This is a genomic window from Curtobacterium sp. MCSS17_006 (genome assembly GCF_003234215.1).
Lineage (GTDB): Bacteria > Actinomycetota > Actinomycetes > Actinomycetales > Microbacteriaceae > Curtobacterium > Curtobacterium flaccumfaciens.
Window position 1 is genome coordinate 54,789 of the sequence record NZ_QKSO01000013.1, and the last position, 57,671, is coordinate 112,459.

General features: G+C 69.1%; 53 protein-coding genes (2 of these 53 cut by a window edge). 32 read left to right on the forward strand and 21 right to left on the reverse strand.

Annotation, left to right across the window (positions count from 1 at the left end; genetic code table 11):
- Positions 1 to 1,117, reverse strand: the 5' portion of a protein-coding gene (locus DEJ21_RS13050) for a PP2C family protein-serine/threonine phosphatase (RefSeq protein ID WP_111224855.1). 167 nt of this gene lie to the left of the window's left edge; only the first 1,117 of its 1,284 coding nucleotides appear in the window; its start codon is at positions 1,115 to 1,117; its stop codon lies off the left edge, out of view.
- Positions 1,118 to 1,191: 74 nt separating this feature from the next.
- Positions 1,192 to 1,914: a type II CAAX prenyl endopeptidase Rce1 family protein gene (locus DEJ21_RS13055; RefSeq protein ID WP_111024275.1), complete on the reverse strand. Its 723-nt coding sequence runs from the start codon at positions 1,912 to 1,914 to the stop codon at positions 1,192 to 1,194.
- A gap of 152 nt (positions 1,915 to 2,066) precedes the next feature.
- Here DEJ21_RS13055 and DEJ21_RS13060 point away from each other — a divergent pair, with 152 nt between their 5' ends.
- The 9 genes from DEJ21_RS13060 (at position 2,067) to DEJ21_RS18290 (ending at position 13,057) form a co-directional block, all read left to right on the forward strand.
- A complete protein-coding gene (locus DEJ21_RS13060; protein ID WP_111224856.1) occupies positions 2,067 to 3,518 on the forward strand; it encodes a polysaccharide biosynthesis tyrosine autokinase in 1,452 nt (483 codons plus the stop codon).
- A 78-nt stretch (positions 3,519 to 3,596) separates the two neighbouring features.
- Positions 3,597 to 4,481 (forward strand): hypothetical protein, encoded by an 885-nt coding sequence (locus DEJ21_RS13065; RefSeq protein WP_146247770.1) that lies wholly within the window; start codon positions 3,597 to 3,599, stop codon positions 4,479 to 4,481.
- A 13-nt stretch (positions 4,482 to 4,494) separates the two neighbouring features.
- On the forward strand, positions 4,495 to 5,961 hold the full coding sequence (locus DEJ21_RS13070; protein WP_258375055.1) for a sugar transferase: 1,467 nt from the start codon (positions 4,495 to 4,497) through the stop codon (positions 5,959 to 5,961).
- Between the two features lie 119 nt (positions 5,962 to 6,080).
- Entirely contained in the window at positions 6,081 to 7,154 is a 1,074-nt protein-coding gene (locus DEJ21_RS13075; protein ID WP_181435880.1) for a glycosyltransferase family 4 protein, read from the forward strand.
- Positions 7,141 to 8,148 (forward strand): hypothetical protein, encoded by a 1,008-nt coding sequence (locus DEJ21_RS18005; protein ID WP_146247771.1) that lies wholly within the window; start codon positions 7,141 to 7,143, stop codon positions 8,146 to 8,148. The genes DEJ21_RS13075 and DEJ21_RS18005 overlap by 14 nt, the downstream gene beginning before the upstream one ends.
- 36 nt (positions 8,149 to 8,184) lie before the next feature.
- Positions 8,185 to 9,537, forward strand: a complete 1,353-nt coding sequence (locus DEJ21_RS13080; RefSeq protein ID WP_375342403.1) for an oligosaccharide flippase family protein — start codon at positions 8,185 to 8,187, stop codon at positions 9,535 to 9,537.
- A gap of 109 nt (positions 9,538 to 9,646) precedes the next feature.
- Positions 9,647 to 10,786, forward strand: coding sequence for an O-antigen ligase (locus tag DEJ21_RS18010; RefSeq protein WP_146247772.1), 1,140 nt, complete (start codon positions 9,647 to 9,649; stop codon positions 10,784 to 10,786).
- A gap of 25 nt (positions 10,787 to 10,811) precedes the next feature.
- Positions 10,812 to 11,969, forward strand: a complete 1,158-nt coding sequence (locus tag DEJ21_RS13085; RefSeq protein WP_181435882.1) for a polysaccharide pyruvyl transferase family protein — start codon at positions 10,812 to 10,814, stop codon at positions 11,967 to 11,969.
- 332 nt (positions 11,970 to 12,301) lie between these two features.
- Positions 12,302 to 13,057 (forward strand): glycosyltransferase family 4 protein, encoded by a 756-nt coding sequence (locus DEJ21_RS18290; protein ID WP_258375063.1) that lies wholly within the window; start codon positions 12,302 to 12,304, stop codon positions 13,055 to 13,057.
- A gap of 26 nt (positions 13,058 to 13,083) precedes the next feature.
- Here DEJ21_RS18290 and DEJ21_RS13095 read toward each other — a convergent pair whose 3' ends face one another.
- Positions 13,084 to 14,220 carry a glycosyltransferase gene (locus DEJ21_RS13095; RefSeq protein WP_111224863.1) on the reverse strand — a complete coding sequence of 379 codons (1,137 nt, stop codon included), beginning with the start codon at positions 14,218 to 14,220 and terminating at the stop codon, positions 13,084 to 13,086.
- Between the two features lie 1,027 nt (positions 14,221 to 15,247).
- On the opposite strand from DEJ21_RS13095, the gene DEJ21_RS13105 reads away from it, so the two are divergent.
- The 5 genes from DEJ21_RS13105 (at position 15,248) to DEJ21_RS13125 (ending at position 21,293) form a co-directional block, all read left to right on the forward strand.
- Positions 15,248 to 16,489, forward strand: coding sequence for a glycosyltransferase family 4 protein (locus DEJ21_RS13105; protein ID WP_258375065.1), 1,242 nt, complete (start codon positions 15,248 to 15,250; stop codon positions 16,487 to 16,489).
- Positions 16,486 to 17,514 (forward strand): GDP-mannose 4,6-dehydratase, encoded by a 1,029-nt coding sequence (gene gmd, locus DEJ21_RS13110; RefSeq protein ID WP_111224866.1) that lies wholly within the window; start codon positions 16,486 to 16,488, stop codon positions 17,512 to 17,514. Before DEJ21_RS13105 ends, gmd begins: the two co-directional genes overlap by 4 nt.
- The gene (locus tag DEJ21_RS13115) at positions 17,514 to 18,485 is read left to right on the forward strand and encodes a GDP-L-fucose synthase (RefSeq protein WP_111224867.1); all 972 of its coding nucleotides are present in this window, start codon (positions 17,514 to 17,516) and stop codon (positions 18,483 to 18,485) included. The genes gmd and DEJ21_RS13115 overlap by 1 nt, the downstream gene beginning before the upstream one ends.
- A 35-nt stretch (positions 18,486 to 18,520) precedes the next feature.
- Positions 18,521 to 20,341, forward strand: coding sequence for a DUF4012 domain-containing protein (locus tag DEJ21_RS13120; RefSeq protein ID WP_111224868.1), 1,821 nt, complete (start codon positions 18,521 to 18,523; stop codon positions 20,339 to 20,341).
- A 394-nt stretch (positions 20,342 to 20,735) separates the two neighbouring features.
- Positions 20,736 to 21,293 (forward strand): hypothetical protein, encoded by a 558-nt coding sequence (locus DEJ21_RS13125; protein WP_111224869.1) that lies wholly within the window; start codon positions 20,736 to 20,738, stop codon positions 21,291 to 21,293.
- Positions 21,294 to 21,375: 82 nt separating this feature from the next.
- On the opposite strand, the gene DEJ21_RS13130 is transcribed toward DEJ21_RS13125, so the two are convergent.
- The 3 genes from DEJ21_RS13130 to DEJ21_RS13140 are packed head-to-tail and all read right to left on the reverse strand — an operon-like array spanning position 21,376 to position 23,359.
- The gene (locus tag DEJ21_RS13130) at positions 21,376 to 21,666 is read right to left on the reverse strand and encodes a hypothetical protein (RefSeq protein WP_250892802.1); all 291 of its coding nucleotides are present in this window, start codon (positions 21,664 to 21,666) and stop codon (positions 21,376 to 21,378) included.
- 47 nt (positions 21,667 to 21,713) lie between these two features.
- A complete protein-coding gene (locus DEJ21_RS13135) occupies positions 21,714 to 22,877 on the reverse strand; it encodes an ATP/GTP-binding protein (protein ID WP_111224871.1) in 1,164 nt (387 codons plus the stop codon).
- A gap of 14 nt (positions 22,878 to 22,891) precedes the next feature.
- Positions 22,892 to 23,359 (reverse strand): VanZ family protein, encoded by a 468-nt coding sequence (locus tag DEJ21_RS13140; RefSeq protein ID WP_111224872.1) that lies wholly within the window; start codon positions 23,357 to 23,359, stop codon positions 22,892 to 22,894.
- Positions 23,360 to 23,618: 259 nt separating this feature from the next.
- On the opposite strand from DEJ21_RS13140, the gene DEJ21_RS13145 reads away from it, so the two are divergent.
- The 3 genes from DEJ21_RS13145 to DEJ21_RS13155 all read left to right on the forward strand — a co-directional run bounded on the left by DEJ21_RS13145 (position 23,619) and on the right by DEJ21_RS13155 (position 30,291).
- Positions 23,619 to 23,948, forward strand: coding sequence for a hypothetical protein (locus DEJ21_RS13145; RefSeq protein WP_110892017.1), 330 nt, complete (start codon positions 23,619 to 23,621; stop codon positions 23,946 to 23,948).
- Positions 23,949 to 24,049: 101 nt separating this feature from the next.
- Positions 24,050 to 24,379, forward strand: a complete 330-nt coding sequence (locus tag DEJ21_RS13150) for a hypothetical protein (protein WP_250896448.1) — start codon at positions 24,050 to 24,052, stop codon at positions 24,377 to 24,379.
- 299 nt (positions 24,380 to 24,678) lie between these two features.
- Complete coding sequence (locus DEJ21_RS13155) at positions 24,679 to 30,291, forward strand: Ig-like domain-containing protein (protein WP_146247773.1); 5,613 nt, start codon at positions 24,679 to 24,681, stop codon at positions 30,289 to 30,291.
- 86 nt (positions 30,292 to 30,377) lie between these two features.
- Here the strand turns inward: DEJ21_RS13155 and DEJ21_RS13160 are convergent, their stop codons facing one another.
- The 3 genes from DEJ21_RS13160 to DEJ21_RS13170 form a co-directional block, all read right to left on the reverse strand.
- On the reverse strand, positions 30,378 to 31,109 hold the full coding sequence (locus DEJ21_RS13160) for an SOS response-associated peptidase (protein ID WP_111024260.1): 732 nt from the start codon (positions 31,107 to 31,109) through the stop codon (positions 30,378 to 30,380).
- A 108-nt stretch (positions 31,110 to 31,217) separates the two neighbouring features.
- Positions 31,218 to 31,859, reverse strand: coding sequence for a hypothetical protein (locus DEJ21_RS13165; RefSeq protein ID WP_111224875.1), 642 nt, complete (start codon positions 31,857 to 31,859; stop codon positions 31,218 to 31,220).
- Between the two features lie 3 nt (positions 31,860 to 31,862).
- Entirely contained in the window at positions 31,863 to 32,558 is a 696-nt protein-coding gene (locus DEJ21_RS13170) for a hypothetical protein (protein WP_111224876.1), read from the reverse strand.
- Positions 32,559 to 32,797: 239 nt separating this feature from the next.
- On the opposite strand from DEJ21_RS13170, the gene DEJ21_RS13175 reads away from it, so the two are divergent.
- Positions 32,798 to 33,223 (forward strand): organic hydroperoxide resistance protein, encoded by a 426-nt coding sequence (locus DEJ21_RS13175; RefSeq protein WP_027465016.1) that lies wholly within the window; start codon positions 32,798 to 32,800, stop codon positions 33,221 to 33,223.
- 10 nt (positions 33,224 to 33,233) lie between these two features.
- Entirely contained in the window at positions 33,234 to 33,620 is a 387-nt protein-coding gene (locus DEJ21_RS13180; RefSeq protein ID WP_027465017.1) for a YchJ family protein, read from the forward strand.
- 22 nt (positions 33,621 to 33,642) lie between these two features.
- On the opposite strand, the gene DEJ21_RS13185 is transcribed toward DEJ21_RS13180, so the two are convergent.
- A complete protein-coding gene (locus tag DEJ21_RS13185; protein ID WP_181435885.1) occupies positions 33,643 to 34,509 on the reverse strand; it encodes a shikimate dehydrogenase in 867 nt (288 codons plus the stop codon).
- Between the two features lie 58 nt (positions 34,510 to 34,567).
- Here DEJ21_RS13185 and DEJ21_RS13190 point away from each other — a divergent pair, with 58 nt between their 5' ends.
- Positions 34,568 to 35,575, forward strand: coding sequence for an iron-siderophore ABC transporter substrate-binding protein (locus DEJ21_RS13190; protein WP_258375058.1), 1,008 nt, complete (start codon positions 34,568 to 34,570; stop codon positions 35,573 to 35,575).
- Between the two features lie 114 nt (positions 35,576 to 35,689).
- Here DEJ21_RS13190 and DEJ21_RS13195 read toward each other — a convergent pair whose 3' ends face one another.
- A complete protein-coding gene (locus tag DEJ21_RS13195) occupies positions 35,690 to 36,094 on the reverse strand; it encodes a DUF1304 domain-containing protein (RefSeq protein WP_084740587.1) in 405 nt (134 codons plus the stop codon).
- Positions 36,095 to 36,154: 60 nt separating this feature from the next.
- Between DEJ21_RS13195 and DEJ21_RS13200 the strand changes: the two genes are divergently transcribed.
- The gene (locus DEJ21_RS13200; protein ID WP_111024253.1) at positions 36,155 to 36,478 is read left to right on the forward strand and encodes a chorismate mutase; all 324 of its coding nucleotides are present in this window, start codon (positions 36,155 to 36,157) and stop codon (positions 36,476 to 36,478) included.
- Positions 36,475 to 37,563, forward strand: coding sequence for a beta-propeller fold lactonase family protein (locus DEJ21_RS13205; RefSeq protein ID WP_111224879.1), 1,089 nt, complete (start codon positions 36,475 to 36,477; stop codon positions 37,561 to 37,563). Before DEJ21_RS13200 ends, DEJ21_RS13205 begins: the two co-directional genes overlap by 4 nt.
- A 16-nt stretch (positions 37,564 to 37,579) precedes the next feature.
- Here DEJ21_RS13205 and DEJ21_RS13210 read toward each other — a convergent pair whose 3' ends face one another.
- From DEJ21_RS13210 to purS, 4 genes are read right to left on the reverse strand one after another with little or no spacing between them, the layout of a single operon-like run.
- Positions 37,580 to 38,500 (reverse strand): 2-hydroxyacid dehydrogenase, encoded by a 921-nt coding sequence (locus DEJ21_RS13210; protein WP_111033674.1) that lies wholly within the window; start codon positions 38,498 to 38,500, stop codon positions 37,580 to 37,582.
- Between the two features lie 13 nt (positions 38,501 to 38,513).
- Positions 38,514 to 40,895, reverse strand: a complete 2,382-nt coding sequence (gene purL, locus DEJ21_RS13215; RefSeq protein WP_258375059.1) for a phosphoribosylformylglycinamidine synthase subunit PurL — start codon at positions 40,893 to 40,895, stop codon at positions 38,514 to 38,516.
- 17 nt (positions 40,896 to 40,912) lie between these two features.
- Positions 40,913 to 41,608, reverse strand: a complete 696-nt coding sequence (gene purQ / locus DEJ21_RS13220) for a phosphoribosylformylglycinamidine synthase subunit PurQ (protein ID WP_027465024.1) — start codon at positions 41,606 to 41,608, stop codon at positions 40,913 to 40,915.
- A gap of 5 nt (positions 41,609 to 41,613) precedes the next feature.
- Positions 41,614 to 41,865 (reverse strand): phosphoribosylformylglycinamidine synthase subunit PurS, encoded by a 252-nt coding sequence (purS, locus tag DEJ21_RS13225; protein ID WP_017886272.1) that lies wholly within the window; start codon positions 41,863 to 41,865, stop codon positions 41,614 to 41,616.
- A gap of 178 nt (positions 41,866 to 42,043) precedes the next feature.
- On the opposite strand from purS, the gene DEJ21_RS13230 reads away from it, so the two are divergent.
- Positions 42,044 to 42,652, forward strand: a complete 609-nt coding sequence (locus DEJ21_RS13230) for a PadR family transcriptional regulator (RefSeq protein WP_181435886.1) — start codon at positions 42,044 to 42,046, stop codon at positions 42,650 to 42,652.
- Positions 42,649 to 44,193, forward strand: a complete 1,545-nt coding sequence (locus tag DEJ21_RS13235; RefSeq protein WP_111091897.1) for a DHA2 family efflux MFS transporter permease subunit — start codon at positions 42,649 to 42,651, stop codon at positions 44,191 to 44,193. Before DEJ21_RS13230 ends, DEJ21_RS13235 begins: the two co-directional genes overlap by 4 nt.
- A gap of 108 nt (positions 44,194 to 44,301) precedes the next feature.
- Here the strand turns inward: DEJ21_RS13235 and DEJ21_RS13240 are convergent, their stop codons facing one another.
- Positions 44,302 to 45,123: a cytochrome c oxidase assembly protein gene (locus DEJ21_RS13240; protein ID WP_111224882.1), complete on the reverse strand. Its 822-nt coding sequence runs from the start codon at positions 45,121 to 45,123 to the stop codon at positions 44,302 to 44,304.
- A gap of 166 nt (positions 45,124 to 45,289) precedes the next feature.
- On the reverse strand, positions 45,290 to 46,603 hold the full coding sequence (locus tag DEJ21_RS13245) for an acyltransferase (protein WP_111224883.1): 1,314 nt from the start codon (positions 46,601 to 46,603) through the stop codon (positions 45,290 to 45,292).
- 169 nt (positions 46,604 to 46,772) lie between these two features.
- Here DEJ21_RS13245 and DEJ21_RS13250 point away from each other — a divergent pair, with 169 nt between their 5' ends.
- On the forward strand, positions 46,773 to 47,279 hold the full coding sequence (locus DEJ21_RS13250; protein ID WP_258375060.1) for a Fur family transcriptional regulator: 507 nt from the start codon (positions 46,773 to 46,775) through the stop codon (positions 47,277 to 47,279).
- Positions 47,280 to 47,374: 95 nt separating this feature from the next.
- Positions 47,375 to 48,892, forward strand: coding sequence for a catalase (locus DEJ21_RS13255; protein WP_035808050.1), 1,518 nt, complete (start codon positions 47,375 to 47,377; stop codon positions 48,890 to 48,892).
- A 76-nt stretch (positions 48,893 to 48,968) separates the two neighbouring features.
- Here DEJ21_RS13255 and DEJ21_RS13260 read toward each other — a convergent pair whose 3' ends face one another.
- The 3 genes from DEJ21_RS13260 to DEJ21_RS13270 form a co-directional block, all read right to left on the reverse strand.
- Entirely contained in the window at positions 48,969 to 49,535 is a 567-nt protein-coding gene (locus DEJ21_RS13260; protein ID WP_181435887.1) for a GNAT family N-acetyltransferase, read from the reverse strand.
- Between the two features lie 110 nt (positions 49,536 to 49,645).
- Positions 49,646 to 50,515 carry a VOC family protein gene (locus DEJ21_RS13265; protein ID WP_071405849.1) on the reverse strand — a complete coding sequence of 290 codons (870 nt, stop codon included), beginning with the start codon at positions 50,513 to 50,515 and terminating at the stop codon, positions 49,646 to 49,648.
- 68 nt (positions 50,516 to 50,583) lie between these two features.
- The gene (locus DEJ21_RS13270) at positions 50,584 to 51,369 is read right to left on the reverse strand and encodes an SDR family oxidoreductase (RefSeq protein ID WP_111224885.1); all 786 of its coding nucleotides are present in this window, start codon (positions 51,367 to 51,369) and stop codon (positions 50,584 to 50,586) included.
- 127 nt (positions 51,370 to 51,496) lie between these two features.
- Between DEJ21_RS13270 and DEJ21_RS13275 the strand changes: the two genes are divergently transcribed.
- From DEJ21_RS13275 to DEJ21_RS13290, 4 genes are read left to right on the forward strand one after another with little or no spacing between them, the layout of a single operon-like run.
- The gene (locus tag DEJ21_RS13275; protein ID WP_146247775.1) at positions 51,497 to 52,072 is read left to right on the forward strand and encodes a hypothetical protein; all 576 of its coding nucleotides are present in this window, start codon (positions 51,497 to 51,499) and stop codon (positions 52,070 to 52,072) included.
- Entirely contained in the window at positions 52,069 to 52,716 is a 648-nt protein-coding gene (lepB, locus tag DEJ21_RS13280; protein WP_111224887.1) for a signal peptidase I, read from the forward strand. The genes DEJ21_RS13275 and lepB overlap by 4 nt, the downstream gene beginning before the upstream one ends.
- Positions 52,713 to 53,531 (forward strand): helix-turn-helix transcriptional regulator, encoded by an 819-nt coding sequence (locus tag DEJ21_RS13285; protein ID WP_146247776.1) that lies wholly within the window; start codon positions 52,713 to 52,715, stop codon positions 53,529 to 53,531. The genes lepB and DEJ21_RS13285 overlap by 4 nt, the downstream gene beginning before the upstream one ends.
- Positions 53,532 to 53,569: 38 nt before the next feature.
- The gene (locus DEJ21_RS13290; RefSeq protein ID WP_111224889.1) at positions 53,570 to 54,427 is read left to right on the forward strand and encodes a helix-turn-helix domain-containing protein; all 858 of its coding nucleotides are present in this window, start codon (positions 53,570 to 53,572) and stop codon (positions 54,425 to 54,427) included.
- A gap of 33 nt (positions 54,428 to 54,460) precedes the next feature.
- Here the strand turns inward: DEJ21_RS13290 and DEJ21_RS13295 are convergent, their stop codons facing one another.
- A complete protein-coding gene (locus tag DEJ21_RS13295; RefSeq protein ID WP_111224890.1) occupies positions 54,461 to 55,000 on the reverse strand; it encodes a hypothetical protein in 540 nt (179 codons plus the stop codon).
- Between the two features lie 282 nt (positions 55,001 to 55,282).
- Between DEJ21_RS13295 and DEJ21_RS13300 the strand changes: the two genes are divergently transcribed.
- Both DEJ21_RS13300 and DEJ21_RS13305 read left to right on the forward strand, forming a co-directional pair.
- Positions 55,283 to 56,014, forward strand: a complete 732-nt coding sequence (locus DEJ21_RS13300; protein ID WP_111224891.1) for an alpha/beta fold hydrolase — start codon at positions 55,283 to 55,285, stop codon at positions 56,012 to 56,014.
- An 81-nt stretch (positions 56,015 to 56,095) separates the two neighbouring features.
- Positions 56,096 to 57,671, forward strand: partial view of an MFS transporter gene (locus DEJ21_RS13305; protein ID WP_181435888.1) — the 5' portion only. Its footprint extends 44 nt past the window's final position; only the first 1,576 of its 1,620 coding nucleotides appear in the window; the start codon lies at positions 56,096 to 56,098; the stop codon falls past the right edge of the window.

The window sequence follows — 57,671 nt, forward strand, 5'->3', positions numbered from 1 at the left end:
AGTCGATCGTGTCGTCCAGGTCGTCGTACAGGTCGAGAACGCCGTCGCTGAACGAGACGAGCAGGTCGCCCGGTTCGAGGGTGCCGTCGGAAGTCGCCCACTCCTCGCGGATGCCGAGCCCGAGCGGCATGTCGCCGGAGCGCAGCCGGTCGACGTGTCCGTCGGCCCGCAGGACGAAGCTCAATCCGTGACCGGCGTCGGCCCACTGGAGGGTGCCGTCGTCGGAGATCCGGGCGTGGAACAGCGTGGTGAAGGCGAGATCGGGTCCGACGCCCTCTGCGGTCAGCCCGTCGGAGGCCCGCTTCAGCGCCTCGCCGGGGTCTTCGACGGTCCGGGCGCTGCGCAGGGTCGCGCGCACCGCGGCCGCGATCAGCCCCGCGCCGACGCCCTTGCCCATGACGTCACCGAGGCTCACCGCCACGCCCGTCGGCGTCGGGTACCAGTCGAAGAAGTCCCCGCCGACGCTCCGGGCCGGCAGGCAGGCACCCGCGACGACGACGTCCTCGGTGATGCGGCCGGTCGTCGTCGGGAGCAGGGACCGCTGCACCGCGGCTGCCCGGTCGATCTCGGCGCGGACCTTGCCCTCACGTGCCTCGGCGGACCGCAGACTCCGTCGGGCCCGGCGGGAGAGCTCGTGCACGACGACGGCGACGGTGCCGAACACGACGACGAGGATGCCCAGACGGACGAGTTCACCCGCGCCGGGCGCGTCGGACGGGGTCAGGACGTAGGGGGCGAGGATCACGACCACGATGCCCGCGATCGCGAAGAGCACGGTGCGACGGCCCTCGAGCGACGCCCACCAGACCACGGGGAGCACCACGATCGCCGTGAACAGCGAGGAGCCGGAGCCCGTCCCGGTGCGCAGCAGTGCGATCGTCAGGAAATCGACGGTGAGCAGGACCGGCACCACCCAGGCCGCGCGGTGCACGAGTGCGGGGATCGCGCTCATCAGCGTCGCGACCACCACGCCCACCACACTCGCGACGAACAGGTGGTGCTGGGTGATCGGCAGCGTCGGCATCACGACGCTCAGGAACGCCGACAGCGCCAACAGGCCGCTGATCGGAGCCTGACGGACGAGAGGGTTGTCGACGATGCTGGTTGGGCGAGTCATGCTCAGTGCAGGCTAGTGGTCCGCGCGGCCCAGGGACCGGCGCTGACCCGATCTGGGGACGCGGCTCTGGCCGCTCAGCGCGGCCAGGTGGCGACGACAGCGACCGCGTTGAACAGCACGTGTGCCAGGATCGCGCCGCCGATGCGGTCGGTCATCGCGACGAGCGTGCCGGTGAGCAGGCCGAGCAGGAACGTCGTGACGAACACCTGGAACCCGCCGAGCGACGTGCCACCCGCACCGAGCAGCAGGTGGAGCAGCGCGAACAGGAACGCCGTGACCAGCACCGCGAGGAACCGGGTGCGGGGCGTGAGCTCGGCGGCGAGCCGGCGCTGGAACAGCCCGCGGAACACCACTTCCTCGAGCACCGGGCTGACGACGACGATGCCGATCGCCGACACGAGCAGCAGCCCGACGTCGGGCGTGCCGAGGGACGGTGCGGGGACCAGCCCGGTCGTCCCCGTGAACGCGAGTGACATGACGACGTCCACCGCGCGGCACACGATCACGATGCCGATCGCGAAGACCACGATCCCCAGGTCGAGCCGCAGCCGCGACACCATCGCCGCACGCGGGGTCCGACGGAGCACCACGGCGGCCGCGACGACGAGCGGCACCCAGACGGCGGCGTCCGCGGCGAGCACCTGCAGGACCGGCGAGGGGATGCCCCCAGTCCGGGTGACCTGTCCGACGATCCGGGTCAGGATCACGGCGACGCCGAGTGCGACGAGGATGACGATGAGGTCCCGCTGTCGCCGCACGCTGGGCTCGGTGGTGGTCGTGGCCGGCTCGGAGCGCATGGGGCCACCGTAGAGGACACCGCGCGGCGGATGGCGACTTCCCCCGAGCAGGACTCAAACCTGTGACACTATTTGTATGCCGTGCGCCGGGAGTACCCCGGCGTGCCTGTGTCGGGACCACAGGGACGGTTCGGATCGGGGAAGGCAAAGGCGTGGAACTCCGCGACTACATCACGGTGCTCCGCAAGGGTTGGGTACTCATCGTCGTGCTCGCCCTGGTGGGAGTGGCCGCAGCCGCAGGGTTCTCCCTGCTGAAGAAGCCGGTCTACTCGGCATCGGCGCAGGTCTTCGTCTCCACGGAGACGTCCGGCAGCGCGAGTGACCTGGCCCAGGGCAACACGTTCACCCAGCAGCGGGTGCTGACGTACTCGAACCTGGTGTCGACGCCGATCGTGCTGCTGCCGGTCATCTCGTCGCTCAAGCTCGACATGAACGCGGACCAGCTCGCGACGATGGTGTCGGCGACGGCGCCGACGAGCACGACCCTCATCGCGATCTCGGTGGAGAGCACCGACCCGGTGCAGGCCGCGGACATCGCGAACGCGACCTCGCAGAGCCTGACCAACGTCGTGCAGGACATCGAGGCCACCGACGCGAGCGGCAAGAGCACGGTCAAGCTCACCCGCGTGAAGCAGGCCGACGTGCCGAGCGTCCCGGTCAGCCCGAACGTGCCCGTCAACGTGGCGCTCGGTCTGCTCGTCGGGCTCGCCCTGGGCATCGGGATCGCCGTGCTGCGCGAGACCCTGGACAACCGCATCCGCACCGAGATCGACGTCGAGAAGATCAGCGACAAGCCGGTCGTTGGCGGGATCGCCTACGACGCCAAGGCCGCCGAGCGCCCCCTCATCGTGCAGGTCGACCCGCGCAGCCCCCGTGCCGAGTCGTTCCGCACGCTCCGCACCAACCTGCAGTTCCTCGACATCGGCAGCGGTGCCCGCACCTTCGTCATGACGTCGTCGATGCAGTCCGAGGGCAAGAGCACCACCGTCGCGAACCTCGCGATCGCCCTGGACAGCGCCGGGTTCCGCGTCATCCTGATCGACGCCGACCTGCGCCGCCCCCGTGTCGCCGAGTACATGGACGTCGAGAGCAACGCCGGTCTGACCGACGTGCTGATCGGCCGCGCCGACCTGGAGGACGTGGCCCACCCCTGGGGACGCGGCAAGCTCGTCGTTCTGCCCGCGGGTCAGATCCCGCCGAACCCGTCCGAGCTGCTCGGCTCGCGCGCGATGCAGGACCTGATCGAGTTGCTCGAGCAGCAGTTCGACTACGTCCTGTTCGACGCACCGCCGCTGCTGCCCGTCACCGACGCGGCGATCCTGGCCAAGAAGGCCTCCGGCGCGATCGTCGCGGTCGCCTCGGGACAGACGCTGAAGGGCCAGCTCGCCGCGGCCGTCGCCACCCTCGAGAACGTCGGTGCCCCGGTCTCCGGTTTCGTCCTGACGAAGATGCCGGTCAAGGGCCCGGGGGCGTACGGCTACGGCCGATACGGCTACGGGTACAGCTACGGCCAGGACGAGGACGACAACACCGTGACCACGTCGACGCGCCCGCCGAAGCGCACCGGCAAGAAGCTGAGCGTCTTGCGTCGCGCAGGACGCTGAACGGAGTCGAGGGACATGGACACTCGCCGGGGGACCCGAAGCCTCGGACGTGCACTGCCACGGACCACACTGATCATCGTGGCCGCCGTGGTGGTGGCGCTCGTCGTCGTCGACGTCGTGCTCGTTTCACTGGCCCTGGGCCGCACCGCGCCCGAACAGAACGGCCCCGCCGGCCCCATCCCCACTTTCACGAGGTCACCCGACTCGAGCGAGACGCCGCGGTCGAGTGCGTCCGCCGACGCAGACGCCACTGCGACCAAGCAGCAGGGTCGCCGCCTGCTGGCAGCGGTCGACGGCCAGGAGGCGTGGCGCGCGACCGGTGGGTCGTGCGGCGGCCCGCGGCCGGTGCTGGAACACTCCGTGGACGGCGGGGCGACGTGGGTCCCGGTGGGACTCGGGACGGATGTCGGATCGCTCATGGCGATCCGGGCCTCCAGTGCGGAGCTCTCGGTACTGGTGGGCGTCGGCGACGACTGCACCACGACGGCGCGGACCAGCACCGACGCCGGCGTGACGTGGGAAGCCGGGGCGCCCGGCGCCGCCGGCGCCGGCATCAGCACCGACGGTGTCGTGCTCGCGAGCGGGACGGAGCAGTCGCCGTGCGGCGACCCGATCGACGCGTTCCAGGGTGAGAAGACCGCCGTCGTCATCTGCGACGGCCAGCTCGAGTGGCGCACCGGCGATGCCGCCTGGGTCGACGTGCCGATGGGCGGCGTCCGTTCGATCGGCGTCGACGGCGGCAACTACACGCTCGCCCGCGTCGGTGCAGCAGCGTGCGACGGCGTGCAGATCGAGACCATGTCCGCGTCGGACGTGACGCCCTCGTCGTCCACCACACCGATCGGCTGTGCCGACGGCGCCGACACCGACAACACGGTCACCATCGACCGTGCCGGCCAGGACGTGTGGCTGTGGGACGGCAAGACCGTGCGGGTGTCGTCGGACGGCGGCGCGACGTGGTGACCGGGTCGTCCTCGTGACGACGGATGCGCTCCGCGCACCGCGCGCCGTCGGTGCCACCGACGAGTGGAGCCGCATGTACTCGCGCCGCGTGCTGTTCACCGACCTGCTGGCGCTGATCTGGGTCGTCTTCGGTGTGCAGATCGCCTGGCTCGGGCTGAAGTCGAACCTGGCCACGAACACCGCCGACCTGCGGCTGAGCTACTTCGCCATCTCCATCGTCGTGATCGTCGTGTGGATGAGCGCGCTCGCCCTGTACGACACCCGCGGCGCACGCGTCATCGGCGTCGGCAGCACCGAGTACCGCCTGGTCGCGGACTCCAGCGTCCGGGTGTTCGGCCTGCTCGCGATCGCGGCGTTCCTGCTGCACGTCGACCTGGCCCGCGGCTACGTGCTCATCGCGTTCCCCATCGGGATCCTCGTGCTCCTGCTGTCCCGGTGGATGTGGCGGCAGTGGCTCGTAGCCCAGCGTCAGCAGGGCGCGTACTCGGCGACCGTGCTGCTCGTCGGGTCTCCGGCCAGCGTGCTGCACATCGGCCGCGAACTCGCTCGTTCCCCGGAAGCCGGCTACCGCGTGGTCGGCGCAGTCGTGTCGACGAACCACCGCGGTGTGCTGGCGGGTTCGACCATCCAGAGCCACGGTGGTCTCGACGACGTCGGCGCAGCGCTGCGCGAGACCGGCGCCGACACCGTCGTGATCACCAGCTCCGACGACCTGCCGCCGGAGCGCGTCCGGGAACTCAGCTGGTCGCTCGAGCCGGGCCGGCAGCACCTGGTCGTCGCGCCGAGCCTCACCGACATCGGTGGCCCGCGCATCCACACCCGTCCCGTGCAGGGCCTGCCGCTCATCCACGTCGAGACGCCGACCTACTCGGGCCGCAAGCTCTACACGAAGCGAGCCTTCGACCTGGTCGGCGCAGCGCTGCTCGTCGTCGTCCTGTCGCCGCTGCTGCTCGTGCTCTCCGTGCTGGTGAAGACCACGTCGACCGGGCCGGTCTTCTTCCGGCAGGAGCGCGTCGGCCTGAACGGCAGCGCGTTCCGGATGATCAAGTTCCGCTCGATGGTGGTCGACGCCGAGGACCGCCTGCAGGAGCTCAGCGCACTCGACCGTGCCGAGGGCAACGACGTCCTGTTCAAGATGCGGAACGATCCCCGGGTCACCCGGGTCGGCGCGTTCATGCGCCGCTACAGCCTGGACGAGGTGCCGCAGCTGTTCAACGTGCTGGTCGGCAGCATGTCGCTCGTGGGACCGCGGCCGCCGCTCGCGCGCGAGGTCGCCCGCTACGACACGCACGTCCACCGTCGGTTCCTGGTGAAGCCGGGGATGACGGGCCTGTGGCAGGTCAGCGGGCGGTCCGACCTGTCGTGGGAGGATTCGGTGCGGCTCGATCTGTACTACGTGGAGAACTGGTCCATCACCGGCGACTTGATCATCGTGTGGCGCACGGTGAGAGCTGTGCTCCGTCCAAACGGGGCCTACTGATGGCTGTCCGCGGGAGCGTGGGAGCAGCCGCGTCTGCTAAGTCTGAGCACGACCGCGATTCGATCCTGGTGGTGTCGCCATGGGGTCTTCGCGGAGGGTACAGCGGTCCAGTGACGCTCATGAATCGATTGTTCGAGGCGCTCGGAGATGAGGGCAGGTACCGGCTAGACGTGCTATATCGGGATCGAGGCGCCGAAGCGAAACCCCGCTGGACAACCAACCTGCTACCCGTCCTATCGACGCAGCCGGGAAGGTTCAGCAGGTTCGATCAACTCAGATGGATCCTCAGAACGCGTCGGTCCTTGAAGACAATCGCTCACCGATACAGGTATGTACACCTTCAAGGTGCCTACATCACAAATATATTAGCCGTGCCGCGCCGGGTGCGCAGGAAGTTGATCGTCCTCCCCGTACTTGAGAATGGCGACCTCCCCCGTTCGTCCGGACGGTCGCGCCTCAAGCACGGGCTATATCGCCGCGTACTCGGGGAGGCTTTTCTCGGCCTTGCGCTGTCTGCGGGGATCGAGGAATCACTAGTTGCGCTGGGGCTACCTCGTCAACGTGTGCTCCGGGTGAACAACCCCTCGGGCACTGCGCACGTGTCGGAGGACGGCAGCAAGCTCTCCCCAGATGAGTTCACGATTGGTTTCGTGGGTAAGATCGGTCCGCACAAGAATCCGCACCTCGTACTGGAAGCTCTGGCGAGGCTCGGGGACGCCGGGATATCGGCTCGCGTACTGTTAGTCGGCCCGTTCGCGAACGAACACTTCGAGCGGGAGTTCCGAGCGCTGGGCGAGCGGCTCGGCGTGTCATCGCAGATAACCATGACCGGTTTCGTCGACGACGTCCAACCGTACCTTGAGCAGATGGACGTATTCTTGTTGCCCTCCAGGCACGAAGGTATGCCTGGCGCGTTGGCCGAGGCCATGGCGTTCGGAATTCCCGCCGTGGTCACGGACGTCGGGGACATGGCGACGCACGTCCGAGCCGCTCACGCTGGAGCAGTTGTGGAGGCAAACTCAACCTCCATCGTGGAAGCGCTGCAGCGCCTTACGGATCCTCTCCTTCGCCGGGATCTCGGTAAGCGCGCTCGGTCCTACGCATCAGCGAACTTCCTCCCTGCGGCAGTGGCGAGGTCAGTGCAAGCGAAAATAGACGAACTCGAAGGAGTCGGACCACATGAAGGAACGTGACGTCGCGGCGGACCTGCCCAGCCTGGCGGAACTCGATCCGATCCTCGACTCGCTACGAGGCCAACGCGCGTGGATTGTCCCGATGACCGGGCGTTCGGGCAAACTGCTCGGCAATAACGGCGACTTCCTGATGCACGCAGTGTTCCGACGAATAATCCAGGCGTACGGCATTGACGTCGTCGAACGGAAGGAAGACGGCGACATGATTATCGTGCCGCCGTCAGGAGCATTGCTAGAGAGCTACGCTTTCCCCGATCTGCTCGCGGACCGCTTGCGGGGAACAGAAAGATTGCCGCTCCTCGTCTTCCCGTCATCGGCACTGTTCCCGACGCGGGACCCTGCCTTCATGTTCGAAGGTCGTGAAGCTCCTGCGGTGTGGATGCTTCGCGAGGCGCCGTCCCTGACCCATCTTGAGGACCGGTGGGGTTCGTCACTCGCGCGAGCCGGGGTCGAACTCGCTCTGTCGCACGACGTTGTTGCTCTCGGGCATCAGTTTGTGCCCAGCCTGATCGGTCACAGGCTACCCAGTGCCTCGACCTTCCTGATCGCTCCGCGGGCCGATCGCGAACGTACTGCCGCAATCAGCACATCGGCGGCAAAGCGCGGAGGCTCCGGGTGGTTTGGAGGACTTACTTCGTTAGCTCAGAGAAATGCCCTCGGCCGCCGAGCTGCCCGGTTGGTCCGAAAAGAGCGGACCGATTTGCTGGCGACCGAGCTGAGTGATCGTCTCGGTCACGACGCATACTCGTCGATCGCAGGGCGATCTCGACGGCAGCTGCGCCTTGACTTGAGCTCAGCGCAGTTCTGCTCATTCGGGGAGTACTCGCGGGCGCTTCGCGGGGCGGGATTTGTTCTGACCAATCGACTTCACGTTGCGCTTCCTGCAGCGATCTTGGGCGCAGAGGTGTTCATTGCGGAAGCTGGTTACCATAAATTGCGTGGGGTGTACGACAATTCGCTTTCGCGGATGCCGAATGTACATCTTGTTGATTGAGTCCTCGTCGTTCAGCTCGTGGCGTCTGGTCGCCTCGTGTTGAGGGGCATCTTGGGTCTGTCCGTCGGCACGATTGCGACGCGAGCACTCGCCGCCGTGAGCCAGTTGCTCCTCGCCTTCTGGTTGGCGCCAGCAGATTTCGGTGCCTGGGCGGCGGCAACGTCTCTGATCTCTTTGTTGACAGGCTTCGCGAACTTCGGTGAGGTTAATGGTTACCTGAGTGGCAGAGGTGGCACCTACGAACGAGTGAAGCGAGTCACTCGCAGGCAGAACTCGGTTCTCTCCTTGCTCGGTCTTGGCTTGGCCGCAACGTTCTTCGTGCGCGGCGAGCAGGAGATTGGCTGGCTCGCCGTGATCGTCACGCTCACGATTCCCCTCGTCGGGGACGCCGAACGGATGTACTCGACCGGAGTCAAGATCCGGTCCTACCGAACCGTCGTTACTGCACAGACGGTAGCGGCCGTCGTCAAAATATGCGTCGGCGTCGGTATTGCCGCTCTCGGCGGCGGGTCGTTCGCGCTTGCCGTGTCGACACTGCTCTTCTACCTCGCCATGGACGTGTTCATCACGCTCGCCATACGCAACCGCATTGAGCCTCAAGAGACGACAGCGTACAACGTGGCTCGACGCGATCGCTTCAAGTGGGCGGTGAACTCACTGTTCATAACGCTGCCCTTGCAGGCTGGGTTCCTAGTGGCGCAGTTCGTGACGAGCGCACACGTCCTCGGGCTGTACTACTTCGCATACCAGGTTACAACCGGCATCAGCGGCCTCATCTCTGTGCCGTTGTCGAGGGTGAGCCTGGCTAGGTTCGCAGAGTTGGCCGGGCCCGAGCGTGGGAAGGAAGCACGGAAACTCGCAACGGTCTTCGGGGGAGCGACTCTTCTCGCTGCCTCGCTCATGGCGCTTCTGCTGCCCGGGATCACGCCGCTCGTGAGCTCCCAGTGGACAGAGGCCGTTCCCGCCGTGGTCCTGCTATGCGCGAGCCTCCCTGCCCGGATGATGAGTCCGGTGATGGACGCCTTGCAGCAGGCTCGCGATCGCTGGTGGCAAAGCACCGGGTTCAATGCGCTCGACGCCGTCGGAACTGCGGCAGCGGCCCTCACCGCAGTATCGGGAGACGTACTTCTCCTTGCCGCGTCACTCAGCATCTGGAAAATTTTGTTGAGTCTTGCGCGTACGTGGGTGGTACTTCGGGATCAGTCGGTAGCACAACGGATCGGGTTGACGGTCCCTGTATCCGTAGGCGCGTTCCTGGTCATGTCATCGCAGGTTCTGTCGAGCGATACGGCCGTAGTAGCGTCGACGAGTGCTGGGCTGCTCAGCGTGGTCTGGATCGCGTCACAGGCTGGCTGGAAGCGGAAGGAGGGGTCTGCAAATGGTAGGTGAGTCGAAGCTGACCCTCGCGCGTTTCGTTCTATTCGCTGCGGGTTACTTGTTCCTTTTCCAGTCCGACTCGAGTCCGAGTGGGGTCAAGGAGGGGTACGTCGCGGTGTCCATGGCCTTTGCAGTCGTTGGCGCGTTCCGACTGCGGAAGCTCGAAGCACAGCAGATCCCCCGAGGAATCTTCATTTCCGTTGGAATCATGCTGCTGTTACTGCTCGTGTGGTCCGCGCGGATTGCAGCCGGCGGGGTTTCAGTAGACGACTGGATCCGCGACGCGCTCAATTACATCTTGTTTCCGGTCGCAGTGTTGATCGGGGCGGATGCGGGAACCAGTCTTCGACGTGCGCTGATCGGCAGGTTGATCCTGATCGTTGGAGTGTTTGGCGCCTTCGCCTTCATGTCCACTTGGTTAGCGCGACGCAGCGGTGAGACTCTCGGATTCGAACAGGTAGGGCTCGCTTCCAGTTTCGTGCCTCTAACGAGCATCGCTCTCTGTCTTGCGATCTTTTTCGCCGGCGAGCGGTGGCGGGGTGCCGCCCTGTTGCTAGGACTAGGTCAAATGGTACTGCTTGCTGTTTCTGGTGGTCGGACTGTTTGGATCTATTGCGTTGCCGCTCTCCTGGCCGCATTCTTGGCCGCAGGCGTCCCGCTGAGCGTTCGTATCGGGCGAGCAGCTGTTGCTCTAGTCGCTACGCTTTTCGGCGTCACCGTTGTATTCTCGCTGTCAACCGCGATCGGCGGCGGAATTGCTGTTGCGCGAATCACACGGTTCCGATCGGTCGCCGACGGTGGTCTGCAATCCCTCCTGGCGGACGGCTCTGCCATCGAGCGAATCCGCGCCTACCAATGGACAACGGCGATTTGGCAGGAGCACCCATTGGTCGGCCGAGGACTCGGCTACACCTTTCCCTCCGTAACCACCGGTAATTTCAATGTTGGTATATACACGCTCGATACTCCAATAGTTGTCCTCGCCAAGTTCGGTATCGTTGGGACCCTGCTGATCCTTGCGGCAATTGCGGTGCTTTGGTGGACACTTCGAAACGGCTCAAAGAGTGATCGGACTGCGCGTGCGGTCTTGATCACGCTCTCAGTCGTGGTACTTGTCCTCTTACCGAATGGCTTCCCGATCGAGAATCGAGGCTTCAACCTGCTGGTTTGCTTAACAGTGGCTTATGTGCTCGCCGCAGGTAGGACCTTGCCATTCTCGCCGGGCGCGACTCACTCGAACTGGAAGGAAACCGTTGGCTAGACGCTCCCTCGGTCGTTGCCTCATTGTGAACGCCTACTCGTACAAGAACGCCGGTGATGCGGCGATTATGCTGTCAACGGCGCGGCTGCTGAGAGACTTGGGAGCCGAGTCGGTCGCCATCGCATCGCGGTATGACGATGGTGATGCCTACGGGCGGCTCGGCCTCCCCGTCGTCCCCCCGGTGGTGGCTTTTCCAGCCTCAGGTCAGGGATCACGGGCGGTGCGGCTGGCCGTCCTCCTGGGAGCTTCCGTCAAGGCGATTGCCTCAATCGCCTCGCACGGCAAGCTCGGTGCGAAACGGCTACGCGGTGATTACGACACGCTCGTGATCGCTGGTGGCGGGTATATGTACTCATCCAAGCGGAGGTTCAACATGAGCCTCTGGCACAGTCTTCTTTCAGTGAAGTTCGGTGTTGCGGCGTTGCGCAACGTCCTGATGATGCCCCAGAGTATCGGCCCAATCGACCGATGGCTCGACCGCGTAGTTGTTGAGTGGGCTCTCAAAGACGTTTCGGTGGTTGTCCGTGAGATCCGATCACTCGACGCGTCAAGCCGAGAGCCGCATTTCGATGAACTTCACGTGGTCGATGATGTCGCCTTCTACCCCGGACTCGAGTTTGGCGCCCCAGCCTCTCGGGGAAAAGCCACCCTTCGACTCGTCGTGATGGACTGGACTTGGTCTAGATCCGTTTCAGCAGTCCGCTTCGAGCGATACGTCCAACAAATGGCGCTACTAGCCGATCTGGCAGCGGAGTCCGGATATGAGGTGGTTATCGGCGGGCACTCGTCCCTTGGCGAGCACGATCAAGATGACGTTCAAGTAGCCCGCCGGATTCAGGCACTCTCCCGCAGCAATCCTTCCGTCGATACGAACACGGACGTCGTTCACCTATACGACGAATATTCGAACGCCGCAATCATTGTGGGAACTCGTCTGCACTCGTGCATTATGGCGCTTTCGGTCGGCACGCCCGCTGTCGGGCTTTCTTACCAAGAAAAGACTCCCGGTGTCCTTGCCGGTATTGGCCACGAGGAGTTCGTTCACTCGGTCGACAACTTCGAGCCGGAAGTCCTGATGGCGCAGGTCCGGGCCCTAGTTACGGCTCCCCGCGAGCATTGGGTTTCTTTGGCCACGCAGACGAGAGATTCTATCTACGAGCGATATGAGGAGCTGTGCCAATGACTCGGCTTGTGTTCTGGTTGCCCGCCGTGAACCCGTATTGGCGCGATCGCTTCAATGCGCTTGCAGCAGATGGAGAGATAGATTTCGAGTGTTGGTTCAACAGGCACTTGGACCCAGAGCGGAGTTGGGAGGTGGACCCTCGTACGCTGAAATTCAGGCACACCTTCATCTCGGATGATGGCGAGCAACGTGCTTCGTCATTCATTCGTCACTTGTGGCGTGCCTACCGGAAGGCGAATCCGAGCACAATTTTCACGTTCCACCACGAGCCGAAGCTCTGGCTTGTTTGGCTGCACCGGCTGAGGGGGCGTCACGTCGCTCTGTACGCGCTCATGACTTGGGACTCCTGGGTTAAGCGGACTTGGCCGAAAGAAGCTGCTAAGCGTCTTTTCTTCTCGTCTGCTAGTTCTGTCCTGACCCCCGGGCCACAATCCGATGCCTATGTGCGAAGGTACGGGGCCCGCAAGATCCACCGACTACATCACGCTGTCGATGTTCACGGGCTTGGCCGTGCGGCGCAACGCCGAACTGCTTGCAACACGCTACGCCTTCTCTACCTGGGTCGAATGATTGAGGGCAAGGGCTTGAGAATGTTGGTTCGTGCCTTGGAGCCAGTGCTTGGCTCTCATCCCGATGTGAATATCCGTTTTGTCGGAGACGGGCCGCTGCGAGCCGAATTGGAACACTGGGCGACAATCATGGGTCCCCAGGTCGAGGTCTCCCCTTTCATCCAGTCCGACGAGATCCCTGCTGTCTACGGCGCGGCCGACGTCCTGCTATTTCCTACTGAGGGGGACCCCTATGGCCTGGTCGTGGATGAAGCTTTGGCGGCAGGCGTCCCTGTGATGTCGAGCGATCGCGCGGGAGACGTCAACTGGCGACTGCAGGACGGAAGAGGTTGGGTACTCCCGGTTGACGACACGGCATCTTGGACCCAATTGATCAGCAGTATTGCCAGAGATCGCAGTCAACTCGCTGCGATGTCGGCGAGTGCGCTGTCGTTCAGCCAGGGGCACGATCTAGGCCGTTGGGTTGCTGAAGTGAAGACTTGGCTTTATGCCCAAAGGGGAAGGCAACTCAAGAGCTAGGTTTGATAATCCGTGGCAATTGTATATCAGGCGTGTGCTTCGTAGATTCGCTCGAGGTGCTCGGCAACGGCCGTTGCGCTGAAGCTTCTCTCCACGACTTGCGCGCCCGCAGTTGCGAGACTTGCGCGGCGTGACGCCGAGCCCGCAAGGTCCTCAATCGCTTCCGCAAGCGCCTCGGGCGAATCGTCGATTACTACGGCGGCCTGATTCTCCTCAAGAACCGCTGCTAGGCCATTGCTCCGCGTGATGATCGTGGGCGTACCTGCCGCTAGCGCTTCGAGGACCGACATCGGTATGACCTCGCCGACGCTGGGAAGTACGTAGACGGATGCTTCGGCAATCCGTGCACGGGCGTGCCCGGGACTGATGGGACCCTCGTAGTGCAGCCTTTGGTCGAGCTGGTTATCGGCGATAAATTCTCGTAGTTCGTCGAGGTCGCCCTCGTCAGGCCCTACTACCGTGAAGTCGACGAGCGGTAAACGTTGGGTGACGATAGCTGCTGCTCGTGCGAACGTGAGCACCCGTTTCCTAGGGTGGAGACGTGCCAGGAACAGAATCTCGATCCTATGCGAATGGATCTGGCCGCGAGATCCGTCGGCGGACGTCGCTCGAGACACTCCGTTGGTCACGCGATCGGTCGAGCTCCGTCCACCCGAAAGCACTTCGATGCCCTTCTCCTCATCGTCGGTGAGCGTCAGGACGCTAGACGCCTCGGTGAGCGCCCGCTTGATGTACAGCCGGTCGAACGCAACGGCACGAAGGCGTCGATCAGGTGACACCATCCCGTGTGTCTGAAGGAACAACGGGGTTCTGTTGGCGACAGCCTGCCGTGCGATGGGTGCCGTGACGAGGTCGCGGCCGAGGTGGACGTGCAGGACGTCCCGCTCGCCTGCGGATGCGCTTAAGTAACGTTGCATCGCGAAAGAGAACATTCCGCTGAATCCGGCCCGCGGCAAACGCCGTAACCTGAACAAGCGAACTTTCACGCCAGGCACAGACACCGCTGCCCGCCCATCCCAACCCATAACCAGCTCGACATCGTGACCCAGCGCCGCGAGCTCCCGAGTTTGCTCGATCGCAACCGCCAGCGGTCCGCCGAACGCTCCGTCTTCCGACGCGTAAGTCACAACGTGAGTTATTCTTACAGGCTTATATTTGGTCACTGAAAACGCTTCCCGACAGTTCGAGTCGCTTGGCCTGAGACTTTCGTGTTCGGCTGCACGTCCGAGCTGATGACCGTCATGGGCGTAATCAGCGCAGACCTACCAATCGTCACTCCGCCGGTGATTAGGCACCGAGACGTGATCCAGCAGCCGTCATGGATCATGATCGGGCGCATGACAAGGGCCATGTTCGTCCTGTGCTTGTGACTGCCGGTCGTTAGCAGTGTCTGCTGGGAAATTACGACGTCGTGCCCGAGTGTAATCATCTGCTGGTTATGGAACCACACCCCCTCGCCTATCCAGCAATTGTCTCCTACCGACAGATTCCAGGGAAACTTCACGCGCGTATCCGGACGGAATATGACCCCGCTCCCGATTTGTGCACCAAATTTTCGCAACGCCCAAACTCGGAGTTTCGAGGAGATCTGCCAGGGGTTTCGCACTAGAAGCAGTTCGACTGCAGCCCAAGCGAAGACCACGTATATGGGACGGCCCCACGCGGCGCGTTCCCCGGGCGCTTTTGCAAGCGACACGACGGGTACATCTGCATCATCGATCATTGTGGCGCTTTCACTTGGCGGGCTCGCGCGGCACTTCTTCGGTCGCGGGTGAAATTATATGCACTCGGGAGGACGATCGTAGCGTGGGCGGCTGGGGCGAACGCAGCGTCGGTATGGCTGCCGCGGCTGGAGCTGATTCAGCGGCGCTCGTGGCGGGTGCTCCACACTTGGTGCGCACATGCCGAGTCCGCGCCTCCAGCAATTTGGCACGTCGCGCTGGCCCGACCGCCCGACGGCACTCCTGATGTTCGGGCTCGATCCCAGTGCCCGACTGAGCACAGTGCCCACCGCAGGGTTGGGAGAGCAGAGTGTCGCATCAGCTGGTTCGTTGTCGTTGGTGTCCATGAGGCCGACGCGTTGTCCGCCGCAGCAAGCAGAGCCCATGCTGCGAACGTCCCTTCGCAGACCTTCCCTTGGCTAGCAACTGTTATGTTCTCCGGGTGGACAAACGCCTCTCGGTCCTGTTGGTGGGCATCAACTACGCGCCAGAGAGCACTGGCATCGCGCCTTACTCGGCCGGCCTCGCACGTGAGCTTGCTGCTCGTGGGGCCAGGAGTCGAGTGATCTCGTCGTTCCCGCACTACCCGCAGTGGGCTTTCCGAGAACCTCGGCCGCCCCGGTCTCGGACTTCGGAGGAGGACGGTGTTGCCGTGGTGCGTCGTCGGCACCGACTGCCATCTAGCCCGGGGGGAATCGCCCGTGCCTTGTCTGAACTCTCTTTCGGCGTGGCCGCTGTGACGACGCGCTTTGGGCGCCCCGACGTGGTTGTCCTCGTCTCGCCCGCCCTGCTAGGCGCGATAGTTGCTCTATTGAAGGTCAGGGTCACGAGTCGTCGCCCCGTGGTCGTCTGGGTTCAGGACCTATACACCCTAGGTCTCCGCGAGATCGGGGACCGTAATTCTGGCTTCGCGGGGCGGGCGATCGCTCTGATCGAACGATGGTGTCTCCGCTCCGCCGACGCGGTGGTGGTCATCCACGAGCGCTTTCGGGACACAGTCGTTCAGGATATGGGCGTCAGTCCGAATGCTGTGACAGTCGTTCGGAACTGGTCGCACCTCGACGACGCCTCCAACGTGGACAGAGCCGAGGTGCGTGAGCGCCTGGGCTGGCATGAGGACGAACATGTCGTATTGCACGCTGGAAACATGGGGGTGAAGCAAGGCCTTGAGAACGTGATTGACGCAGCCCGCTTGGCAGCTGAACAGGGCAGCAGCGTCCGTTTCGTCTTGATCGGTGACGGAAACCAGCGGGAGCGACTTGCCGAACTCGCAGCGAACGTTCCATCGCTTTCGCTTATGGCTTCACTTCCGGACGACGAATTCAGGCTGGCGCTCGGTGCTGCGGACGCGCTCCTCGTGAACGAGCGACCCGGGGTCGCTGGGATGGCGGTACCGAGCAAGATCACTTCCTACTTCAGTACAGGGCTGCCGGTCATCGCGGCGACGGACCCTGGGAGCATCACTGCCAACGAGGTGCTCTTGGCAGAGGCGGGGGTTGTCGTTCCGGCAGGGGACCCGCGCTCCTTGCTAAACGCGGCAGAAACGCTCGCGAGGGATCCCGCGCGATCCGCTGCTTTGGGCGAGAACGGACGTCGATTCCGGTCGAATCGACTCAGCCCCCGTTCTTCGTTCGATATCTTTACGCAGTTGCTGCGGAGCTTGGCCGCTGGCCGGCAGAACTCGGGCACCAGAGAATCGGGGAAAGCTTGACCAAGCGCGCGCTCATAACGGGCATCACCGGGCAGGATGGCTCGTACCTGGCCGAACTGCTCCTTCGTAAGGGGTACGAGGTCCACGGACTCATCCGTCGTGCTTCGACGTTCAACACGTCGCGGATCGACCACCTGTACGTGGACCCGCACATCCCTAACGCCAAGCTGTTCCTGCACTACGGGGACTTGGGCGACGGTGCGCGACTCGTCAGCCTGCTGAGCGAACTGAAGCCCGACGAGGTCTACAACCTCGCGGCGCAGTCGCACGTGCGGGTCTCGTTCGACGAGCCGGAGCACACCGGCGACGTGACCGGTGTGGGCACGATGCGCATGCTCGAGGCAGTCCGTGTGTCCGGCATCCACACGCGCTTCTACCAGGCGTCGTCATCCGAGATGTTCGGGGCGACCCCGCCGCCGCAGAACGAGGAGACGCCCTTCTGGCCGCGCTCCCCGTACGGTGCGGCGAAGGTCTACAGCTACTGGGTGACCCGGAACTACCGCGAGGCCTACGGGATGTTCGCGGTCAACGGCATCCTGTTCAACCACGAGTCGCCGCGTCGTGGTGAGACGTTCGTCACCCGCAAGATCACCCGGGCAGTGGCCCGGATCAAGGCCGGCCTCGAGGACCACGTGTACCTCGGCAACCTCGACTCCGTGCGCGACTGGGGCTACGCAGCCGAGTACGTCGAGGGCATGTGGCGGATGCTGCAGGTCGACGAGCCGGACGACTTCGTCCTCGCGACCGGTGGCGACTTCACGGTCAAGGACTTCCTGACCACAGCGTTCTCGCACGCCGGGTTGAACTGGGAAGACCACGTGAGGTTCGACGAGCGCTACCTGCGGCCCAGCGAGGTCGACGCGCTCGTCGGCGACGCCTCGAAGGCCAAGGCGAAGCTCGGCTGGGAAGCGACGGTCGACACCGCCGAGCTGGCGAGGATCATGGTCGACGCCGACATCTCCGCCCTCGAGCACGAGGGCCGTCCCTGGATCGACACCGTCCGGCTCGAGAGCTGGGGTGCCTGATGGACACCACCGAATTCAGCACTGGTCCGATCGACCGGTCTGACCGCGTCTACGTCGCGGGACACCGCGGCCTGGTGGGCTCGGCTGTCCTACGCAAGCTCAAGTCGGAGGGCTTCACCGACCTCGTTGGGCGGACCTCGTCCGAGCTCGACCTGAAGGACCGTAGCGCCGTCTTCGCCTTCTTCGCTGAGCAGCAGCCGAAGCACGTCGTCCTCGCCGCCGCGAAGGTCGGCGGGATCATGGCGAACAACACCTACCCGCACGACTTCCTGAGCGAGAACCTGCAGATCCAGGTCAACGTGATGGATGCCGCGGTGGAGCACGGTGTTGAACGGCTCGTGTTCCTCGGCTCGTCTTGCATCTACCCGAAGATGGCCGAGCAGCCGATCCACGAGGACGCGTTGCTCACCGGGCACCTCGAGCCGACGAACGACGCGTACGCCATCGCCAAGATCGCTGGCATCCTGCAGGTGCAGGCCGTCCGTCGGCAGTTTGGCCGTCCATGGATCTCGGCTATGCCGACCAACCTCTACGGCCCTGGCGACAACTTCTCACCGAGGGGCTCGCACGTCCTGCCGGCCCTCATCCGCCGGTACGACGAAGCCGCTCGCACCGGTGCGCCGACGGTGGAGAACTGGGGGACCGGTTCACCTCGTCGAGAGTTCCTGCACGTCGACGACATGGCAGCTGCCGTGTTCCACCTCATGGAGCACTACGACGGTCCGGACCAGGTCAACGTGGGGACCGGGTCGGACGTCACGATCAAGGAGATCGCCGAGACGATCGGCAAGATCGTCGGGTTCGAGGGCGAGACGGTCTGGGACACCAGCAAGCCGGACGGGACCCCGCAGAAGCTCCTCGACGTGTCGAAGCTGGCGGACGCCGGGTGGAGGGCACAGATCGGACTCGAAGAAGGCCTCCGCAGCACCATCGACTGGTACCGCGAACACGCGGACTCGGTGCGTCAGTGAGGCAGATCGGACATGAGGAACCGTAGGATCGCCTCATGTCCGACGCGCCCGAGTCGCGACGCACTGCAGTTCACCGGGGGTCCAGGGCCCGGATCGTTCTGTGGGTCGTCCTCGCCCTTGTCCTGCTGCTCATCCTCGCTGTCGCCTGGGTGGGGATCCGTGCCTTCCTCGCGAAGGGGCATCTGGAACGCGCAGTCGGTGACGTCGACACGCTGCGGTCGCAATTGACCGGCGGTGACCCTGCTGCGGTTCAGAAGACTGCGGCGCGTCTCGAGGACGAAGCCGCGTCGGCTCGCTCGCTGACCGGCGACCCGGTGTGGGGCGCAGCGCAGCACGTGCCCTTCTTCGGCGCGAACCTGCGCGCGGTCCGCGAGGTCTCGGTGATCGTCGACGATGTCGCGCAGAACGCGGTCACGCCGGTCGCCGGTGTGGTCGGAGAGCTCGGGTCGGACTCGTTCGCGCCGAAGAACGGCAAGATCGATCTCCAGCCGATTGAGGACGCGCAGCCATCGGTGGCGAAGGCGACCAAGACGCTCGCCGGCGCGCACCGCGATGCGGAGGCGATCGACGTCAGTGGGACGTTGTCACCGGTGACGACGGCGGTCGGTCAGCTGCGGAACGCGTTGTCGTCAGCGTCCGCGCAGGCGACGACCGCGAACCGCATCGTGCAGCTGGCCCCGGCCATGCTCGGCCACGACGGCGACCGCAACTACGTGCTGCTGTTCCAGAACAACGCTGAGCTCCGCGCAGGCGGCGGGATACCGGGAGCGGTCGCGCTCCTCCAGGCCAGGGACGGTGCCATCAGTCTCGGGAACCAAGCGTCGGGGTCGTCGTTCGGACCGTACGAGCAGCCGGTACTGCCGCTGACGGCGGACACGCGCGGGCTGTACGGGGACATCACCGGCGAGTACATGCAGGACGTCACGCTGACGCCGCGCTTCGACGTGTCGGCAAAGCTCGCGCGCGAGATGTGGAAGCAGAGGTTCGGACAGCAGACGGACGGCGTCCTGGCGATGGATCCCGTGACGCTCAGCTACATCCTCAAGGCGACCGGCCCTGTGCAGTTGCCGTCCGGCGACACCCTGACATCGGACAACGCCGTCAAGCTGCTGCTGAGCGACGTCTACGCGAAGTACCCGGACCCGGTGGTGCAGGACGCGTTCTTCGCCTCTGCAGCCAGTGCGGTGTTCGAGAAGGTGTCGTCCGGTGGATTCGACGCGAAGCAGTTCGTCTCCGCGTTGACGAAGAGCTCGGGCGAAGGCCGGCTGCGGGTCTGGAGCGCCGAGAGGGCAGAACAGCGGTGGATCAGTGGCACACCGGTGGCCGGTGAACTCCCGACGGCTTCCGCGGACTCGCGTCAGTTCGCCGTCTACCTGAACGACGGCACCGGCTCGAAGATGGACTACTACCTCGACAAGCGCGTGTCCGTCGGCAGTTCGGTGTGTCGGAAGGACGGGCGCCCGATCTCCGTCGTCGAGGTCACCCTGAAGAACACCGCGCCGGCCGACGCGGCGACCAGCCTGCCCGCGTACGTCACCGGTGGCGGCAACTTCGGCGTGGAGCCGGGCAAGATCAAGACGCTCATCGCCGCCTACGCCCCGGAGAACGCGATCTTCCTCGGTGCCACGAAGGACGGCGAGACCACTGCACTGCAGACGGCGACGGACGGCGGTCACCCGGTGGGGCAGCTGCAGACGTTGCTCGCGCCGGGGGAGAGCTTGACGTTCCGCGTCGCCTTCCTGGGCGAGGCGAAATCCGCGCGGGCGCCGGTCAGTGCGACATCGACGCCCGGCGTTCGCTCCACCAAGACGGAGCCGCTCACATTCTCGTGCGAGGACCCGCTCGCAGCGGGCTGATGAGCGAACTGCATCCTGTCGAGCATCCGTTCAGCGCGAACGGCACGCCCCCACTCTGGGGGGCATCGGATAGGGCTGTCTGACTGCAAAGCCTCCTGACCTGATGATCAGGGATGGTGAAATCCGAGGCAAGCCTCCTGCTGACCAGGGATTTTTATCCCTGGTGTCCACATAAAGGTCGACACGAGCGCCGGTTGAGCTCACTTGTTCACGGTGAACACATGACGGCCGAAGACCAAAATCCGAAGGATCTGGCACATAACTGTGAAAACCCGCTAGATTGAGGGAACTTCGCCATAGCACCCGCCATAACCATGGTTCGGGACGACGACCGGCGGATCAGCGGGCTCTGGGTGTCAGGGTCTGGAAATCAGATCTCTAGGGGATTCACTTCATGAAGAAGCTCATCGCAGCGGTGGTGCTGGCTGGTGCCGCACTGCTCGCCACTCCGGCCGTCGCCAACGCCGCCGGCTACACGCCTGACTCGAACGTCACCGTCTCCGGCTCCGCCGTCGCCGGTGGGACCGCCTCGGTGAACTTCAGCGAGGGTGCGTTCCAGGACAACGAGACCGTCAACGTCCAGGTCACCGGTGCCGGTGCGGTCACGCTCGGCGCACTGCCGACCACGACCGTCTCGGAGAGCTACACCGCTGCGTCGGACGGCTCGCTCGTCGTGCGCGTCACGTTCCCCCAGGGTGCCTCGGGCACCTACAACCTGACCGCCACCGGCGCCACCTCGGGCGTCGTCGGCTTCGCGGCCTTCACCGTCGCCCCGGCTGACGCTGTTGCCGTGCCGGTCGCCGGTGCTGGCAACGGCACCGACGGCACGCTGGCCTTCACGGGTTCGACCGTCTCCGCCCTGGCCCTCTGGGTCGCCGGCGGCGCTGTCGTCCTCGGTGGTGGCCTCCTGCTGGTCCGCGGCTCGGTCCGCCGCCAGCGCGAGTCCGTCTGAGTCTCGACGAACTGAACGAAGCCCCCGGAGCATCTGCTCCGGGGGCTTCGTCGTGCTCGGCGTCCGCCCGCCAGATCTGACGTCAGGCAGCGGGCGGGGTCGGCCGGTCCCACACTGCGGCGTACCGGTCACGCACCAGCGGCCAGACTTCCGTCAGGGCGTCGTCCATCGAGCGAACGCGCTCGCTCAGCGGCGGGAAGAGCACGAACTCGTGGGGGATCGGACGACCGGCACGATCGCGCCGACCCTCGGGGTCGGTGAACCGCAGGGCCGCGGACCCGTCCTGGTGTCGAAGGACCTCGGCCGCGTCACCCACGCCGTCGAACGCCTCGTCGTAGGCCCGGAGCGGGTCGTCCCCGCTCCCGTCGGGCATCAGGAAACGGAAGCCCCAGGTCCGGCCACGCGTGGCCCAGATCAACGTCACGCGTCGCCCCGACGGAGGATCCGTTGCGCGACACCCCGGTCGAGGTCGTCGGCGAAGCGTTCGAGCACGGCGGTCACGAAGTCCGCCTCGGCCGTCGTCTCCTTCTTCAGCTTGGCCACGCGCGCGGCAGCGAACTTCGTTCCGCGTCGACCGGCCTCGCCCGCGACGAGCCCGACCAGGGCACCGACCGGTCCGGGGAGCTTGAGACGCTTGCTCCCGAGGAACCCCAGGACCGGCCCGGCGAACCGCAGGAGCTGTTCGGCGACGGCGACGGCGCGCTGCTTGTTCGTGGCCCACTTGGCGAACCGCTCGAAGGGGAGCATGGCGGTGATCGGCATGAGCAGGTCGACCCCGGTGCGTGTCCCGACGTCGATCCTGCCGGGCTCGAAGCGCGCCGACGACAACAGGAGGAAGTCCTCACCGACGTCGAGCGCGTCCGGGTCCTCGACGTAGCTCCGCAGGACCGACCGCAGTTCCTCGAGCTCCCCGCCCGCCTTGCCGAGCACCAGCTCGCGGAACCGCTCGACGTCGACGTCCGGCAGCAGGTCGGACTTCGACAGCCCGATCGCCCAGATCCGCGGGAACCGGGCGAGTCGTCGCCCGCCGTTCAGCACGTCGTCGCGGAGCTCGGACAGCCCGGTGTGGAAGTCCGTCAGCAACGCCTTCAGGTACCGTTCCTCCTCGCCCGGGTGCTCCGCCACACGCTGTCCGTCCACCATCAGGATCGCCACGTCGGCGCTGAGCAGCGAACGGAACGTCTCGACCCTCCGCTCGGCTTCCTCCGCTGAGGACGGGTCCTGCTCGAACCACTCGCCGGGGTAGTCGTGCCACACGACCCGGAGCGTCTTCGCGGCCTTCGGCTTCCCCCGGACCTTCGACTTCGACGTCGCATCGGCAGTCGGTTCGATCGTGAACGCGTACTCGGTCGACGCGAAGCGGTTCGCCGTCGGGGCCGACGCTGAATCGCGCATGCCGAGGTAGTTCTGGTGCAGCTTCCGACCCTGCGCCTTGTCCACGGCTCGGACGGCGTACCCCTTGGTTCGGCGGAAGCTCGGTTCCTGCGCGCCGCCGTAGAACGACGACAGCAGCACGGTCTTCCCGCTCCCGCTCCCTCCGAACACGGCGACGTGTTGCTCCAACGGATCCGTCTGTGTGCTCATGGGGTGAACGGTAGTCACCGTCGGCGATGAGCCGCACGGCTGAGCAGCAGCACCCCCACCACGGCTCCCAGGAGTGCCCCTACGCCGTTCGCGACGACGTCGTCGACGGTCGCGGTGCGGGCGGGCAGGAACAGCGCCTGACCGGTCTCGATGCACGTGCTGACGACGAGCCCCGCGGCGATGGCGGCCCACCACCACCTGGCGCCGGCGAGCAGCACGACGAGCAGGCCGAGCGGTACGAAGTAGGCCACGTTCGCCAGCGACTCGACGGTGGCGTAGTCGATGCGCTGTGGCAGGCCGTGTCGATGCGCGGCTGCGAGGGCGCGGGTGAGCCACGGGCCTCCTGCAGCGTCGACGGGGGAGCCCCAGAACCCGACGAGTACCAGGGCGACGCCGTAGGCGATCGCCAGCCCCGTCGCGAACCGACGGCTGCGCCAGGTGGCCGGAGCGCGGTCGTCGACGCGGGGCTTGTCGGAGGTCACGTGCCGACGCTAGCGAGTCGCGCCTCCAGGCAGGTGTCCGCACCATCTCGTCCCCCAATCGTGCCGATCCGGAAAACGAGTACCCCGATCCTGGCGCTGTACCCCGGAAGTGCGTCACACCACCCCGGAAATCCGGGGCTGCCCGATGAAGGGCATTGACGGAACCCGTGAATCCACGGGCCTCGCTGGCGATCCCCTCGGCGCTTCTCGTAGCGTTCTCGTGTCAGCAGATGTACCCCGGATCGTGAAGGAGAGCGACATGAGCATCACCGTGAACAACGCGACGCAGGCCGAGGTCACCCTCGACACCGACACCGTGGACACCATCGCGATCCTCGAAGCCGATGCAGCGCTCTCCTCGCGCCCCAAGCGCGCCAAGGTCACCTGGGTGCAGGAAGACCAGGGCGAGTGGATCGCCGGCTACGGCGGGTACTTCGGCGGCAGCGTCGACAAGCGTGACGACCGGTACGTCGCCTCCGACACCTTCGGGCTCGTCGTCGGCGAGTTCGCCTCCCTCGAAGAGGCGCAGACGAAGCTCGAGGACCAGCTGCACGTGATGCTCCCGCCGGTCATCCGGCCGGTCGAGTGACGACAGCTCCCACCAGGACCACCGGCGTCGACCGCGACGCCCGCACCACCCGGAACCACCGGCACCACCCAGTACGCAGCACAGCACGAAGGAGCAGCACCATGAGCACGACCGTCGCCCACCGCCAGCAGGCCGAGGTGACCCTGGACACCCAGACGATCGAGGTCATCGCCGAGATCGAGGCCGAGGTCCTGGCTCCCGTGCAGGCAGCCCCCGTCCGGATCTCGTGGGCGCAGGCCGACACCGGTCTGTGGGTCGCGAACTACGGCGGCTACTACGGCGGCACCGTCGACCGGCAGGGCACCCACTTCTTCGTCGCCGACACGTTCGGCGAGTACGTCGGGGACTTCCGCTCCCTCGACGAAGCCAAGTCGCGGCTGGCCGAGCGTCTGCACGTGCTGCTGCCGGACGTGATCCGTCCGACCGCCTGATCCACTGCTGATCGCTCGCTGATCCTCGAACCCCCGCCGGCATGCCGGCGGGGGTTCGTCGTGTGCCCGGGGCGCGAACGGGTCGCGACGGCGGGCACTGGCGGCCGTGGCGTGCCGGGCCGCGGCGTGACGTGCCGGGCCGCGGCGTGGCCCCTGAACGAGTGGTCCCCCCTATTGGGGACCCCGATTGTCCCCACCCGAACACGAGGAACTGCCAGGATCAACCTGGCGCCAACGACCGTTCTCCCTGATCCTCCGGTCGGTCTCGGTGCCCGCATCGTCTCGACCCGAAAGTGATCATGCAGCGTTCGAACCCGGGCACCGCTGTGCCCACCGACGGTCCCGACCGTCCTGCCGGCACCCGTGCCACCCGCCGACCCGGCCTGCGCGCCGTCGCCGTGCTCGGAGCCGCACTCCTGGGGGGTACGGGGCTGACCGCCACTTCGGCGGTCGTCGCGGCTGCGCCGGCCTCCGCCGTCAGCGCCACGAAGGACGGCGCCCTGGTCTGCACCCCGCAGGAGACGCTGTACGCGATCGACGGCACCGGCAAGGTCGTCGCCGTCGACATCAGCACGGGAGCCTCGCGGGGCACGACCGCCGACGTCACGAACCTCGGCACCGGCGCGAACAACGGTCTCGGCATCTCGCGTGAGGGCGTCTCGATGTTCGCGGCGTCGAACAACAAGACGGCGACGCTGCGACAGTTCGACCCGAAGACCGGCGTCGCGTCGGACCCGGTCGCGACGGAGTCCGTCCGCTCGGTGATCCGCGGCGCGGTCAACCCGGTGACGGGCATCTACTACTACGGCTCGAACAAGGGCTGGCTCGGGGCGTATGACCCGAAGAGCGGCAAGTACCTCGGGCAGGTCGGCCAGATCGACGGCCTGAAGGACGGCAACGGCGACTTCGCGTTCAGCTCGCGCGGTCTGTTCTTCGTCGTCGCGTCGGACACCGTGTACCGGGTCAACACCGACGCCGTCCCCACGGCCTCGGGTACGACTGCCATGACCACCAGCGCGATCGCCACCCTGCCCGCCGGCACGAACAGCCCCGGTATCGCGTTCTCGTCCGACGGCTACCTCTACGTCTCGAACACCCCGACGAACAGCACCGTCACGACGATCTACCAGCTGGACCCGACCTCGGGCAAGGAGGTCCGCAACTTCCGGATCGCCGGCGACTTCGCCGCGTCCGACCTGGCGAGCTGCAACTACGCCGACACCGTGACCGGTGCCGCGAGCGTCGACCAGCGCTGGAACAGCGGCGACCAGTTCGCCCTGGCCATCAGCGGTGGCGGGATCGACACCACCAAGCCGGGCAGCGCCGGCACGACCAGCGGATCCGCCACCGGCGTGCAGGCGCAGAAGGCCGGCGCCGTCCTGACCACGCCGAACAAGGACTACACGGTCAAGCAGACCGCTGCGGGTACCACCGACCTGGCGAACTACGACACGACGTGGAAGGCGGTCGACCAGACGACCGGCGCGACCGTCGCCGGCGGTACCGGCTCGACGGGGACCTTCACGTTCCCGGCAGCCACCACCGCGGACGGCACCGACGTCCTGGTCACCTTCACGAACACGCTGAAGGCCACGCACGTCACCACCAGCAGCGACACCGCCACGACCCCCACGGGCACGGCGCTGTCGGTGCCGGCTGCCTCGGGTGTGCTCGCGAACGACCGCGGCACCGGCCTGTCCGTCGTCTCGAACACCACGCCGGCGCACGGCACCGCCTCGGTCGCCGCCGACGGCTCGTACACGTACACCCCGGCCGGCGGGTTCTCCGGCTCGGACACGTTCCAGTACACGGCGAAGGACTCCTCGGGGCAGACCTCGACCAGCACCGTGACCGTCACCGTCGCACCGAAGGGCTCCGACGACGCGTACAGCGTGCACGCGGGCACCGTGCTCACGGTGGACGCCGCGGACGGCGTCCTGTCGAACGACCGGGGGTCCGACCTGACCCTCACCGGCCACGGCCAGCCGTCGCACGGTCTGGTGAAGATCGCCGCCGACGGTTCGTTCTCGTACGGCGCCGAGAAGGGGTACTCCGGCCCGGACGCGTTCACGTACACGGCGAAGGACGGCTCCGGCGCGACCGTCACCGCGACGGTGCGACTCACCGTCCTGCCGACCGCGACGGCCGACGCCGCCACCGCGACAGCCGGCTCGCCGACGACCGGCAACGTGCTCGACAACGACCTGGGCACCGGCCTGACCGTCACCGGCAGCAGTGCCCCCGCCCACGGCTCGGCGACGGTGCGTCCGGACGGCTCGTACTCGTACACCCCGGCCGCCGGGTTCTCCGGCACCGACTCCTTCACGTACACCGTGACCGACGGCAGCGGTGGGACCGACACCGTCACCGTGACCGTGCAGGTCGCCCCGGCCGCGCAGGACGACACCGTCAAGGTCGCGGCGGGCGGCACCGCCACGGCCGACACCCGGGCGACCGGCGTGCTCGGCAACGACTCCGGCACCGGGCTCACCGTGGCGTCGAACACGTCCCCCTCGCACGGTGCGCTGACGCTCGACGAGGCCACCGGCACCTTCACGTACACGCCGGCCGAGGGGTACTCCGGCCCGGATGCGTTCACGTACACGGCGGTCGACGGCTCCGGCTCGCCGAGCACCGCGACCGTCTCCATCACGGTCAACCCGACCATCGGTGCCGACACCGCGTCGACGGACGCCGGTACCCCCGTGACGATCGACGTGCAGGCCAACGACCGTGGCTCGGACCTCGAGACCACGATCGTCACCGGCCCGTCCCACGGCACGGCCGTCGTCGCAGAGGACGGCTCGGTCGAGTACACGCCGACCGCCGGAGCGTCCGGCAACGACTCGTTCACCTACACGGTGACCGACGGCAGCGGTGTCACCACCGGTGCGGCGACCGTCACGATCACCGTGCGACCCGTCGCCACCGCCGACACGGTGTCGACCCGGGCCGACGAGGCGCTGACCATCGACGCCGCCACCCTGACCGGCAACGACCGGGGCACGGGGCTGACCGTGACCGACGTGACCGCAGGCGGGGCCGCGGGCAGCGGCAGCGGCACCGGCACCGGCACCGGCACCGGTGCCGGCGCCGGCACCGGCGAGACCGGCACCGCCCGCGGCACCGTCACGCTCGACCGTGCCACCGGCCGCGTCGTCTACACCCCGGCCGACGGCTTCTCGGGCACGGACACCTTCACCTACACGGTGGTCGACGGAGCAGGCCGCTCCACGACCGGCACGGTCACGGTCGTCGTCGGCCCGCGCGCCACGGCCGACACCGCCACCGCCACGGCCGGCTCGACCCTGACCGTCGCGAAGGGCGACGGCGTGCTCGCGAACGACCGGGGCACCGGCCTGACCGCGGCCGTCGACCAGCAGCCTGCACACGGCACGGTCGAGCTCGCCGCGAACGGCTCGTACACGTACACGCCGAAGGACGGCTTCTCGGGCACGGACACCTTCACCTACACGGCGACGGACCCCGCCGGTCGCACCACCACCGGCACCGTCACCATCACGGTCCGCCCCGGCACGGAGCCCGACACCGTCACGGTCGCGGCGGGTGGCAGCACCACGGTCACCTCCGGTGCCCTGACGGGCAACGACCACGGCACGGGCCTGACGGTCGTGTCCGTCACGGACGGGAAGAACGGCACCGCGACCCGCAACGACGACGGCACGATCACGTACACGCCGAAGGACGGCTTCTCCGGTACGGACACCGTCACCTACACGGTGACGGACCCGTCGGGCGCCACGAACACCGGCACCGTGACGGTCACCGTCACCCCGGTCGCCGGTGGCGGGTCGACCTCGGCCGAGGCCGACGCCACCACCACCGTGCCGGCCGGCACCGGACTGCTCGACGGTGCGAAGGGCACCGACCTGGCGGTCACCGACCACACGAAGCCCTCGCACGGTGACGTGACGGTCGACGAGGACGGCTCGTACACGTACAAGCCCGAGCCGGGCTACTCCGGCCCGGACGAGTTCGACTACACGGTCACCGACGGTTCCGGCGGGACGACCACGGGCACCGTGACGATCGTCGTCGCCCCGAAGGCCGCCGCGGACACCGCGACGACGAGCGCCGCGACCCCGGTCGACGTTCCCGTAACCGGCAACGACTCGGGCACGAAGCTCGCCGTCACCGCGGTCTCGAAGCCCGGCCACGGCACCGCCACGATCACCGGCAGCGCGACGACCGGCGGAACCGGCGGCGGCGCAACCGGCCCGACCGGTGCCAGCTCGGTCACGTACACGCCCGCCGACGGGTTCTCCGGCACGGACACGTTCACCTACACGGTGACCGACCCGACCGGCGGCACCGCGACGGCGACCGTCACCGTGACCGTCACGCCGACCGCGGTCGCCGACGCCCTGCGCACCGCGGCGAACACCGCGCTGCCGATCACCGGCGCGACCCTGACCGGCAACGACCGGGGCACCGGCCTCGCCGTCACCGCGCACGGCCGCGCTGAGCACGGCACCGTGACCGAGGGCACCGAGCCCGGCGCGCTCGTCTACACCCCGGCGAAGGGCTTCTCCGGCGCGGACACGTTCGAGTACACGGTGACCGACGGCGCCGGACGGACCTCGACCGCGACGGTCACGGTCGTCGTCGGCGTCGCCGCGGTCGACCACTGGCACACCATGTCGACGAACCGCAGCATGCGCATGGCCGCCGACAAGGGCGTGCTGGTCGGCGACTCCGGTCGTGGGCTCTGGGCCGCCATGGAGACGAAGCCGTTCAACGGCACACTGTCGCTCGAGAAGGACGGCTCGTACGTCTACACGCCCACGTCGAACTGGTCCGGACGTGACTGGTTCACCTACTCGGCCAACGACGCCGACGGCACCGCGGCGTTCGCGCGAGTCGTCATCGACGTCGCCCCGGCCGCGAAGGACGACAAGGCCACGACCACGGCCGGCAAGACGGTCCGGGTCGCCGGCCACGGCGTGCTCGGCAACGACCACGGTGACGCCCTGAGGGTCGTCGCGGTGGGGCAGGCCCGTCACGGCACGGCCTCCATCGCCGCCGACGGCACGTTCGTCTACACCCCGGCGAAGGGCTTCTCGGGCACCGACACCGTCACGTACCGTGCGCAGGACTCGATGGAGCAGCAGGTCGACGCCACCGTCACGATCACGGTCGGCATCGCCGCAGCGGACGACTCCGGGCGCACCGTGTCCGGCACGCCCGTCACCCGCGACGCCCGCCACGGCCTGCTCGCCGACGACCAGGGCACCGGCCTCACGGCCGCCCCGGCCCGGAAGCCCGCCCACGGCACCGTGACGATCCAGCGGAACGGCGCGTACGTCTACACCCCGGCGGCCGGCTTCACCGGCACGGACACCTTCACCTACACGGTGACGGACGCCTCGGGGCAGACGGCCACCGCCACCGCGACCATGACCGTGGTCGCCGCGGCGGTCGCCACCGACGACTCCGCCACCGGGATCGTCGGACACCGGGTCGTCGTGGATCCGCTCGACAACGACTCCGCCACCGGCGGCGCCACGTTCGAGCCGGGCACGCTGCACCTGCTCCACCCGGAGTCCGGCACACCGACCGACCGTGTGGTCGTCGCCGACCAGGGCACCTGGACCATCCGCGACGGCCGCGTCGTCTTCACTCCGCAGGAAGGCTTCACCGGAACCACGTTCGTCGGTTACGAGGTCACCGACAGCGCGGGACAGACGGTCAGCGCGACCGTCACGGTTCGGTTCCCGACCGGGCTCGCCGCGATCGTCCACGGCACCGAGCTCGCCTTCACGGGCGTGACCGGGCTGGTCGGCCTCGGGCTCGCGGCACTCGCGCTCATGCTGGCGGGCGTGCTCCTGGTGACCCGACGACGGATCGCGGTCCGCGTCGCGCCGGGCATCCGCCGCAGCGCACGTCCGTAACAGGGTGCCGGACTGGAGGCCCGGATCACCGCAGCAGACCCGCTGCGGTGATCCGGGCCTCCTGTCCGCGCGCGGGGCGCGACCGCCTACGCGACGGGCGCGATGAGCTGCGGTCCGTCGTTCCGCACGCTGTTCACCGTGCGGGAGACCTCGTACTGCTCCAGGCCCGCGGCCACCGCCAGCGACTCGTGGTCGAGCAGGGCGAGCAGGTCGTCTGACCGGAGGTCGCCGCCGAGCCAGTCGTCGTAGCCGTCGGGCGTCAGGAACGCGGGCATGCGATCGTGGACCTCGCCCGGGGCGACGTGGGCGTCACGGGTGATGATCGCGAGCGACAGCCGCCACTTGTCCGGGTCACCCTCGGGCTTCGTGGGGTCGGGCCAGGCGCTCACGACGCCGGCCATCGCCAGGGCGCCGCCGGGTTCGTGTACGAAGTGGGGTTCCTTGCCGTCCTCACGCACGACCCACTCGTAGTACCCCTGCGCCGGGACGATGCAGCGGTTCGTGGCGAAGGCCCGCTTGAACATGCCGCTCGTCGCGACCGTCTCGATGCGGGCGTTGATCGGCTTCGGGCGCTGCTTCTGGAAGTCCTTCGCCCAGCTCGGCACGAAGCCCCAGCTGATCTGTGGCAGCTCGCGTTCACCGTGCCGCTGGCGGACGGCGTACACGGGGTCGGTCGGGGCGACGTTCCAGCTCGGGGCGAGGCCGGGGTGCACCTCGCCGGTGTCCTCGTCGACGTGCTCGGTCCGGGCGGCGAGCTCGCCCATGAGCTCGGGCAACAGATCGGCCGTGGTGTCGGAGACGACGAACCTTCCACACATGCGCCCAGTGTGCCCGTCGCCGCCGACAGTGGTGCGCGTCGGGGTGCGCCGTTCACGCTTCGTGAGCAGGAATGGTCGAGTGCCCGACGGCGACTCGACCCCTTCTGCTCACGAAGTGGGGCGTGCGGGGGTCTCGGGTGCGGGTGCGGGTGCGGGCTCGAGGGACTCGGCGGCCAGGCGGGCTCGTTCGGAGCGGCCGAGGCGGATGACGTACTCCGACAGCCCGATCGTGTACACCGCGATCAAGAGCACCTGGAACCCGCTGGCGGACCCGAGGACGAACGCCCCGAGGACGGCGACGAGACCCGAACCGAGCAACGGTGCGACGCGGGCGAGCGTGCCGATCAACCCCCGCCGCAGCAGGACGGTGTCGGTGCGCACGATCTCGCGGTGCTCCGGCAGGACCGGCACCGGCCGACGCTGCACGTACAGCTGCGTGGCACCCCGCGCGGCGAGCTGCCACGAGGGCCGCACCTGCCGACCGTTGATCGTGGTCGAAGGGTCCGGCGGCTGCCACGTCGGGATGCACGCGAAGGCGAGCAGTCCGACGCCGAGCGCCAGCAGCACCATCGCGACCACGCTGCGGACCGGAGTGGTCCCCGTCCAGTCGACCCGGGCCTCCAGGACGGCCATGCCGACCAGCGCGACGACCGCCGCGATGCCGGACCGCAGGGCGGCACGACGGACGCGTGCCGGATCGAGCAGGTCCGTGACGTGCCGGCGGAAGACCTGCCAGCCGAGCGTGAACACGGGTCACTCCTCCGGCAGGGCGAGCTTGCTGCCGCTCCGTGCGCCGGGACGGCCTCGAGGCGGCAGGGGCGGGGGAACCGGCGGGAGCGCTTCGGCCTCGACGCGGAGCTGCTCCTGGCGGCCGAGGGTGCGCAGTCCTCCGATCCCCGTGGCGGACCCGGTGATGCCCAGGAAGAACCAGAACCATGGCAACCGGGGCAGGCCGGTACCAGCCGAGATCGCGGCGACGTCGACGATCACCACGGCGAGAAGGGCGGCCGCGCACCCGGTCAGGATCAGGAGGCCGCCGAGCGCCGAGCGGACGAGCAGGTCGCGGGTCTCCGGCAGGCGGTCGAGGACGGCGTCGCGGTGCTTCGGGTCGACCGGGGGCGGGTTGCGGCGGTAGTACCGGGCGACCGCCTCCTGTGTGCGCCATCCGATGCCGGGGATCGGCGGGACCGCCCACCCCTTCGGCCCGGACGGGACGCAGGCGGCTGCGAGGCACCCGAAGCCCACGGACAGGAGCAGGCCGACGACGACCATTCCGGCCGATGGGAGCGGTGTGGCGTCGAACACATCCGTGATCAGCGTGAGCACCAGCAACCCGACGAACGCCACCACCACGCCGATGATGCCGACGAGCCGGATGCGGCGGCGGCGCCGGGGGCTGACGAGTGCGGGGAGACGCTCGCGGAACACCTGCCACCCGATCTTGAACACTCATCATGTCTACCCGGTGGCGGTCCCGGGTGCCCGGACGCTCGCTCGTCCTCTCGTTCGTGAGCAGAAGATGTCGGGTGCGGGCGAGGGACTCGACATCTTCTGCTCACCAAGCGACGCGCTCGCACCCGCAGCCGCCCGCCCGGACACGCCCGAGCGCCGCGCGCCCGGAGCAGCCGCACCCGCGACGTGGTGCTGCCGCTCAGGATTCGTCCAGGCGAGCACGGTGACCTCGGACCATGAGTCTCGACATCGTCTACACCGCCGCTGCCCACGCCACCGGAGGCGGCCGCGACGGACACGTCCGCAGCGAGGACGACCGGCTCGACCTCGACACCCGCCCGCCGAAGGAGATGGGTGGCAGCGGCGAGGGCACCAACCCCGAGCAGCTCTTCGCCGCCGGGTACGCCGCGTGCTTCCTCGGCGCCCTGCACGCCGCCGGCAAGGAGCTCGAGGTCGACACCACCGGCGCCGAGGTCTCCGCCGAGGTCGGCATCGGCGGCACCGGCAACGGCGCCTTCGGCCTCGCCGTGGAGCTCGACGTCTACGCCCCGAACGCCCCGCAGGAGCAGCGCCAGCGCCTGGCCGAGCGTGCACACGAGATCTGCCCGTACTCGAACGCCACCCGCGGCAACATCACCGTCACGCTGTCCATCGTCGACTAGCGTTCGGCCGGTGGTCACCGACACGACGCGCTGCCCGTGCCTGAGCGGCAACCCCTACGGCGAGTGCTGCGGCCCCCTGCACGCCGGGGCCGTGGCGCCGACCGCGGAACGGCTCATGCGCTCCCGCTTCAGCGCCTTCGCGCTGGGCCTGCCGGAGTACCTGCTGCTCACCTGGCACCCGCGCACCCGCCCGGCGGGTCTCGAGTTGGACCCGACCCAGCGCTGGACCCGGTTGGACGTGCTGGCGACCACCTCGGGAGGCCCGTTCGACTCCCACGGCACCGTCACGTTCCGCGCGTGGTGGCGTTCCGACGACGAGCGCGGCACGCTCGAGGAGACGAGCGACTTCGTCCGCGAGCAGGGACGATGGTTCTACGTGGACGGCGTGGTCGCCTGACCGTCTCGGTCGTCCGTGGCTCCTAGCTGCCGATGACGGCGGGCAGGTCGACCGCGGTGCGCATCGCCCGGCGGACCCCGGCCTCGTCGGGGAGCAGTTCGTCCTCGTCACCGGTGAGGAAGAACCGGATCTGCCCGATCGCCTGCTCGGTGAGCATGTCGAGGCCGTTCAGCACGCGGCCCCCTGAGTCGGTCCAGCGGCTGGCGACCGCTGTGGGCCACGGTTCGTAGGCGACGTCGAACAGGAGGGCGTCCGGCCCCGACGGACGGAACTCGAGTGGATCGGCTGCACCGCCCGGCAGCGTCGAGAGAACGAACCCGTGGTGGGTGCCGGCGAGTTCGCTCAGGGGGTGCACCTCGAGCGTCACACCGAGCCGGACGGCCAGGTCGACCAGCGCACGGGTCTTCGCGGTGTCGCGGACGAACACCCGGACGAGCGACGCCCCGAGCCGGACGGCAGCGGTCAGGGCGCTCGCCGCGGTGGCTCCGCCACCCAGGATCGTGGCCTCGCCGGGCAGGTGTCCGAGCGCCTTGACCGGGCGGACGAGTCCCTGCACGTCGGTGTTCGCGCCGGCTCGGACGATCGTGGAGCCCTCATGGCGGAACGCGACCGTGTTGGCGACGCCGAGCTCGTCGACGAGCGGGGTCGTGCGGTCGAGCAGCGGCAGCACCTCGCGCTTGAGTGGCATCGTGAGGCTCAGCCCACGCCATTCCGGACCCAGCCCCGCGACGAACGCGGCGAGCTCGCCGGACGCGACCTCGTGCCTCCCGTACGTGAAGGGCAGGTCGAGCGCATCGTAGGCCGCAGCGTGGAGCGTGGGCGAGAGCGAGTGCGCGATGGGGGAGCCGAGCACCGCGAGGTGCGTGCGGCCTGGATCGGTGAACGCCACGGTCACCCAGCCTAGCCAGCCGTTTTCCTGCGCACCCCGTTAGGTTAGGCTACCCTTCGTGAACCGTTCTCCCTTGCGTCTCCGACGCGTGCTCGCCGCAGCCGGCGCCGTCGTCGCAGCGTCCCTCGTCCTCGCCGGCTGCGCGTCCGGCTCCGGCTCCTCGACCGACTCGGCGTCGTCGGGGTCGTCCGACGCCGCGTTCCCGGTCTCGATCACGACCGGCCTCGGCACCACCACCATCGAGTCGGCACCGAAGCGCGTCGTCGCACTCGGGTGGGGCGACGCCGAGACGGCGCTCGAGCTCGGTGTGCAGCCGGTCGGTGCGAGCGACTGGCTCGCGTTCGGCGGCGACGGTGTCGGTCCGTGGCTCAAGGGTGCGTACGACAAGTCCCCGAAGATCATCCAGACGCTCGAGCCGAGCTACGAGGACATCCTCAAGCTGAACCCCGACGTGATCCTCGACGTGAAGTCCTCGGGTGACAAGGAGCGGTACGACAAGCTCTCCGCGATCGCGCCGACCGTGGCGATCCCGAAGGGCGGCGCGAACTACCTCGCGTCGACCGAGCAGCAGACGACGATGATCGCGAAGGCGCTCGGCAAGGAGTCCGAGGGCAAGAAGCTGCTCACCGGCCTCGACGACGCCTACGCCGCAGCACGCAAGGCGCACCCGGACTTCGAGGGCAAGACGGCCGTCGTCGGTGCCTACAGCTCCGAGGGCTTCGGGGCGTACGCCTCCACGGACAGCCGTTCGACCTTCATGCGGAACCTCGGCTTCGAGATCCCGAAGGCCATCGACGAGCAGGCCGGCAAGGAGTTCTCCGTGCACCTGTCCGACGAGAACCTCGACCTGCTCGACGCCGACCTGACGCTGATCCTGCCGATCTACGTCGACGCGTCGGAGGCCTCGTCGAACAAGCTGTTCCAGAAGGTGCCGTCGGTCGAGGCCGGGCACTCGATCGTCTTCGACGACAAGGACGTCTCGTCGGCGTTTTCGATGGGCACCACGGCTGCGATCGAGTGGGCGCTCGACAAGCTGCCGGCGCAGTTCGAGGAGAAGCTCGGCTAGGGCTGGTCGTCGCTGCTGGCCGGTTCCGCTGGTCAGCACCGCGAAAGCGACAGGGTGCCACCGATGTTCGGTGGCACCCTGTCGCTTTCGCAGTTCGGGGGAGGGGGAGCTGGACTAGACGCCGATGGTGGAGCCCAGCAGTGCGAAGAGCAGCGCGATCAGGGGGAGCGTGCCCTGCTTGAACGCGGAGTTGACGTACTTGCGACCCGAGCCGACCAGGATCACCGCGGCACCGAGCATGCTCGCGGTCGAGAACACCACGAGGGTCCAGCCGCTCACGGTGTTGCCGGCCAGCACGAGCACGACGCCGAGGATCGCCCCGATCGCCAGGAACAGGTTGTAGAAGCCCTGGTTGAAGGCGAGCGAACGGGTCGCCACGGCTTCGGTCTCGGAAGCGATGCCGAAGATCCGGCGCGCTTGCGGACTGGTCCAGATGACCGATTCGAGGAAGAAGATGTACACGTGGATGAGGCCCGCGAGGACCGCACAGACGCCCGAGATCACCAGCAGGACCGACATGTGCACATTCTCGCAGCAGCGGGCCGGGTTCCGCTGCACGTCCGCCAGTAGGCTCGGACCATGAACGACGACGTCACCCTGTCCGAGGCCGACGCGAGCGCCGTCGCCGAACTGCGGAGCATCCGGCAGAGCATCGACAACATCGACGCCGCCGTGATCCACATGCTCGCGGAACGCTTCAAGTACACGCAGCGCGTGGGGCACCTGAAGGCCGAGTCGGGCATGCCCGCCGCCGACCCGGACCGCGAACGGATCCAGGTCGCACGGCTCCGGTCGCTCGCCGCCGACTCCCACCTCGACCCCGCCTTCGCCGAGAAGTTCCTCAACTTCATCGTCGCCGAGGTCATCCACCACCACGAGCGCATCGCGGGCCGCGACGAATGAGCGCCGAGCTGCCGTCGCTGCTCATCGGGTCGTACACGGCGACCGGCGGCGGGAACGCCACGGGCATCTCGCTGGTCGACGCCGGACCGGTCGGAGCCGTCCCGGCACCCCGGACCGTCGCGGTGCTCGACGACCCCTCGTTCCTCGCGGTCTCGGCTGACCGGGTCTACGCGGTCTCCGAGACGAACGACGGTGCCGTGTCGGCCTTCCGGCTGCAGGGCGGCGCACTCGAGCACCTGTGGGACGCCCCCGCCGGTGGGGACGCCCCGTGCCACGTGCGGGTCGACCCCTCGGGCGCGCTCGTCGTCACGAACTACGTCTCGGGCACGGTGACGGCGATCTCGCTCGCCCCGGCCGAGTCGCACGCCGCCTCGGTGACCGCCAGCGACGGCGTGGTGCTGCACGGGGACGCCGACCAGCGCTCGGTGCCGGCAGAGGCGGTCGCGGTCGCCGTGCTGCCCGACGCCACGGGTCCTGACGAAGACCGCCAGGACGGCCCGCACGCCCACCAGTCGATCGCCACCCCGGACGGCACGGTGCTCGTCGCCGACCTCGGCGGCGATGCCCTGCACGAGTTCCGCGTCACGGTGTCGGCCGACGGGGTCCCCGCCATCGAGGCGCTCCGCGTGCACCACGTGACCCCCGGCGCCGGCCCGAGGCACATGGCCTGGATCGACGGTGACCTGCTCGTCGCCGGTGAACTCGACGGGCGTGTCCACCGTCTGCGCCGCGACGGCTCCGGGTCGTTCGTGACGATCGCCGCCGTGCCGACGTTCGACGGTGCGGTGGGGGAGTCGCTGCTCAGCCACATCGAGGTCGACGAGGCCGGCCGCGTGTACGTGGCCGTGCGCGGGCGTGACCTGCTCGTGGTGCTCGACGCGCGTGACGGCGGGCTCGCCGTCGTCGGTTCGGTGCCCTGCGGTGGGGTCTGGCCGCGGCACTTCGCGCGGGTGCCCGGGTTCGTCCTGGTGGCGAACCAGATGTCCGACGCCGTCGCCGTGCTGCCGCTCGACGCCGAGGGCATGCCCGGCGAAGCCGTCGCGCAGATCCCGGTCGGCACCCCGACCTGCATCGTCCCGCTCTGACGCCGGGACCGTCCGGCTAGAACTCGATCAGGTTCTCGAACGGGCGACCCTCGGCCAGCGCGGCGACCTGCTTGCGCATCAGCTCGATCGACCGCGGCACGCTCAGGTCGGTGTTGCCGCCGACGTGCGGGGTGAGCACGGTGTTCGGCGTCGTCCAGAGCGGGTGTCCGGCGGGCAGGGGCTCCGGGTCGGTGACGTCGAGGGCCGCGAACAGCCGCTCCGACCGCAGCTCGGCGACCAGGGCGTCGGTGTCGACGACCTTGCCGCGCGCCACGTTCACCACGAGGGCACCGTCCGGCAGCGCCGCCAGCAGCTCCGCGTCGACCAGGCGTTCGGTCTCGGCGGTGAGCGGCGCGATGAGCACGAGGACGTCGGTCGTCGGAGCCAGCTCGGGCAGCTCGCCGAACGCGTGCACGTGCCGGCCGTCCTGCTCACGAGCGGTCCGGGCGACCACCGTCACCTCGGTGCGGAACGCCTCGAACCGGGTGGCGATCGCGGATCCGATCGCCCCGTAGCCGACGACGGTCACCCGGCGGTCGGCGAGCGATCGGGTCTCGCGGGCGTCCCAGACGCCGTTGGCCCGGTCGACCTGGAACGCCGAGATCTCACGGAGCGACGTCAGCGCGAGGCCGACCGCGAGCTCGGCGGTCTCGTCGTCGTGGATGCCGCGACCGTTCGCCAGCTGCGCGTGACCGGGCACGTGCGGGACGGCGTGCTCGTACCCGGCGCTCGGCAGCTGCAGGAGCTGGAGCTCGGGCAGGTCGTGCACGAACTGCCAGCGGTGCCGCCCCTCGAAGTAGAACGGCAGGAACGTGATCGCGACGTCGTCCGGGCGACCGTACGGCGACTCGACGTCCCAGACGTCCAGCTCGATGCCGTCCGGCACGGGGCCGAACCGGTCGACGAGCTCGGCGAAGGGCAGGGTGACGATCGGCATCCGCGACCCGGGCCTAGGAGTCGGTACGCGGCGAGAAGGCACCGTCGGAGTCGAGCGGCCCGCGGCCGACGTACCCCTCGGTGACGTCCTCGACGATCACGTCGCCGAAGCGGGCCGGCAGCGTCGCGGCGTGGGTGCCGCGCAGCTCGTCGACCGTGGCCTCGAACGCACCCTGGACCTCGAGCGTGCTCGACGTCGCGTCGGTCACGCCGATGCGCAGCACCGGGAAGCCCCGGCCGTCGCACATGCCCTGGAACCGCACGTCGTCCTCGCGGCGGACGGTCACGATGACGCGGCCGGTCGACTCGGAGAACAGCGCGGTCGCGGTGTCGATGCCGTCGCGGGTCTCGAGCTCGTCGAGGACCACGCGGGCGCCGATGCCGAAGCGGAGCACCGACTCGGCGAGCGACTGGCCGAGGCCGCCGTCCGCCAGGTCGTGCGCGCTGGTGAGCAGCTGCTCGCCGGACGCCGCGTACAGCAGCTCGGCGAGGGCCTTCTCGCGCTCGAGGTCGACCGCCGGCGGACGCCCGCCGAGGTGCCCGTGCACGGTGCCGGCCCACGCGGAGCCGTCGAGCTCGAGGCTCGTGGTGCCGAGCAGGTAGATGTTGTGGCCGTCGTCCTGCCACCCGGACGGCACGCGCTTGGCGACGTCGTCGATGATCCCGAGCACGCCGACGACGGGCGTCGGGTGGATGGGGGTCGAGCCGGTCTGGTTGTAGAACGACACGTTGCCGCCGGTGACCGGGATGCCGAGCTCCATGCAGCCGTCGGCCAGACCCTCGACTGCCTCGGAGAACTGCCACATGACCTCGGGGTTCTCGGGGGAGCCGAAGTTCAGGCAGTCGGTGACGGCGGCGGGGACGGCACCGGTGACGGCGACGTTGCGGTAGGCCTCGGCCAGGGCCAGGCGTGCACCCTGCTTCGGGTCGAGCTGGCAGTACCGGCCGTTCGCGTCGGTGGCGATGGCGACCCCGAGCCCGGTTTCCTCGTCGACGCGGATCATGCCGCCGTCGTCGGGGAAGGACAGCGCGGTGTTGCCGAGCACATAGGTGTCGTACTGGTTCGTGACCCAGTTCTTCGACGCCAGGTTCGGCGAACCGAGCAGGCTGAGGAACTGTGCCTTCAGCGCGGGGCCGTCGGCCGGGCGGTCGAGCGAGGCAGCGGTGTCGGCCTGCAGCGCGTCGATCCAGGTCGGGTAGGCGACCGGGCGGTCGTAGACCGGGCCGTCGACGGCGACGGTGCGCGGGTCGACGTTCACGATCTCCTGGCCCTGCCAGTCGATGACGAGTCGGCCGGTGCCGGTGACCTCGCCGAGCACGCTGGTCTCGACCTCCCACTTGCCGACGACGCTGAGGAACTCGTCGAGCTTGTCGGGGCGGACGACCGCCATCATGCGCTCCTGGCTCTCCGACATCAGGATCTCTTCGGCGGTGAGCGTGGGGTCGCGGAGCAGGACGTCGTCGAGCGAGATGTGCATGCCGCCGTCACCGTTGCTCGCGAGCTCCGAGGTGGCGCAGGAGATGCCCGCGGCGCCGAGGTCCTGGATGCCCTCGACCAGGTCCTTCTGGAACAGCTCGAGGCAGCACTCGATCAGGACCTTCTCGGCGAAGGGGTCGCCGACCTGCACGGCCGGGCGCTTGGTCGGGCCGCCCTCGGTGAAGGTGTCGGACGCCAGGATCGACGCGCCGCCGATGCCGTCGCCACCGGTGCGGGCACCGAACAGGACGACCTTGTTGCCGGCACCGGACGCGTTCGCCAGGTGCAGGTCCTCGTGGCGGAGCACGCCGACCGCGAGGGCGTTGACCAGCGGGTTGCCCTGGTACACCGGGTCGAAGTAGGTCTCGCCGCCGATGTTCGGCAGGCCGAGGCAGTTGCCGTAGAACGAGATGCCACCGACGACGCCGTGCACGACGCGTGCGGTGTCCTCGTGGTCGATCGCGCCGAAGCGGAGCTGGTCCATCACGGCGACGGGGCGGGCGCCCATCGAGATGATGTCGCGGACGATGCCGCCGACACCGGTGGCCGCGCCCTGGTACGGCTCGACGTAGGACGGGTGGTTGTGCGACTCGACCTTGAAGGTCACCGCCCAGCCGTTGCCGACGTCGACGACACCGGCGTTCTCGCCCATGCCGACCATCAGGTTCTTCGTCATCTCCGGCGTGACCTTCTTGCCGAACTGACGCAGGTAGTTCTTCGAGGACTTGTAGGAGCAGTGCTCGCTCCACATCACCGAGTACATCGCCAGCTCACCCGACGTGGGGCGGCGGCCGAGGATCTCCTTGATGCGGGCGTACTCGTCCGGCTTCAGGCCGAGCGCGTCGTACGGCTGCTCCTTGTCGGGGGTGGCTGCCGCGTCCTGCACGGTGTCGGGCTTCGGGCGAACGGAGGTCGTCACGGTGTCGTTGTTCCCTGTCACTTGACGAGCGCGTGCTCGATCACGGAGGTGAAGAAGGTCAGGCCGTCGGTGCCCGAGGCCATCGCAGCGGGGGTGTCCGGGCCGAACCCGGCCTCGGTCGCGTGCTCGGGGTGCGGCATCAGGCCGACGACGTTGCCGCGTTCGTTCGAGACGCCGGCGATGTCGTCGATGGAGCCGTTCGGGTTCACGCCGACGTAGCGGAACACGACCTGGCCGTTGTCCTCGATGCGCTTGATGGTGTCGGCGTCCGCGACGAAGCGGCCGTCGGCGTTCTTCAGCGGGATGGTGATCTCCTGCTGAGCGCTGAAGCCGGAGGTCCAGGCGGTCGCGGTGGTCTCGACGCGGAGCTTCTGGTCGCGGCGGATGAACTGCTGGTGCGCGTTGCGGGTGTGTGCACCGGGGACCAGACGGGCCTCGGCCAGCATCTGGAACCCGTTGCAGATGCCGAGCACGGGCATGCCCTTGCCGGCGGCGTCGATGACCTCGGCCATGATCGGGGCCTTCGCTGCGATCGCGCCGGCACGCAGGTAGTCGCCGTACGAGAACCCACCGGGCAGCACGATGGCGTCGACGCCCTGCAGGTCGTGGTCGCCGTGCCAGAGGGCGACGGGGTCGGCACCGGCGAGACGGACGGCGCGCTGGGCGTCGCGGTCGTCGAGCGAGCCGGGGAACGTGATGACGCCGATGCGCATCCGGGTCACTGGCCTTCGACGGTCACGGACACGACGTCCTCGATGACCGCGTTCGAGAAGACGTCGGCTGCGATGTCACGGACCTCGGCGAGCTTGGCGTCGTCGACGGGGCCGTCGACGGTCACCTCGAAGCGCTTGCCGATGCGGACGTTGGTCAGGTCGGCCTTGCCGAGGCGGGCCAGGGCGTTGCCCACGGCCTTCCCCTGGGGGTCGAGGATCTCGGCCTTGGGCATGACCTCGACGACGATCGTTGGCACGTGTTCTCTCCAGCACTTCAGGGGTGGGGGGACGCGACCAGTCTACGGGGCGCGCGCGACACGCCGGGACGGCCACGGGCCTCCAGACCGGCCCTTCCTGTGCGGTTGTTCATGTCTGTTCCAACGCGTATATTCCACTTCGAATAGTCAACAACGAACAAGCGGACTGGAGGCACGTGTGCCGTCGCTCACGCCACTCGCGTTCGCCGCGCTCGGGCTCCTGGCCGAGGGGCCGACGCATCCCTACGAGATGTTCCAGACGATGACGCACCGACGGGACGGTCGGAACGTCAAGGTCCGGCCCGGCACCCTGTACCACCAGGTCGGCCGCCTGGTGGAGCTCGGCCTCGCCGAGATCGTGGGGACCGACCGGGCAGGCAACCGTCCGGAACGCACCACCTACGCCATCACGGACGACGGGTGGACGGCCCTGCACGACGGGCTCGTCCGGCTGATCGCCGAACCGGCCGAGGAGTACCCCGTCTTCCACCTGGCCGTCGCCGAGATCGAGAACCTGTCGGTCGACGAGGCCGAGTCCGCACTCCGGGCGCGGGTCACCGCAATCCAGGCCCAGCGCGACGAGGCGGACGAGATCCTCGGGATCGTCCGAGCGAAGGACCTGCCCGAGCGGTACTGGCTCGACGTGTCGTACGTGCGTGCCATGCTCACGACGCAGATCGAGTGGCTCGCCGCCACGGCCGACCGGATCGCCGCCGGCCACATCTCCTGGGACGCCTCCGTCGCGTCCGCAGACACCACCACGAACAGCAAGGAAACCACTCGATGACCACCGTCACGCCTCCGCGGACGACCGAGAAGAAGCCGTGGCCTGCCCTGTGGGCACTCGTCGTCGGGTTCTTCATGATCCTCGTCGACTCGACCATCGTGTCGGTCGCCACCCCCACCATCGCGCAGGAGCTCGACGCGGACATCAACTCCGTGATCTGGGTGACGAGCGCCTACCTGCTCGCCTACGCCGTGCCGCTGCTCATCACCGGCCGGCTCGGTGACCGCTTCGGCCCGAAGGTCATGTACCAGATCGGCCTCGTGGTCTTCACGCTCGCCAGCCTGTGGTGCGGCCTGGCCGGCTCGATCGAGGTGCTGATCGTCGCCCGCGTCGTGCAGGGTCTCGGTGCCGCGATGATGAGCCCGCAGACCATGTCGGTCATCACGCGCATCTTCCCGCCGCAGAACCGCGGCGCGGCCATGGGCCTCTGGGGCGCCGTCGCCGGTGTCGCGTCGCTCGTCGGCCCGATCGTGGGCGGCCTGCTCGTCGACGGCTTCGGCTGGGAGTGGATCTTCTTCGTGAACGTCCCCGTCGGTGTCGTCGCGTTCGTGCTCGCGCAGCGCTTCGTGCCGTCGTTCGAGCGGCACGGACACCGCTTCGACTACCTCGGCATCTTCCTGTCGGCAGCGGGCCTGTTCCTGCTCGTCTTCGGCATCCAGGAGGGCGAGACCTACGACTGGGGCGTCATCGCCGGCCCGATCTCGGTGTGGTCGCTCATCATCGTCGGCCTCGTGGTGCTGGCCGGCTTCGTCGTCTGGCAGGGCGTGCAGAAGGGCGAGCCGCTGCTGCCGCTCGGCCTGTTCAAGGACCGCAACTTCACGCTGGCCAACGTCGCCATCACGGCCGTCGGTGTCGCGATCGCCTCGTTCGCGCTGCCGATCATGCTGTGGGCCCAGGACGTCCTGCGCTTCTCGCCGACCCAGGCCGCACTGCTCCTCGTGCCGCAGGCCGTGCTGTCCGCCGCACTCGCGCCGATCGTCGGCAAGAACCTGAACCGCTGGAACCCGCGCTGGGTCGCCTCGTTCGGGCTCGCCTGCTTCTCGGTCGGCCTGTTCTGGTTCGGCGCCCTGCTGTCGAGCGGTGCCGAGTGGGGCTGGGTGCTCCTGCCGAGCGCGCTCCTCGGTCTCGCCAACGCCTGCATGTGGGGACCGCTGTCCGTCTCGGCGACGCGCAACCTGCCGCCGAAGCTGGCCGGTGCCGGCTCGGGCGTCTACAACACCACCCGCCAGATCGGTGCGGTGCTCGGTTCCGCCGGCATCGCCGCCCTGATGGAGGCCCGGATCACCGCGAACTTCCCGGCGTCGTCCGGTGGGGCCTCGGCCGGTGGTGCCGAGCAGCAGGTCGGCGCGCTGCCGGGCTTCCTGCTCGAGCCGTTCTCCAAGGCCATGGGTGAGTCGCTCTACCTGCCGGCGATCGTGCTGATCGTGGCCATCGTCGCCGCACTGTTCCTGGCGAAGCCGAAGCAGACCGTCGCGTGGCAGCAGACCGGCTCGGTCACCACGCAGCCCGACGCCGAGCCCGCGGGGGCCCCGTCGAAGTAGGGCACGAGCGCGCTTCGTGAGCAGGAATGGTCGGGTCGCCTTCGGGCACCCGACCATTGCTGCTCACGAAGTGCTGCGCAGCGTGCGCCCGACGCGCACCCCCGCCCGTCAACTGCGGCGCTGCAGGTGCGCTCGGGTGAGCTCGTCCATCTGTTCGTCGGTCAGGGCGTCGACGGCCCGGGCCTCGCGGCGGTCGGTCCGCTGCCACCGGATGAACAGGGCGACGAGCACGGGGATGTCCGCCACCTCGGCGATGAACCACAGCAGGTCGCCCGCCAGGTGCTGGTCCTGCAGTGGCGCCGGGTACCAGGCCCGTCCGACCACCGGCGTGAGTGAGCCGTCGAGCACGTGGTTCGTGATCCGCAGCACGATGCCCGGCACCGCGTCGACGACGAGCTCGACGAACGCGAGCAGGAACTCGGCCGTGGCGAACGTCGACGAGACGAGCACGCCGACCTCGGACAGTGGTGCGAGCAGGCCGAACCCGAGTGCCGGCACGGTGACGGTGATGACGGCGGCCCAGGCGGGTGACTCCCGGATCACCGCCGAGAACGGGGTGAGCAGGACGGCGAACAGCGCGAGCGCGACCAGCGGGGCGACGATCGCGTTGCCGAGCAGGCGCACCGGTCGTGACCCCATGACCGCGTCGGCGACCTGCGCGAGGCGAGCCGGGCCTCCGATCCGGAGCAGTGCGACGGGCGCACCGAGCGCGGCGAAGGTGGGGACCGCGAAGAACAGCAGGGCGGCCCGCAGCACGAATGCCCAGCGCAACCGCTCGTCGGCGACGCCGACGATGCCGAACTGCAGGACACCGAACAGCACGAGCGCCGTGGCGAAGGCGAGCGTGCGCCACCACGGCCACCGGGCACCCCGTCGAGCCGCGCCGACGATCCACCGGCCGTAGGCGACCGCGGCGACGACGAGGAGCACCGCCGCCAGGGGGTCGAACCGCCAGGTGCTCCAGAACTCGGGTGTCGACGGCGTGGGGAGCCTCCTGGGGATCAGGCGGACTCGTCCTTCGCGCCGCCGGAACCATCCTCCGTCCGTTCGACGTCCGCCGGGGGGCCGTCGTGGCCCCGCGACGGTGAGAACCGGTTCAGATCCGGGCGACCCCGGGTGCCGGGACGGTCCGCGACAGCAGCCAGACGCCCACCGGCACGGCCACCGCACCGACGAGTGCGACGGCGAACGACAGGTGCAGCTGCATCACGAGGAACGCCGGACCGATCGTGCAGAGGGCGGCGACCGCGACGACCGGCCAGGACGGACGGTCGGCCGACGGCAGCAGCCGGGGGAGCGGCCGGTCGAACCAGCGCAGGGCCCGGGCCACCCCGATCGCGACGGCGAGCACCACCACGAGTGCGACGATGCGCGACGCCCACCACGGACCGGAGCCCGGCGCCGGGAACGGCACGCCGACGAGCAGGGCGATGCCGTTCAGTGCGATGAACAGCGGCAGGTGCCACAGGTAGATGGTCATGCCGTCGCGGCCGAGCACGAACACGGCCCCGAGTGCGGCCCGCGTGCGCATCAGCCGGGTGAGCGGCGCGTGCACGAGCTGGACCAGGCAGGCCTGCGCGATCGCCAGGAACGCCAGCGGGAGCATCGGCGGGTTGAGGTCCTGCAGCATGTCGGGTGCCCAGAGCCCCACCGAGGTCATCGGCACGAGCACGGCGTACGCGACGACGGCGATGCCGAGCAGGAGCACCTTCGACCGTCGAGCGAACCAGCCGTCGGCCCAGAGGAAGCCGAGCTGCTGCGCGAAGAGCCACACCGGTCCGAGGTTGAGCAGCCCGACCTCGGCGACCCCGGTGGCCAGGCGGACGGCGTCGACCGCCCCGGCGAGCACGAGCAGCACGGCGAGGGTGGCCCACGGCGCTCGCTCGTGCAGGCGCATCATCACGGGGACGCAGCACTGGGTGATGCCGTAGGCGGCGAGGAACCAGAGCGGTGAACCGATGCCGAACGCGACCTCGGCCAGGAGCTCCGGCGGCGTCCCAGCGGCCGTGGCGACCCCGAGCCCGAGCGCGAGGAACACGAACAGCGGCACCGCGGGCCGGAACAGCCGCACCAGGCGGGTGGCCAGGTAGTCGCGGGCGGGGCTCGGCGCACCACGGGCGACGGTGCTGCGCCAGCCGACGGCACTCGCGAACCCGCCGACCACGAAGAACAGCGGCATCACCTGCCCGACCCAGGTGGCGGCGACGTACCAGGGGAGTTCCTGCAGCGGGCTCGTCACCCGCACCCCCTGGTCATCGGCGGCGACGCCGACCATCGTGACGTGCACGATGACGACGAGGACGACGCAGGCCGTCCGGATGAGGTCGACGACCAGGTCCCGCTTCGCGATGATCCCCCGGACGTCCGCGGTGCTGTTCGCCTGTTCAGGCAGACCCTGGCTCGTGGACATGTCCGGACGTTAGCGTGCGGAACGGTCGGTCCAGTGTCGTCCCAGCTGATCGCGACCGGATCGTGACACTTCGTATTCCGGTGGCGGCATGCGTCCCCTCGCTGGTCGGCAGCAGAAGCTCGTGTACAGTGAACGCGTTGTCTTGATTCCTGCAAAAGAAAGGCTCAGCATGGATGCCGACGCCGATCTGCTCCGTTCCTCGGGGCTCCGGGTCACGACCCCACGTCTCGCGGTGCTCCGAGCGACCGGCTCGATGCCGCACGCCACCGCGGACGACATCGTCACCGCGCTCGCCGTGGCGCTGCCGACCACCAGTCACCAGGCCGTCTACGGCGTGCTGAACGCCCTGACCGGCGTCGGGCTCGTCCGCCGGATCGAACCGGCCGGCAGCCCCGCGCGGTACGAGCGGCGCACCGGTGACAACCACCACCACATCGTCTGCACCCTGTGTGGCGCGATCGAGGACGTCGACTGTGCGGTCGGCCACTCGCCCTGTCTGACACCGTCCGAGACCCACGGCTTCGCGGTCACCACCGCCGAGGTCACCTACTGGGGCATCTGCGAACGCTGCGCAGCGGCAGAGCGCGACGACGCGGAACACGACGACGCAGAGCGCGATCACCCAGACGCGCCCGGCGCGAACGCGCAGGCCCCCGGCGCCCCCACGCCCGCCTGACGGCGACCGCCCACCGCACCGGCCGCGCGACGCGCCGGACCCCGAACCACCCGAGCACCCCTGACCGAACCAACGTCCCACCTCCAGGAGGAACCGTGTCCGACCAGAACACGCCGACCGGCACCCCGACCACCACGACCAACAGCGGCGCACCCGTCTCGAGCGACGAGCACTCGATGGGCGTCGGGGCCGACGGCCCCCTCGCGCTCCACGACCACTACCTGGTCGAGAAGCTCGCCCAGTTCAACCGCGAGCGCGTCCCGGAGCGGGTCGTGCACGCCAAGGGCGGCGGCGCCTTCGGTACCTTCACCGTCACGCAGGACGTCTCCCGCTTCACCCGTGCCGCGTTCCTGCAGCCGGGCAAGCAGACCGAGATGCTGGCCCGCTTCTCCTCCGTCGCTGGTGAGCAGGGCTCCCCGGACACCTGGCGCGACCCCCGCGGCTTCGCGCTGAAGTTCTACACCGAAGAGGGCAACTACGACCTCGTCGGCAACAACACCCCGGTGTTCTTCATCCGTGACGGCATCAAGTTCCCCGACTTCATCCGCTCGCAGAAGCGCCTGCCGGGTTCGCACCTGCGCGACCACGACATGCAGTGGGACTTCTGGACCCTGTCGCCCGAGTCGGCGCACCAGGTCACGTGGCTGATGGGCGACCGCGGCCTGCCCGCGAGCTGGCGCGAGATGGACGGCTTCGGCTCGCACACCTACCAGTGGATCAACGCCGAGGGCGAGCGCTTCTGGGTGAAGTACCACTTCATCACCGAGCAGGGCCACAAGACCCTGACGCAGGAGGACGCCGACCGCATCGCCGGTGAGGACGCGGACTTCCACATCCGTGACCTGCACGCCGCGATCGAGCGTCAGGACTTCCCGCGCTGGACCCTCAAGGTGCAGGTCATGCCCTACGAGGACGCCGCGACCTACCGCTTCAACCCGTTCGACCTGACGAAGGTGTGGCCGCACGCGGACTACCCGCTCATCGAGGTCGGCACGATGGAGCTCAACCGCAACCCGGAGAACTACTTCGCGCAGATCGAGCAGGCGACCTTCGCCCCCTCGAACTTCGTGCCCGGCATCGCGGCGAGCCCCGACAAGATGCTCCTGGCGCGCATCTTCAGCTACGCGGACGCACACCGGTACCGCGTCGGCACGAACCACGCCCAGCTGCCGGTGAACGCCCCGAAGAACGAGGTCCACTCGTACTCGAAGGACGGCGGCATGCGCTTCGACTTCCAGAAGTCCGAGGTGCCGGTGTACGCGCCGAACTCGCTCGGTGGGGCGCACGCCGACCCGAACGCGACCGACGACGCCCCGGGCTGGGAGTCCGACGGTGCGCTGCAGCGTTCCGCCGCGACCCTGCACCCGGAGGACGACGACTTCGGCCAGGCCGGCACGCTCGTCCGCGAGGTCCTGGACGACGCCGCCCGTGAGCGCCTGGTCGGCAACATCGCCGGCCACGTCTCGAAGGTGACGCGCGACGACCTGCGTGAGCGCGTGTTCGCCTACTGGACGAACGTGGACGCCGACCTGGGTGCGCGCGTGCGCGCCGCGGTCGCGCCGAGCGCGCCGGGCTCCAACGAGGACCCGGAGAAGGTCGCGGTCGAGGCGTAAGCCCCGCTGCACGACCTGACGGACGGGAGGCCCGGTACCAGCTGGTACCGGGCCTCCCGTCCGTTGGTCGTTGCGTCTAGACCTGCTGGCCGTTCAGCCAGATCGGGCCGGCGGGCCAGTCCTCGAGCTGCGCTGCCACCGGCAGTGCCATCCAGCCGCCCTGCTCGGTGTTGCTGACGCCCGCGCCCTCGGCGGTGAACGCCGAGAAGGTGCCGACGGCCTCGGGGAACTCGTGCCAGCCGAGCTTCGCGTAGAAGGGGATCCGGTCCTCGCCGGCGCCGAGGAAGCCGAAGGGGACGCGGAGTCCCTCGAGGACCGCCGCGGTCCGGGTCATCAGCTCGCGGCCGACGCCGGTGCCCTGCAGTCGGGGCGACACGGCGACCAGGCCGGTGTCGCCGACCAGGACGTCTTCGCCGCCGACGGAGATGTACATGCGGCGGATGCCGACGTCGGCCAGGACGACCCCGTCGGCGTCGTGCGCGAGCACCCGGCGTTCCGGCTGCATGCCGGACCAGCTCCGGCCGCCCACGTACCAGTGCGACCAGTCGGGGAAGGCCTGCCCGAGCAGCGCTGCGATCGCTTCGTGGTCGGGGAGCGACAGCGTGCTCTCCTCGACCACCTCCCACCGGATGTCGTCAGTCACGGGTCCATCCTGCACGTCCGGCGGCCGGTGTGGGGAGGTTTCGCGCTGGGCGACACCTCGCGGGTCCGGGCGCGCGTGGGGTGTCGGTCAGCGCGAAGTGCCGCGACGCGTCAGCCGCGACCGGGCGTGGTCACCTCGATGCGGTTCGCCCAGGGGTCGTCGAACGCGACTGTCCGGCCGTCGTCGGCGAGCTCGACGCCGCCGTGCCGCATGCGTTCGGTCAGGGCGCCGAGGTCGTCGGCCGCGGGGACCTCGATGCGCACGAGCCCCAGGCCCAGTGCGAGCTGTCGACGCCCGGCGCCGCGGGAGTTCCACGTGTTCATGGCCATGTGGTGGTGGTACCCGCCGGCGCTGACGAACAGTGCCTCGCCGAAACCGGCGGTGGTCTCGAAGCCGAGGGTGTCGACGTAGAAGGAGCGCGCGGCGTCGACGTCGCCGACGGACAGGTGCACGTGGCCGACCTTGCCCGGGCGTGCCGCGGCGGTGTCCAGGGCGTCCTGCGTCAGGTGGGACTGCAGGAACGCGTTCGGGTCGACGTACTTCGTGTCCATGTCGACCATGCCGTGCGTCCACGACCACTCGGTGCGGTCGCGGTCCCAGTACAGCTCGACGCCGTTGCCCTCGGGGTCGGTGAAGTAGAACGCGTTGCTCACCAGGTGGTCGGCGCTGCCGGTGAAGCCCGCCGGGTACTGCGTGGCGACCGAGTACAGCGCGGCGGCCAGGTCGGCACGGGTGTCGAACAGGATCGCGGTGTGGAACAGCCCGGCCTCGCGGGGTCCGGCGTGCCGCATCGCGGGGGCGTGCTCGAGGACCACGATCGGCGTGCTGCCCCGGCCGAGCACGGCGACGCCGCCGTCGTGGGAGAGCAGCGACAGCCGCACGCCGTCGCGGTAGTACCGGATCATCGCGTCGAGGTCGGCGACGCGGAGCGTGACGGCGCCCATCCCGGTGTCGGCGGCGAGCAGTTCGTGCGTTTGCATGCACCTAGTGTGCGCCCGATTGGTTGACGCGTCAACCAATTCGATGACGCGTCAACCAGATGGGTGCATCAGGCGCTGTTCGAGATCCCGCCGTCCGACTTCAGCAGCTGCCCGTTCACCCAGGCGCCCTGCTCCGAGCAGAGGAACCCGACGAGCGCGGCGGTGTCCGACGGGCGTCCGAGCCGGCCGAGCGGGGTGCCCTCGACGGCCCAGCCCTTGACCTCGTCGGACATCCAGCCGGTGTCGTTCGGGCCCGGGTTCACCACGTTGGCGCTGACACCGAGGCTGCCGAGCTCCTTCGCGGCGCCGAACACGATCCGGTCGAGCGCGCCCTTCGACGCCCCGTACGGCAGGTTGTACGCGATGTGGTCGCTCGTCAGGGCGACGATCCGGCGTCGGTCGCGCGGTGCGGCGTCCCCGGCGAGCTCGAGCCCGGCCGCGTAGGCCTGCACGAGCAGGAACGGTGCGCGGGCGTTCACGGCGAAGTGGCGGTCCCACGACTCGACGGTCGTGGTGCGGAAGTCGGAGTCGACGGACTCGCAGTGCGACATGACGAGGGCGGTGACCGGGGCGCCGGCTTCCGCCTCGGCACGGCCTACGAGGGCGGCCGCCTGCTCCGGGTCCTCCAGGTCGACCGGGAGGCGCGTCACCCGTGCTCCCGCCGCCTCGCACTCCTGCACCACCGACTCGACCCCGTCCGGGTCCGCCCCGCCGCTCACGCGGTCGTCGTAGGGGCCCCACCACGAGATGGCGAGGTCCCAGCCGTCGGTCGCCAGCCAGGTGGCGAGCGCTGCGCCGATGCCGGCTCTGCGGCCCACCCCGGTCACCAGGGCGAGGGGTCGTGCGGACGTCATGCGTGCCTCCTGTCCGGCGCTCCGTCGCACCGATCGGCACCCAGTCTGCCGGAACCGGCCACCCGTGTGACCATCGCACCCGGTGTCCTGTCGGCGGACGGCCGACCGCGGGGGCCAAGATGGACGGATGCCACGCACACGACGGCCCTCCCGACCGGGGCGCGGACCCCGCGGCGGTCGCCCGGACCCCCGCGACCTGCCGCTCGAGCACGTCCGCGACCGGATGTCGTCGTACATCTACGGCAACATCACGGTGCTCGCCGTCGCGATCGCGGTGAACCCGGAGCAGATCCACCACGGTGCCGCGGTGGCGACCGTCCTGGCGACCGCGGTGCTGACCTACCTGGCGCACGTGCTCGCGCACCTGGTCGCGCACGGGCTCGGCGACGACGGCGAGGAGTCCGCTGCGGACCGCGCTGCGCGCCGCGACTCGGTCGCGACGATCGTCCGGAACGCCAACCCGATCGCGACCTCCGGCATGATCCCGGCGGTCCTCTACGCGGCTGCCTGGATCGGGTGGCTGCCGGCGGAGTGGGCACAGGTCGCGGCGACGGTGATCCTGGTCGTGCGCATCGGGCTGGTGGGCGTGTTCATGCAGCGGTTCAGTGGGAAGCAGCCCACGTTCCTCGGGTTGTGGGGCGGCATCGTGCTGGCCGCGGTGGCGTTCGTGATCGGTGTCGTCAAGGTGGTGCTGACGCATTGAGTGACACGCACGCACACGCCGGACCCCACTCGGAGCCAGCGGCCGAGGACGAGCCGAAGCGCGGCGGCCTGCGGTTCCTGCGCGACCTCGTCATCATCGTCGTCGTGGCGCTGTTGGCGTCCTTCCTGGTGAAGGCGTACCTGGTCCGTTCCTTCTACATCCCCTCGGCCTCGATGCAGAACACGCTGCTCGTCGGGGACCGGGTGCTCGTCAACGAGCTCGTGCCCGGGGTCGTCCCACTGCAGCGCGGTGACGTCGTGGTGTTCCAGGACCCGGGCGGCTGGCTCGGCATGGGCCAGGGCGACGACCTGATCAAGCGGGTCATCGGCCTGCCGGGTGACACGGTGTCGTGCTGCGACGCCCGGGGTCGCCTGTCGGTGAACGGGCACGCGGTGGACGAGCCCTACGTCGTGCTCGAACGCGGGTCGGACCGTGTCGCCGGGAAGGACTTCGAGATCACCGTGCCGAAGGGGCGCATCTGGGTGATGGGCGACAACCGCTACGACTCCGCCGACTCGCGCGTGCACGGCACCGTGCCGGTCGACGACGTCGTGGGGCGCGCCTTCGTGACCACGTGGCCCGTCTCGCGGTGGTCGGTGCTGTCCCGGTACGGCGACGAGTGGGACCGGGTCCCGACGCCGTGACCGCGGACGACGAGGGCTTCGGCTACGAGACCGGCGGGGACGACGATCTGTCGATCCACCGGATCGCGACACCGGGCAAGCGGTCGGGGACGATCGGTCCGCGCCCCGACCACGTCGTGTTCTGGCTCGCCGACGGCCGGGCCAGCCTGACCGCCGACGACGGCGAGCACTGGGAGGTCGGCGCCGAGCGGCCGATGATGCTCTCGGCGTCCGTCGCGTACGGGTTCGAGACCGACGCGACCGCCACGACGCTCCTGCACCTGTCGCCGTCGCTGCTCGGCGACACGGGGGAGTCCTCGGTGTTCGGGCAGCCGGACGCGGCCGATCCCGCACTCGAGCCGCTGCGGGCACTGCTGCGCGAGGCCTCCGGGCGCATCCTCGACCCGGCCCTGCCCGCCGCCGACCGTGCGGCACTGAACCGGCGGATCGCGACCGTCGTCCTGTCGACCTTCGCCCGGTCGCGATCGGACGTCGCGGACCGGATGCGGCGTGCGATCGGCTTCGTGCACGACCACGCCGACCGGACACTGACCGTGGCGGACGTCGCGGCAGCCTGCGACCTGAGCGAGCGCGGCTTGCAGGACCTGTTCCGCCGTCGACTCGGCGTCACCCCCATGCAGTACCTGCGCGAGGTCCGGCTCGACCGGGTGCACCTGGAGCTGGGGCGGCCGGGTTCCCGCGCGCTGCTCGTCAGCGAGGTCGCGCGGCGGTGGCGGTTCACCCACCTCGGGCGGTTCGCGGCCTACTACCGGGAACGGTTCGGGGAGCAGCCGCACCAGACCATCGCGCGGAGCGGCACACCCGGAGAACGGTAGTTCTCGCGTTCTTTGCGGATTCCGGCTATCCTGCTCGCGTGGATGCGCGACGGTCCGAACTGGGGCAGTACCTCCGCGCCCGTCGGGCACTCGTCCAGCCCGAGGACGTCGGCCTCACCCGCGAGCCCGGACGACGAGTGGACGGCCTGCGCCGTGAAGAGGTTGCGCGGCTCGCGGGCATCAGCCCCGAGTACTACCTGCGGCTCGAACGCGGCCGCGATCACCAGCCGTCCGACCAGGTGCTCGTGGCGCTCGGCCGGGCCCTGCGGCTCGACCACGAGGCGGTCGACTACCTGCGCCGCCTCGCACACGCCGAACGCCGCCGCCCGGAGGGGGTCGTGCCGCCGGGGCTCGACGACTCGGTCCGGTCGCTCCTGGCGCAGTGGTCGCACACCCCGGCGTTCGTGATGGACCGCAACCAGGACATCATCCTGTCCAACGCCCTGGCGAGCGCCCTCGGCCCCGGCTACATGGAGCCGGGCGCGAACCTCGTCCTGCAGATGTTCTCCGAGGCGTCCCGGCAGCACGCCGCCGAATGGGTCCGCACCGCGCACCGGGTCGTCGCCGCGCTCCGGCTGCACGCCGAACCCGAGGACCCCCGGCTGCAGGAGATCGTCGGCACCCTGACCCTGCAGGACCCGGAGTTCGCCCGCATCTGGGCGCGGCACGACGTCGCCGTGCAGCGCACCGGGGTCTCGCGGCACTGGATCGACCCGATCGGGTGGGTCGAGTTCCGCTGGCAGAACCTCGCGATCCCGGGCAGCTCGCACGTCCTCGTGACCTTCTGGGCCGACCCCGGTACGCCGGCAGCCGCGGCCGTCGCGTACCTCGCCGCGCAGGTGCAGCAGGGCACCGCGCGCCGGGAACCGGTCGCGGGCGAGACCGCGGTGGGGTAGCCGAGCGGTCGTCACGGTGGCCGCGCTCGCCGATCAGCCGGTCGTCTCGCCCTCGTCGAGCAGCCCCCGGAGCGTCGTGAGCCGTGCGGCGGACTCGTCGTCCGCCGCCGTCCACACCACGAGCACGTGCTCGGGGTCCTCCAGTCGACGCAGTTGCTCCCACCGCAGGTCGATCCGGCCCACCAGCGGGTTCTCGAACGCCGACTCCCCGCGGCGGGTCGGCCGGACCGCTCCGCCGGCCCACTCGGTCGCGAACGTCGTGCTCCGGGCCATCAGCTCGCCCAGGAGCTCCTGGAACCGGTCGTCGGCGTCGTGCTCGTCCAGCGAGTCCCGGAGCATCGCAGCGGTGCGGTGCGCCTCGGCCTCCCAGCCGTCCACCGAGTCCTCGACCCAGGGGTTCAGGAAGGTGAACCGCGCCAGGTTCGTGCCGACGGTGAGGGACGCGGACAGGGCACCGGCGAGCCGGTTCGCCGCCACGACGTCCAGGTGGCGGTCGAAGACCACGACCGGTTCGGCGAGCGCGTCCACGAAGTCCTGGGCCGACGTCGTCGTCGTGCCGTCCTCGTGTTCCATGCGATCACGCTAACCGGCCGGGCCGTGGAGCAGGGGGGAGAAGGGGGCCCCGGCGGGGACCCCGTCGCGGAGCCTCCGCCCCGCAGGGGGACCCCGGGACGGTGTGTCCGACCGTCGGAGGGCACCGTGCGCCGCACCCGGAGCCGCCGGCACGCGCTGCCAGCGGGGGTGACGGGCAACGACAGGGACACGACGACGCAGCACCCCCAGCCCTAGCGTGACGACGCCGGGGCTCGCCGGTCCCCGCACCACCCCAGACGTTCGTCACGAAGGAGACCCGCAATGGCTGCACCCACCATCGTCCTCGTCCACGGCGCGTTCGCCGACTCCGCCAGCTGGGCACCCGTCACCCGCGAGCTGCTCGACCGCGGCCACACCGTCCTCGTCCCGCCGGTCTACAACCGGAGCCTCGCCGAGGACGCCGCCTCGATCCGCGCGGTCGCCGAGCACGTCGACGGGCCGGTCGTCCTCGCCGGGCACTCGTACGGCGGCGCCGTGATCACCGTCGCCGGCGAGGCCGAGAACGTCGTCGGACTCGTCTACGTCTCCGGCTACGTGCTCGAGGTCGGCGAGAGCCTCGGACAGCTGCAGGGCGGGTTCCCCGACTCGGACCTCGCCGCGAACCTCGTGTACACGCCGTACCCGGTCGCCGGCGCCGAGGACGGCACCGACGTCTCCGTCGCGATCGACGCGTTTCCGCAGGTCTTCGCCGCCGGGGTCGACCCGCGCGTCGCCGAGGTGCTCGCCGTCTCGCAGCGCCCGCTCTCCGGCGCGGCCTTCGGCGAGCCGGCGTCCGCCGCCGCGTGGAAGACCACCCCCGCGTGGGCGATCGTCTCGTCCGACGACCACACCATCAACCCCGAGGTCGAGCGCTTCGGCTACTCCCGCGCCGGCATCACCGACGTGACCGAGATCGCCGCCCCGCACCTCGTCATGCAGACCCACCCGAAGGACGTCGCCGACGTCATCGAGCGCGCCGTCGCCGCGACCAGCGCGACCGACGCCGCCGCCTGACCCGACCATCCCTGGGGGCGCGGCGTGCGCCCGACGCACACCGCGCCTCCAGGATGTCCCCGTCCCACCCCAGGAGGCGACGTGACCACGGAACGCACCACCCCCACACCCCGCGGCGGCGCCCTGGCGCCGCTCGCGATCCCGGTCTTCCGCGCCCTGTGGATCGCGGTGCTGGTGAGCAACATCGGCAGCTGGATGCAGACCGTCGGCGCGCAGTGGCTGCTCGTCGACGAGCACGCCGCACCCGTCGTCGTCGCCCTCGTGCAGACCGCGTCGAGCCTGCCGGTGCTGCTCGTCGGGATCCCCGCAGGGGTGATCGGCGAGTTCGTCGACCGGCGGCGGCTGCTCATCGGGGTGCAGGCGTTCCAGGTGGTCGTCGGCGTCGTGATGACCGTGCTCACGGCGACCGGCGACATGACCCCGGCGCTCCTGCTCACCGTCACGTTCCTGCTCGGGACCGCCTCGGCGCTCCAGCTGCCCGCCTACCAGGCGCTCGTGCCCGAGATCGTGCCGCGCGCCGCGATCACCGACGCCGCGGCGCTCAGCTCCGTCGGCGTCAACGTCGCCCGGGCGATCGGACCGGCGCTCGCCGGGGTGGTGATCGCGCAGCTCGGCGTGCCGTTCGTGTTCGCCGCCAACGCGCTGTCGTTCGCGCTCTTCCTGGTGGTGCTCGTCGCCTGGCGCGGCTACCAGCGCCCCGAGACGCGGGCCGAACCGTTCATCGACGCCACCCGCGCCGGGCTGCGGTACGTCCTGCACGCGGCGGTCGTCCGCCGGCTGCTCGTGCAGCTCGCCGTCTTCATGGTGCCCGCGAACGCGCTGTGGGCACTCCTGCCGCTCGTCGCCGACGGCTCGCTCGGCCTGTCCTCCGGCGGGTACGGACTGCTGCTCGCCGCCGTCGGCATCGGATCCGTCGGCGGGGCGTTCCTGATGCCGGCGGTCCGTGCGCGGCTCGGCATCGGCCGCACGGTCGGCATCGCCTCGGTGGTGTTCGGTGTCTGCACCACCGTCGTCGCGCTCGTCCCCGTGCTGGCGGTCGTCCTCGTCGCGCTGCTGGTCGGCGGGGTGGCCTGGATCGCCGTGGTGACGACGCTGAACGGCACCGTGCAGGCGTTCCTGCCCGCCTGGGTGCGGACCCGCGGGCTCGCCGCCTACCAGCTCGTGCTGTTCGGCTGCACCGCGATCGGTGCGGCGCTCGCCGGCGCGGTCGCCACGCCGCTCGGGGTGACGGGCGTGCTCGCCGGGGCCGGAGTCCTCACCGCGCTCAGCGCCGCAGTGCTGCTCGTGTCCGGGTTCCCGGTGCTCACCGACCGGCAGCGCGCCGTGACGCCGATGCCGTTCGGGGACGAGGTGTTCGTGGCGGACGACCACGGCGCGGCGACGGGGGAGACCCTGGTGCTGCTGCACTGGACGGTCCCTGCGGACGCGGTCGACGAGTTCCGGGCGCGCGCCGAACGGCTCGGGCGGAGTCGTCGGCGGACCGGTGCCCGTGACTGGAACCTCTACCGGGACGCCGCGACCGGGCCGGACGCCTGGGTCGAGGCGTTCCGGGTGGGGTCGTGGCAGGAGCACGTCGACCAGCACGAGGTCCGGCAGACCGGGGACGACGCGCGGACCCTGCAGGCGGTGCGCGAGGTCGCGGGTGAGCCGCGGGTGG

Bases quoted from the DNA above. Each gene is read 5' to 3' on its own strand.
- DEJ21_RS13055 (WP_111024275.1), bottom strand. From the start codon at position 1,914: ATGCGCTCCGAGCCGGCCACGACCACCACCGAGCCCAGCGTGCGGCGA.
- DEJ21_RS13075 (WP_181435880.1), top strand. From the start codon at position 6,081: ATGAATCGATTGTTCGAGGCGCTCGGAGATGAGGGCAGGTACCGGCTA.
- DEJ21_RS18005 (WP_146247771.1), top strand. From the start codon at position 7,141: ATGAAGGAACGTGACGTCGCGGCGGACCTGCCCAGCCTGGCGGAACTC.
- DEJ21_RS18010 (WP_146247772.1), top strand. From the start codon at position 9,647: ATGGCCTTTGCAGTCGTTGGCGCGTTCCGACTGCGGAAGCTCGAAGCA.
- DEJ21_RS18290 (WP_258375063.1), top strand. From the start codon at position 12,302: ATGACTTGGGACTCCTGGGTTAAGCGGACTTGGCCGAAAGAAGCTGCT.
- DEJ21_RS13115 (WP_111224867.1), top strand. From the start codon at position 17,514: ATGGACACCACCGAATTCAGCACTGGTCCGATCGACCGGTCTGACCGC.
- DEJ21_RS13120 (WP_111224868.1), top strand. From the start codon at position 18,521: ATGTCCGACGCGCCCGAGTCGCGACGCACTGCAGTTCACCGGGGGTCC.
- DEJ21_RS13125 (WP_111224869.1), top strand. From the start codon at position 20,736: ATGAAGAAGCTCATCGCAGCGGTGGTGCTGGCTGGTGCCGCACTGCTC.
- DEJ21_RS13130 (WP_250892802.1), bottom strand. From the start codon at position 21,666: ATGCCCGACGGGAGCGGGGACGACCCGCTCCGGGCCTACGACGAGGCG.
- DEJ21_RS13135 (WP_111224871.1), bottom strand. From the start codon at position 22,877: ATGAGCACACAGACGGATCCGTTGGAGCAACACGTCGCCGTGTTCGGA.
- DEJ21_RS13145 (WP_110892017.1), top strand. From the start codon at position 23,619: ATGAGCATCACCGTGAACAACGCGACGCAGGCCGAGGTCACCCTCGAC.
- DEJ21_RS13150 (WP_250896448.1), top strand. From the start codon at position 24,050: ATGAGCACGACCGTCGCCCACCGCCAGCAGGCCGAGGTGACCCTGGAC.
- DEJ21_RS13155 (WP_146247773.1), top strand. From the start codon at position 24,679: ATGCAGCGTTCGAACCCGGGCACCGCTGTGCCCACCGACGGTCCCGAC.
- DEJ21_RS13160 (WP_111024260.1), bottom strand. From the start codon at position 31,109: ATGTGTGGAAGGTTCGTCGTCTCCGACACCACGGCCGATCTGTTGCCC.
- DEJ21_RS13175 (WP_027465016.1), top strand. From the start codon at position 32,798: ATGAGTCTCGACATCGTCTACACCGCCGCTGCCCACGCCACCGGAGGC.
- DEJ21_RS13195 (WP_084740587.1), bottom strand. From the start codon at position 36,094: ATGTCGGTCCTGCTGGTGATCTCGGGCGTCTGTGCGGTCCTCGCGGGC.
- DEJ21_RS13200 (WP_111024253.1), top strand. From the start codon at position 36,155: ATGAACGACGACGTCACCCTGTCCGAGGCCGACGCGAGCGCCGTCGCC.
- DEJ21_RS13205 (WP_111224879.1), top strand. From the start codon at position 36,475: ATGAGCGCCGAGCTGCCGTCGCTGCTCATCGGGTCGTACACGGCGACC.
- DEJ21_RS13210 (WP_111033674.1), bottom strand. From the start codon at position 38,500: ATGCCGATCGTCACCCTGCCCTTCGCCGAGCTCGTCGACCGGTTCGGC.
- purQ (WP_027465024.1), bottom strand. From the start codon at position 41,608: ATGCGCATCGGCGTCATCACGTTCCCCGGCTCGCTCGACGACCGCGAC.
- DEJ21_RS13235 (WP_111091897.1), top strand. From the start codon at position 42,649: ATGACCACCGTCACGCCTCCGCGGACGACCGAGAAGAAGCCGTGGCCT.
- DEJ21_RS13245 (WP_111224883.1), bottom strand. From the start codon at position 46,603: ATGTCCACGAGCCAGGGTCTGCCTGAACAGGCGAACAGCACCGCGGAC.
- DEJ21_RS13250 (WP_258375060.1), top strand. From the start codon at position 46,773: ATGGATGCCGACGCCGATCTGCTCCGTTCCTCGGGGCTCCGGGTCACG.
- DEJ21_RS13265 (WP_071405849.1), bottom strand. From the start codon at position 50,515: ATGCAAACGCACGAACTGCTCGCCGCCGACACCGGGATGGGCGCCGTC.
- DEJ21_RS13270 (WP_111224885.1), bottom strand. From the start codon at position 51,369: ATGACGTCCGCACGACCCCTCGCCCTGGTGACCGGGGTGGGCCGCAGA.
- DEJ21_RS13275 (WP_146247775.1), top strand. From the start codon at position 51,497: ATGCCACGCACACGACGGCCCTCCCGACCGGGGCGCGGACCCCGCGGC.
- DEJ21_RS13295 (WP_111224890.1), bottom strand. From the start codon at position 55,000: ATGGAACACGAGGACGGCACGACGACGACGTCGGCCCAGGACTTCGTG.
- DEJ21_RS13300 (WP_111224891.1), top strand. From the start codon at position 55,283: ATGGCTGCACCCACCATCGTCCTCGTCCACGGCGCGTTCGCCGACTCC.